The 57671-nt window shown below is 36.1% G+C and carries 44 protein-coding genes (2 of these 44 only partly in view); 21 read left to right on the top strand and 23 right to left on the bottom strand.

Annotated features, from left to right (window positions below; all coding sequences use genetic code 11):
* The 3 genes from gloB to ACFIMC_RS01115 all read left to right on the top strand — a co-directional run.
* Positions 1–727, top strand: the 3' portion of a protein-coding gene (gloB, locus tag ACFIMC_RS01125; RefSeq protein ID WP_375632111.1) for a hydroxyacylglutathione hydrolase. The gene continues 35 nt to the left of window position 1, outside the view; the window shows 727 of its 762 coding nt (coding positions 36–762); the start codon falls outside the window, past its left edge; its stop codon occupies positions 725–727.
* 2 nt (positions 728–729) lie between these two features.
* A complete protein-coding gene (locus ACFIMC_RS01120; protein ID WP_375612763.1) occupies positions 730–1227 on the top strand; it encodes a hypothetical protein in 498 nt (165 codons plus the stop codon).
* A 196-nt stretch (positions 1228–1423) separates the two neighbouring features.
* Positions 1424–1891 (top strand): hypothetical protein, encoded by a 468-nt coding sequence (locus ACFIMC_RS01115; RefSeq protein WP_375652373.1) that lies wholly within the window; start codon positions 1424–1426, stop codon positions 1889–1891.
* 23 nt (positions 1892–1914) lie between these two features.
* Here the strand turns inward: ACFIMC_RS01115 and ACFIMC_RS01110 are convergent, their stop codons facing one another.
* From ACFIMC_RS01110 to rho, 6 genes are all read right to left on the bottom strand, one after another.
* Positions 1915–2811: a ParB/RepB/Spo0J family partition protein gene (locus ACFIMC_RS01110; RefSeq protein WP_375612765.1), complete on the bottom strand. Its 897-nt coding sequence runs from the start codon at positions 2809–2811 to the stop codon at positions 1915–1917.
* Positions 2812–2852: 41 nt separating this feature from the next.
* Positions 2853–3650 carry a ParA family protein gene (locus ACFIMC_RS01105; protein ID WP_273790170.1) on the bottom strand — a complete coding sequence of 266 codons (798 nt, stop codon included), beginning with the start codon at positions 3648–3650 and terminating at the stop codon, positions 2853–2855.
* A 6-nt stretch (positions 3651–3656) separates the two neighbouring features.
* Positions 3657–4304: a 16S rRNA (guanine(527)-N(7))-methyltransferase RsmG gene (gene rsmG, locus ACFIMC_RS01100; RefSeq protein ID WP_375611339.1), complete on the bottom strand. Its 648-nt coding sequence runs from the start codon at positions 4302–4304 to the stop codon at positions 3657–3659.
* On the bottom strand, positions 4304–6172 hold the full coding sequence (gene mnmG, locus ACFIMC_RS01095; RefSeq protein ID WP_375639846.1) for a tRNA uridine-5-carboxymethylaminomethyl(34) synthesis enzyme MnmG: 1869 nt from the start codon (positions 6170–6172) through the stop codon (positions 4304–4306). The genes rsmG and mnmG overlap by 1 nt, the downstream gene beginning before the upstream one ends.
* A 106-nt stretch (positions 6173–6278) precedes the next feature.
* Positions 6279–7586: a tRNA uridine-5-carboxymethylaminomethyl(34) synthesis GTPase MnmE gene (gene mnmE, locus ACFIMC_RS01090; protein WP_375671707.1), complete on the bottom strand. Its 1308-nt coding sequence runs from the start codon at positions 7584–7586 to the stop codon at positions 6279–6281.
* Positions 7587–7617: 31 nt separating this feature from the next.
* Positions 7618–8883: a transcription termination factor Rho gene (gene rho, locus ACFIMC_RS01085; protein WP_015857121.1), complete on the bottom strand. Its 1266-nt coding sequence runs from the start codon at positions 8881–8883 to the stop codon at positions 7618–7620.
* Between the two features lie 552 nt (positions 8884–9435).
* On the opposite strand from rho, the gene ACFIMC_RS01080 reads away from it, so the two are divergent.
* The 6 genes from ACFIMC_RS01080 (at position 9436) to polA (ending at position 16256) form a co-directional block, all read left to right on the top strand.
* On the top strand, positions 9436–10275 hold the full coding sequence (locus ACFIMC_RS01080; protein ID WP_375612767.1) for a pyruvate, water dikinase regulatory protein: 840 nt from the start codon (positions 9436–9438) through the stop codon (positions 10273–10275).
* Positions 10272–10868, top strand: a complete 597-nt coding sequence (locus tag ACFIMC_RS01075) for a Maf family nucleotide pyrophosphatase (protein WP_375611343.1) — start codon at positions 10272–10274, stop codon at positions 10866–10868. The genes ACFIMC_RS01080 and ACFIMC_RS01075 overlap by 4 nt, the downstream gene beginning before the upstream one ends.
* The gene (locus tag ACFIMC_RS01070) at positions 10861–11733 is read left to right on the top strand and encodes a shikimate dehydrogenase (protein WP_375629126.1); all 873 of its coding nucleotides are present in this window, start codon (positions 10861–10863) and stop codon (positions 11731–11733) included. Before ACFIMC_RS01075 ends, ACFIMC_RS01070 begins: the two co-directional genes overlap by 8 nt.
* Positions 11730–12317: a dephospho-CoA kinase gene (gene coaE / locus ACFIMC_RS01065; protein ID WP_375671708.1), complete on the top strand. Its 588-nt coding sequence runs from the start codon at positions 11730–11732 to the stop codon at positions 12315–12317. Before ACFIMC_RS01070 ends, coaE begins: the two co-directional genes overlap by 4 nt.
* 4 nt (positions 12318–12321) lie before the next feature.
* On the top strand, positions 12322–13029 hold the full coding sequence (gene dnaQ, locus ACFIMC_RS01060; RefSeq protein WP_375629128.1) for a DNA polymerase III subunit epsilon: 708 nt from the start codon (positions 12322–12324) through the stop codon (positions 13027–13029).
* 299 nt (positions 13030–13328) lie between these two features.
* Entirely contained in the window at positions 13329–16256 is a 2928-nt protein-coding gene (gene polA / locus ACFIMC_RS01055) for a DNA polymerase I (protein WP_375671709.1), read from the top strand.
* A 5-nt stretch (positions 16257–16261) separates the two neighbouring features.
* Here polA and ACFIMC_RS01050 read toward each other — a convergent pair whose 3' ends face one another.
* The 7 genes from ACFIMC_RS01050 to ihfB form a co-directional block, all read right to left on the bottom strand.
* Complete coding sequence (locus tag ACFIMC_RS01050; RefSeq protein ID WP_375612773.1) at positions 16262–17125, bottom strand: endonuclease/exonuclease/phosphatase family protein; 864 nt, start codon at positions 17123–17125, stop codon at positions 16262–16264.
* A gap of 112 nt (positions 17126–17237) precedes the next feature.
* The gene (locus tag ACFIMC_RS01045) at positions 17238–18011 is read right to left on the bottom strand and encodes a Bax inhibitor-1/YccA family protein (RefSeq protein ID WP_375611347.1); all 774 of its coding nucleotides are present in this window, start codon (positions 18009–18011) and stop codon (positions 17238–17240) included.
* A gap of 1119 nt (positions 18012–19130) precedes the next feature.
* On the bottom strand, positions 19131–19634 hold the full coding sequence (gene lspA, locus ACFIMC_RS01040) for a signal peptidase II (protein WP_375612774.1): 504 nt from the start codon (positions 19632–19634) through the stop codon (positions 19131–19133).
* A complete protein-coding gene (locus tag ACFIMC_RS01035; RefSeq protein WP_375611349.1) occupies positions 19624–20478 on the bottom strand; it encodes a TrmH family RNA methyltransferase in 855 nt (284 codons plus the stop codon). The genes lspA and ACFIMC_RS01035 overlap by 11 nt, the downstream gene beginning before the upstream one ends.
* Before the next feature lie 2 nt (positions 20479–20480).
* A complete protein-coding gene (locus tag ACFIMC_RS01030; protein WP_375636399.1) occupies positions 20481–21413 on the bottom strand; it encodes a class I SAM-dependent methyltransferase in 933 nt (310 codons plus the stop codon).
* Between the two features lie 172 nt (positions 21414–21585).
* The gene (locus ACFIMC_RS01025; protein WP_375632118.1) at positions 21586–21882 is read right to left on the bottom strand and encodes a LapA family protein; all 297 of its coding nucleotides are present in this window, start codon (positions 21880–21882) and stop codon (positions 21586–21588) included.
* 7 nt (positions 21883–21889) lie between these two features.
* A complete protein-coding gene (gene ihfB / locus ACFIMC_RS01020; protein WP_273790186.1) occupies positions 21890–22168 on the bottom strand; it encodes an integration host factor subunit beta in 279 nt (92 codons plus the stop codon).
* 183 nt (positions 22169–22351) lie between these two features.
* On the opposite strand from ihfB, the gene lptC reads away from it, so the two are divergent.
* From lptC to rlmN, 6 genes are all read left to right on the top strand, one after another.
* Positions 22352–22996 (top strand): LPS export ABC transporter periplasmic protein LptC, encoded by a 645-nt coding sequence (lptC, locus tag ACFIMC_RS01015; RefSeq protein WP_375671710.1) that lies wholly within the window; start codon positions 22352–22354, stop codon positions 22994–22996.
* 76 nt (positions 22997–23072) lie between these two features.
* Positions 23073–23672: an LptA/OstA family protein gene (locus ACFIMC_RS01010; RefSeq protein ID WP_375612778.1), complete on the top strand. Its 600-nt coding sequence runs from the start codon at positions 23073–23075 to the stop codon at positions 23670–23672.
* Between the two features lie 6 nt (positions 23673–23678).
* Positions 23679–24473: an LPS export ABC transporter ATP-binding protein gene (gene lptB / locus ACFIMC_RS01005; protein WP_012754448.1), complete on the top strand. Its 795-nt coding sequence runs from the start codon at positions 23679–23681 to the stop codon at positions 24471–24473.
* 912 nt (positions 24474–25385) lie between these two features.
* Positions 25386–25850: a PTS IIA-like nitrogen regulatory protein PtsN gene (gene ptsN / locus ACFIMC_RS01000; RefSeq protein WP_375611353.1), complete on the top strand. Its 465-nt coding sequence runs from the start codon at positions 25386–25388 to the stop codon at positions 25848–25850.
* A gap of 1885 nt (positions 25851–27735) precedes the next feature.
* Positions 27736–28239 carry an invasion associated locus B family protein gene (locus ACFIMC_RS00995; protein WP_375611465.1) on the top strand — a complete coding sequence of 168 codons (504 nt, stop codon included), beginning with the start codon at positions 27736–27738 and terminating at the stop codon, positions 28237–28239.
* 41 nt (positions 28240–28280) lie between these two features.
* Positions 28281–29507 carry a 23S rRNA (adenine(2503)-C(2))-methyltransferase RlmN gene (gene rlmN, locus ACFIMC_RS00990; protein WP_375638148.1) on the top strand — a complete coding sequence of 409 codons (1227 nt, stop codon included), beginning with the start codon at positions 28281–28283 and terminating at the stop codon, positions 29505–29507.
* A gap of 790 nt (positions 29508–30297) precedes the next feature.
* On the opposite strand, the gene ACFIMC_RS00985 is transcribed toward rlmN, so the two are convergent.
* On the bottom strand, positions 30298–30939 hold the full coding sequence (locus ACFIMC_RS00985; RefSeq protein ID WP_375612781.1) for a LysE family translocator: 642 nt from the start codon (positions 30937–30939) through the stop codon (positions 30298–30300).
* Positions 30940–31109: 170 nt separating this feature from the next.
* Here ACFIMC_RS00985 and ACFIMC_RS00980 point away from each other — a divergent pair, with 170 nt between their 5' ends.
* From ACFIMC_RS00980 to trxA, 6 genes are all read left to right on the top strand, one after another.
* On the top strand, positions 31110–32345 hold the full coding sequence (locus ACFIMC_RS00980; RefSeq protein ID WP_375612782.1) for an argininosuccinate synthase: 1236 nt from the start codon (positions 31110–31112) through the stop codon (positions 32343–32345).
* 373 nt (positions 32346–32718) lie between these two features.
* A complete protein-coding gene (locus ACFIMC_RS00975; protein WP_375620882.1) occupies positions 32719–34380 on the top strand; it encodes a lysine--tRNA ligase in 1662 nt (553 codons plus the stop codon).
* Positions 34380–35954 carry a peptide chain release factor 3 gene (locus tag ACFIMC_RS00970; RefSeq protein ID WP_375612784.1) on the top strand — a complete coding sequence of 525 codons (1575 nt, stop codon included), beginning with the start codon at positions 34380–34382 and terminating at the stop codon, positions 35952–35954. The genes ACFIMC_RS00975 and ACFIMC_RS00970 overlap by 1 nt, the downstream gene beginning before the upstream one ends.
* Before the next feature lie 386 nt (positions 35955–36340).
* Complete coding sequence (gene addB, locus ACFIMC_RS00965; RefSeq protein ID WP_375680936.1) at positions 36341–39463, top strand: double-strand break repair protein AddB; 3123 nt, start codon at positions 36341–36343, stop codon at positions 39461–39463.
* A complete protein-coding gene (gene addA, locus ACFIMC_RS00960) occupies positions 39460–42936 on the top strand; it encodes a double-strand break repair helicase AddA (RefSeq protein WP_375671715.1) in 3477 nt (1158 codons plus the stop codon). Before addB ends, addA begins: the two co-directional genes overlap by 4 nt.
* A 177-nt stretch (positions 42937–43113) precedes the next feature.
* A complete protein-coding gene (gene trxA, locus ACFIMC_RS00955; RefSeq protein ID WP_273790200.1) occupies positions 43114–43437 on the top strand; it encodes a thioredoxin in 324 nt (107 codons plus the stop codon).
* A gap of 680 nt (positions 43438–44117) precedes the next feature.
* Here the strand turns inward: trxA and tsaE are convergent.
* The 9 genes from tsaE to ubiB form a co-directional block, all read right to left on the bottom strand.
* The gene (tsaE, locus tag ACFIMC_RS00950; protein ID WP_375612787.1) at positions 44118–44588 is read right to left on the bottom strand and encodes a tRNA (adenosine(37)-N6)-threonylcarbamoyltransferase complex ATPase subunit type 1 TsaE; all 471 of its coding nucleotides are present in this window, start codon (positions 44586–44588) and stop codon (positions 44118–44120) included.
* Positions 44589–44639: 51 nt separating this feature from the next.
* Positions 44640–47105, bottom strand: coding sequence for a PAS-domain containing protein (locus ACFIMC_RS00945; protein ID WP_375612788.1), 2466 nt, complete (start codon positions 47103–47105; stop codon positions 44640–44642).
* Positions 47106–47139: 34 nt separating this feature from the next.
* Positions 47140–48537: an adenosylhomocysteinase gene (ahcY, locus tag ACFIMC_RS00940; RefSeq protein WP_375612789.1), complete on the bottom strand. Its 1398-nt coding sequence runs from the start codon at positions 48535–48537 to the stop codon at positions 47140–47142.
* Positions 48538–49250: 713 nt separating this feature from the next.
* The gene (locus tag ACFIMC_RS00935; protein ID WP_375671718.1) at positions 49251–50249 is read right to left on the bottom strand and encodes a complex I NDUFA9 subunit family protein; all 999 of its coding nucleotides are present in this window, start codon (positions 50247–50249) and stop codon (positions 49251–49253) included.
* A gap of 44 nt (positions 50250–50293) precedes the next feature.
* Positions 50294–51613, bottom strand: a complete 1320-nt coding sequence (locus tag ACFIMC_RS00930; RefSeq protein WP_375612791.1) for a bifunctional folylpolyglutamate synthase/dihydrofolate synthase — start codon at positions 51611–51613, stop codon at positions 50294–50296.
* Positions 51614–51617: 4 nt separating this feature from the next.
* Complete coding sequence (gene accD / locus ACFIMC_RS00925) at positions 51618–52538, bottom strand: acetyl-CoA carboxylase, carboxyltransferase subunit beta (RefSeq protein WP_375611366.1); 921 nt, start codon at positions 52536–52538, stop codon at positions 51618–51620.
* Between the two features lie 986 nt (positions 52539–53524).
* Positions 53525–54244, bottom strand: a complete 720-nt coding sequence (locus ACFIMC_RS00920) for a sulfate transporter family protein (RefSeq protein ID WP_375612793.1) — start codon at positions 54242–54244, stop codon at positions 53525–53527.
* Positions 54245–56132: 1888 nt separating this feature from the next.
* A complete protein-coding gene (gene coaBC / locus ACFIMC_RS00915) occupies positions 56133–57554 on the bottom strand; it encodes a bifunctional phosphopantothenoylcysteine decarboxylase/phosphopantothenate--cysteine ligase CoaBC (protein ID WP_375612794.1) in 1422 nt (473 codons plus the stop codon).
* Between the two features lie 68 nt (positions 57555–57622).
* Positions 57623–57671 carry the end of a 2-polyprenylphenol 6-hydroxylase gene (ubiB, locus tag ACFIMC_RS00910; RefSeq protein ID WP_375680935.1) on the bottom strand. It continues 1538 nt past the right edge of the window, so 49 of the gene's 1587 nt are visible here — the last part of the coding sequence; its start codon lies off the right edge, out of view — the gene reads right to left on this strand; its stop codon occupies positions 57623–57625.

Below are 57671 nucleotides of genomic sequence, written 5' to 3'. Positions count from 1 at the left end.
TTTCGGTGTACTCCTTCATGATGAAAAAAGTGGTATGACAGCTGCAATAGATGCTCCTGAAGGCAAAGCGATTCACAATGCCTTAAAGCGCCACAATTGGACACTTAACACTATTTTTGTAACTCATCATCATCACGACCATGTAGAAGCCCTATCAGAATTAAAACAAGTTTACAACGCTACGGTTATCGGACCAGAAGCAGAAAAAGAAAAGATCAATCATCTTGATAAAACACTTCAACCTGATGAAAGTTTTTCTTTTGGCTCACACCTTCTTTTAGCTCTTTCAACACCTGGTCATACTCTAGGCGCATTATCTTACTATTTTCCTGAAAAGAATTTACTCTTTGCTGGAGATACACTTTTTTCATTGGGCTGTGGACGTCTTTTCGAAGGAAAACCAGCACAAATGCTGAATTCTTTAAAAAAACTTCGTAAACTTCCTGATGAAACACTTCTCTATTGTGGACACGAATATACAAAAAATAACGCTCTTTTCGCACTAACAATTGACCCACATAATAAAAAACTCCACCAAAGAATAGAGGAAGTTTTTTTGCTACGTGCAAAAAACGCTATGACTTTACCAGTAACCTTAGGGCAAGAAAAAGCCACCAATCCCTTTCTCCGCTGGGATGATAGTGTATTGCGAAAGAACCTTGTAATGGAAGAAAAAACAGATGAAGAAGTTTTTGCTGAAGTTCGAAGAAGAAAGGACAATTTTTAACCATGCGTAAGTTCGTATTACGTTTGTTCCTGCTTTTTCTTTTCGTGATACATATTCAACAAACAATGGCAGAGGAAAAGGAAACAGATAATTCTTCTCTTATAGCACCTCTCATTGCAAATTATCCCTTAACAGAAGATTTTCTTTTAAAGCTGGAAAAAATTGAAAAAGAATGTAAAAACTTACTTCCAGAAACAAAAAATAATCTTATAACTTATGATTCTAGTATCCACTCTAGTATTGAAAACTACACTACCTATATTTCTAGTAAACCAAAACTTGTGAATATTTTAAAAGAAAATAATATAACACCGAAAGATTTTGCTGCGGGAACCTTAGCACTTAAAGAAATATCAGCGCTTCTCATATTTGTACCTGAAAAGGAATATTCTACTGAGAAAAATACTATATTTCTAAACAATCTTGAATTTGTTAAAAAACATTTTTACAAAGCAACAATTCTTTTAAATAGCTGTGAAAAACTCATTTTGAGCAACTAATCAGCTATGAGACATTAAAAAATATCATCCCATTAATCTAATAAAAAAGTATGTGCATTAAAAAAACACCGTGTTTTTACCATTCCTAATAATTGTTTTTATTTCGATTATATTTACAAATGTTTTTCTAAAAATAAAGAATAACAGACGGAAAAATATTTATTGAAATTCAAAAAAGAAAGGATAATTTTTCGTCATGTTTAAACTTCTATTGTGTTTTTTCTTCATTTTTCCTTTTGTATCATACGCTCAAGAAAAAAAACAAGAAATAGATGATCCTTCTTTTATACCGCCTTTCATTGCAAATTATCCCTTAACAGAAGATATTCTTTTAAAGCTGGAAAAAATCAAAGCAGAATGTAGAAATTTATCTTCAGAACCAGAACAAACAAATACAAAAAGTGATCTCAGTACTTATGATGATAATATTGAAAAAGACGCTTCCTATATTTTTAATAATCCAAAACTTGTAAATATTTTAAAAGAAAATAATATAACACCGAAAGATTTTGTTGTTGCTCACCTAGCACTTCAAGCGACATTGTATGTACTTACTGATGAAGAAAATTCTACTTATGAAAAAAACTCTTTACCTGCAAGAAATATAGAATTTGCTAAAGAGCATATGTATAGAATAATAAAAATTTTAAAAGATACCTGTTAAAAAAATCTTTTTAGAACAATTGATTAACTTTGTAAACGCCGACAAATTTCATCTAATTGTTCTAATGAAGAGTAATGTATTTTTAAATCTCCACCTTTTTTACCATGTCGAATAATAACTTTCATTCCTATCACATCTGCAAGTAATTTTTCTAAAGATTTTGTTTCAGCATCTTTCTCCGTATTGGTACGCTTTTTAGTTTTAGGATTAGCTTGCTCATATGCAAGTATTTCTGTTTGACGTACTGAAAGCCCTTCACGAATAATTTTCTCAGCTAAATTTTGTGGATCATCAACGGTTATAAGACAACGTGCATGACCTGCAGAAAGTTGTCCATCAGTTAAGAATTGTTGTACTTTTTCTGGAAGTTTTAACAAACGAAGCGTATTTGCAACATGACTACGACTTTTTCCTATAACTTGCGCTAAATCTACTTGCGTATAATCATGTTCATTTAGAAGCATCTCATATCCCTTTGCTTCTTCGATAGGATTAAGATCTGCACGTTGAACATTTTCAATAATTGCCAATTCCAAAGCCGTTTTATCGTCCACATCACGAATAATAACGGGTAATTGACTTAAATTTGCACGTTGTGCTGCACGCCAGCGCCGTTCACCCGCAATCAATTCAAACCGATGAGGATGATCTCTTAAAGGCCTCACAATAACCGGTTGAACCACACCGTGTTGACGAATTGATTGTGTCAAATTATCAAGCTCTGTTTCAGTAAAATGACGCCGAGGATTGTGAGGATTACATGAAATAGATTCAATAGAAATAAATCGCTCAGAAAGACTACCGGATTCATTTAATTTATCAAAGCTTGATGAACGTGCAATATTGTTGTTTAAATTGATATCTCCAATCAATGCCGCTAATCCACGTCCTAGTCTTTTTTTTGATAGATCATCGTTCATAATTTTGCTCTTTGAGTTTTCTTACAAAAAATTTTACATTTTTAAGCAGCAGCACGTGCTTGTTTTTCACGTTGAATCATTTCTGATGCTAGACGCAAATAAGCTTGGCTCCCAGCACATTTAAGATCATAAAGCAATACAGGTTTGCCAAAAGAAGGCGCTTCTGATACTCTTACATTTCGTGGAATAACAGTACGATAAACTTTATCTCCCATAAAAGAGCGTACATCTTCAACAACTTGATTTGAAAGGTTATTACGTCCATCATACATTGTTAAAACAATACCTTGGATCTCTAAAGATGGATTAAGTACGGATCGCACTTGTTTTACTGTTTCAAGTAATTGACTTAAACCTTCAAGTGCTAAAAATTCACACTGCATAGGCACTAAAACAGAATCGGCAGCCCCCATAGCATTAAGTGTTAAAAGATTAAGGGAGGGAGGACAATCAATTAAAATATAATTGAATTTTTTTTCCATTTCCGGATCATCATAGAGAGCTTTACGTAAGCGTTGTATGCGATCTTTTGATGAAGAAATTTCCATTTCCACACCTAAGAGATCAAGTGTAGAAGGAACTATATAAAGATTGGGTACGGCTGTTTTTAAAGCCGCCTGCGTAATTGAAACGCCCGAAACCAAAACATCATAAGAAGATAAAGGACGGCTATTACGATCAATCCCTAAACCTGTACTAGCATTACCTTGTGGATCAACATCCATAATAAGGACATTTTCACCAATAGCCGCTAAAGCTGTAGCAAGATTAATTGCTGTGGTTGTTTTTCCGACTCCACCCTTTTGGTTTGCAATAGCGATAATTCGTGTTTCGCTCATTTTGCTCTACCCTCTATATGATCGAATATGAGAAATTTCCAAAATAACAGAATTTTCATCAACTTTACTTTTATGTTTTAACAGATCAAAGTGCCAATTGGCAGAGGCATTTTTTATTTCTGTAGCGTAATCCCGACCTTTTTGCAAAAGAGCTATTGTTTTTTCTGTTAATAAAGGAAAAATGAGTTGTAAAAGAGTATCAAGCGGCGCTAATCCCCGTGCTGTTATAATATCAGATATGGGAATTTTTTGATATATATCTTCAATTCTAGCGTGATAAACCGTTGCTGGAAGATTAAGTTGAGCAATAACTGTTCGCAAAAAAGCAACTTTTTTCCCATTACTTTCAACAAGATTAATATGTCCTGCTTTTTTTTCTTTCAAAAAGATAGCAATCACAATTGCAGGAAAACCTCCTCCTGATCCTAAATCACACCAATGTAAAGAATGAGCATACAAAGGAAAAATTTGTGCTGAATCTAGAATATGTCGTGTCCATAGATCTGGTATAGTTGTAGCAGATATCAAATTAATATGTGCATTCCACTGAAGTATTAAAGACTCAAACTGAATTAAATTTTCCATCGTTTCACGTGAAACAGAAGGAACAATATTTAATAATTGTTGATATTTTTTTTCTGTAGAAAAATTCATTAAGCTGTTTTAGCCTTTTCACGTCGTTGACGTTGAATATGTGTAATAATAAGCGATAACGCGGCGGGTGTCATGCCATCAATTTTTTGTGCATCAGCAATTGAACGCGGCGACACTTCTTGAATTTTTGATTTAAGTTCATTTGAAAGACCTGAAATTGCCTGAACATCGAGAGAAGAAGGAATTTCTAAACGCTCATCTCTCTGAAGAGAGGCAATATCTTGTGCTTGTTTATCTAAATAAACCGCATATTGTGCTTCAATTTCTAAAGATTCTGCTGTTTTAGAATCAATTGTTTTTAATTGTGGCCAAAAATCTGAAAGACGCTCTAAGGTCATATGAGGATAAGCAAGAAAATCATAAGCCGAACGCCGAATTCCATCATGATTAACATGTAATCCATGAGCAGAAGCTTCATTGGGTGTTAAAAAAAGATTTTGACATATTGATCGTGCTTGATCAAGCCGTTGTTGTTTTTTCTGATAACATTCCCAACGTATTTTACTCACAATACCCCATTTTTGTGCCAAAGGTGTTAAACGCGTATCAGCATTATCAGATCGTAAAGATAAACGAAATTCAGCACGTGATGTAAACATCCTATAAGGTTCACAAACACCACGTGAAACCAAATCATCAATCATAACACCAATATAAGCAGTAGAACGACTTATAAGTATTTCATCTAATTTACCTACTTTACGTGCAGCATTTAATCCAGCTAAAAGTCCTTGTGCTGCTGCTTCTTCATATCCTGTTGTACCATTAATTTGGCCTGCTAAGAACAAACCCGGTAAAGAACGTAATTCTAAGTTTCTCGTTAATTGTTGTGGATTAACAAAATCATATTCAATAGCATAACCAGGTTGCAAAACTATAGCATTTTCCAATCCTTCAATGGTTTTCAATAGAGAAATTTGTACATCTTCAGGAAGAGAAGTAGAAAGACCATTTGGATAAACAGTATCATCATTTAATCCTTCTGGTTCCAGAAAGATCTGATGTCCATCACGTTCTCCAAATTTAACAATTTTATCTTCAACAGAAGGACAATAACGTGGTCCTAACCCTTCAATATTTCCAGAATATAAAGCAGAGCGATAAATATTCTCGCGAATAATTTGATGTGTTTTCTCATTTGTACGTGTTATTGCACATTCAATTTGTGGTTGTTCAATTTTCTCTGTTAAAAGAGAAAAGGGTATGGGATTTTCATCTGCTTGTTGTTTTTGGAGAGCTTCCCAAGCAATTGTTTTTTTACTCAAACGAGCAGGGGTTCCTGTTTTTAATCGTCCAAGTTTTATATGATATTTTTTCAAATGTTCAGCAAGTTTTACACTTGACTGATCTCCCATACGACCAGCAGCCCATGTTTTATTACCAATATGAATAAAGCCATTTAAAAACGTACCTGTTGTTAAAACAACAGCACCAGAAAAAATTGTTCCTTGTTTTTTTAAAATAACACCTGATACACAATTATCTTTAACAACCAGATCAATAACTTCATCCTCAATAAGAGTAAGATTTTCTTGTTCTTTTAATAATTTTTGAATTGCTTTTTTATAAAGTTGTCTATCTGCCTGTGTTCGTGGTCCTCTTACTGCCGGTCCTTTACGTCTATTAAGTAGTCTAAACTGAATTCCAGCAGCATCTGCTGCTCTTCCCATAAGACCATCTAACGCATCTATTTCACGAACTAGATGCCCTTTTCCAAGTCCACCAATAGCAGGATTACACGACATTGTTCCCAGTGCTGATATTTTATGTGTAACAAGCGCTGTTTTGGCTCCTACACGTGCTGAAGCTGAAGCCGCTTCACAGCCAGCATGACCACCACCAACAATAACAACATCATATGATTGCATTTAATTCATTCCGTAGAAAATATTCTAAGGTTTCACGTGAAACAGGATATAAATTACATAATCTTTATAATCTGTCTATGAAATAATCAATGTTTCACGTGAATCATTATTTACCAACACAAAATTCTGAAAAAATAATATCAAGCAAATCTTCAACATCAATATCTCCTGTAATTTTCCCAAGAAAATCACTTGCACAACGGAGATGTTCTGCACGTAAACTGAGATCAAGAGAATGATAATTAAGAGAAAATTCAATCTCTTTAACAGCCTGCTTTAATAATTGAAGTTGCCTTTTACGTGCTGGAACAATATTTCCAATTTTAGAAGCACGATAATGACAAAATGATTCAAGTTCTTTTATAAAATAATCAAAATTTAAACCAGTTAATGCGGAAAATTGTATAGACCAACGCTGATCATTTTTTTCATAAAGATCAAGCTTATTGCCAACACACCATATTTCAGCCGATGTTTCTGGTAAATCAACTTGCTTAGGATTTCCTATATCATAAACCAAAATAACCAAATCAGCTTCCCTAACATGCTGTTTAGCAATTTCTATTCCCATCTGTTCTATTTTATTTTCTGTTTTTCTAAAACCAGCAGTATCGGTTAAAAAAACAGGTAAACCACCAAGAATAATTCTCATTTCTAAAGCATCACGGGTTGTTCCTGCTTCTTCCGTTACAATAGCAACAGATCTTCCTGAAAGACGATTCATAATGCTTGATTTTCCAGAATTTGGAGCACCAGCAATAACAATTTTTAATCCATCACGTAAAATACTCGCACGTTCTCCTTCAGTAATATATTCCCGAATAGAAGTACAAAGATCCTGAACATCTTTCCAAACTTTATCAGATATTGCGTTGGGAATATCTGCTTCATCAACAAAATCAAGTTCTGCCTCAATAAAAGCACGCGCCTTCATAAGCTTATGACGCCAATCACGATAAAGCGTCGTTAAATGTCCACTTGTACCCATAACAGCTAAACGCCGTTGGCTTTCCGTTTCTGCTTCTATTAAATCAGCAAGACCTTCTGCTTGAACAAGATCTAATTTTCCTTCCATAAAAGCACGACGTGAAAATTCACCTGCTTCTGCAATACGGCATCCAGAAAATGTCGACAATTCATCGAGAAAACGATTAACGACTGCTTTTCCTCCATGTAAATGGAATTCTGCACAATCTTCCCCCGTAAAACTATGAGGAGCAGGAAAAAAAACAGTTAAACCAGAATCTAAAAAACTACCATCACGAGCAGTAAGATTTCCATAATGCATAAAACGTGCTTTAGGTAAACGACCACAAAGCGTTTTAACTATATCCACAACATGAGGACCAGAAAGCCGAATGACTGCAACCCCTGAAGGTAACAATCCACTCGAAACAGCAAAGATTGTATCCACAGGTTTTATCCTAATAAAAACTTTAATGACTCTACGTATTCATTGAATCAAAAAATTCACTATTGTTTTTTGTTTGCTTTAATTTATCAATCAAAAATTCAATTGCATCTGTTACATTCATAGATGCTAAAATACGACGAAGAACAAAAATTTTGTGTAAATCTTGTCGTTCTACCAGAAGTTCTTCCTTACGCGTTCCTGACTTTAAAATATCCATAGCAGGGAAAATACGTTTATCAGCAACTTTTCGATCAAGAACAATTTCCGAATTACCTGTTCCTTTAAATTCTTCAAAAATAACCTCATCCATACGACTTCCTGTATCAATCAAAGCCGTTGCAATAATGGTTAAAGATCCGCCTTCTTCAATATTACGTGCTGCACCAAAAAAACGCTTTGGACGCTGGAGGGCATTTGCATCCACACCACCTGTTAAAACTTTACCTGAAGAAGGAACAACTGTATTATATGCACGCCCAAGACGTGTAATAGAATCGAGAAGAATAACAACATCACGCCCATATTCAACAAGACGTTTGGCTTTTTCAATAACCATTTCTGCCACTTGTACGTGACGTATTGCAGGTTCATCAAAAGTAGAAGAAACCACTTCTCCTTTTACTGAACGCTGCATATCAGTAACTTCTTCTGGTCGTTCATCAATTAAAAGAACAATGAGATAACATTCAGGATGATTAGTGGTAATAGAATGAGCAATATTTTGAAGTAAAACTGTTTTTCCCGTCCGAGGAGGAGCTACAATTAACCCTCTTTGTCCTTTTCCCAATGGAGATATCAAATCAATCACGCGTGATGACATATCTTTCTCTGTAGGATCTTGTATTTCCATTTGGAAACGTTCATTTGAATAAAGAGGAGTAAGATTATCAAAGTGGATTTTATAACGAATCTTTTCAGGTTTTTCGAAATTAATTGTATTAATTTTAAGGAGAGCAAAATAACGTTCTCCCTCTTTTGGACTGCGTATGGGACCTTCAATTGTATCGCCTGTTTTTAAAGAAAACGACTGTATTTGTGCAGGTGAAAGATAAATATCATCAGGACCAGGAAGATAATTAGCATCAGCAGATCTCAAAAATCCAAATCCGTCTTGTAAAACTTCAACAACACCTTCTCCTATAATTTCAACGTCTTGTAGAGCAAGTTTTTTCAAGATAGCAAACATTAATTCTTGTTTGCGCATAAGGGAGGCATTTTCAACTTCTAATGTTTCAGCAAAAGAAACAAGCTCAACGGGATTTTTGCTTTTAAGTTCTTGTAGTTTCATTTTTTGCATGAAATATGCTCTTTGTAATTAAGGAGAAGATTGTTCTAAATAATTTATGGAAATTTATGAGTGAAATATTATTAAGAAAAAATATCCTACACTCAATTTTTTTAATCTGCAAGTACCATTTATATGAAATTTGTTCCTGTAATATTAAGTAATTATATGAAAAACTTGAAAAAATATAAAATCCAAATAGTATTTAATTATTTTAATAACAAAAATGTGAGTTAGGATTATAGCATTAATGAAATGCTATTCAAAAGTATTTTTTACAGAAATTTATATTAATAAATTTATATTAAAGAAAGGATTATTCTTATTTATAACTGTGTTTAGTGTGGATTATTATTTATCCTCAATTTTATCCACAAAAGGAACTGAAAAAAGAATAAAAATATCACTATCTTAAAGATATTATCCCCTCTTTTTTTATAAGAGGGATTAAATTATCACAAGCATTTAATTTGTGCATAAAAAAGGAGAATTTTTCATAAATTTTAGTTTTATAAAAAACGGTGAGGATATATACACATGTCTTAACAAGGAGTTAAAATTTTTGTGACAAAAGAAAAAAAATTCTTTCATTTACACATGCTTTCTGATGCAACAGGAGAAACATTAATTTCTGTTGGAAGAGCTGTAGCATCGCAATATGCAATGATTCAGGCAACAGAGCATATCTATCCTATGATTCGTAATAGAATACAGTTACAGAAAGCTCTTGATGAAATACAACAAGAGCCAGGTATTGTTCTTTACACAATGATTGATGAAGAACTTAAACTACTCCTTCAAAAAAAATGCAAAAAAATAGAAGTTCCCTGTATTGATATATTGCATCCTGTTTTAAATGCTTTTCAGTCTTACCTTGGAATGCCAACACATTTACGTGCGAGCGCACAACATGATCTTAATGCAGATTATTTTCGCCGTATTGAGGCACTGGATTTTACAATAGAGCATGATGATGGACAGTCTTCCAGTAGCTTATCCGAAGCAGATGTGATCCTTGTGGGAATTTCAAGAACCTCTAAAACACCAACAAGCATCTATTTAGCAAATCGCGGAATCAAAACGGCTAATGTTCCTCTTATTCCAGGAATTGATTTGCCAGAATCTCTTTTAGAGGTAAAAAATTCTTTAATTATTGGTTTAATTGCTTCAGCTGAAAGAATCTCACATATTCGTCAAAATAGAGATTTAGGAGAAGGTTTTGCTCTTGATAATTATACTAATCGTATCAACATAGCTGAAGAATTAATCCATGCAAAACGCATTTGCGAACGTTTTGGTTGGCCTATTATTGATGTCACAAGACGTTCTATTGAAGAAACTGCTGCTGCAATATTTGAACTGTTATCACGATTTCGTGAAGGAAATGAGAGAAAATTCTCATGAACGCAGATACTTTAATATTAGCATCTCTTAGTTTTTATCGTGCAAAATTATTAAAAAAAGCAGGCTTAAATTTTTCCATTGAAGGAGCTTCTTTTGATGAAAGAGAAGTAGAAAAAAAAGCAAAAGAAAAAACACCTAAAGAACTCAGCTGTTTTCTTGCGAGCGCAAAAGCAAAAAATGTTTCAGATCGTTTTCCTGATGCTTTCGTTATTGGTTGTGATCAAGTTCTTGATTTTGAAGGTCAAGTTTTTCACAAAGCAACAAATATTAAAGAAGCACATCAACGTTTATGTGAATTATCAGGAAAAACCCATTCTCTTCATAGTGCGGTAGCTTTATTTAAAAATGGTCAAAAAATTTGGGTTGAAGCTTTTAGTGCACATATGTCCGTCCGTTTACTCTCATCAGAATTTATTGAACGTTATTTAGCACGCGTAGGAAAAGATGTTTTAAACAGCGTGGGAGTATATCAAATTGAAGGAGAAGGAATTCATCTCTTTGAAAAAATTGAAGGAGATTTTTTTACCATTGTTGGTTTACCTTTGCTGCCTCTACTCATAAAACTGCGCCACTTAGGAATTATTGATGGTTGACTTAACAATAAAAAAAACAAATTATCCGCGTGCTTTTGTTGTTGGTTCTCCAATTCATCATTCAAAATCGCCAAGAATTCACAATTTTTGGCTTAAACAATATGGTTTACAAGGAGAATATCTTGCACAAGAAGTAACATCTGAAGAGTTCAGTCATTTTATTGCGTCTTTACAAAAAATAGGCTTTTGTGGAGGAAATGTTACTTTGCCTTATAAACAGGAAGCTTTTCGTTTAGCAGATTATAAAGATGAGAGAGCAACAATGATTGGTGCTGTTAATACACTTTGGTATGAAGGAGATAAGCTTTGTGCCACGAATAGTGATGCCTATGGTTTTAGCGCTAATCTTGATGATTTTGTATCTGATTGGGGAGGGGAAACAGCTCTTGTTTTTGGAGCAGGTGGTGCCGCACGCGCTATCATATATGCCTTAAAAAGACGCGGATTTGAACAGATTTATTTAATTAACCGTACAAAACAACGTGCTGATAATTTAGCTCAGCATTTTGGAAAAATCATTAAAGTTTACGATTGGCATAAAATCCATGAAATACTTCATCAAGCTGATTTGATTGTTAATACAACCTCTATTGGCATAAAAAGTCCAGAAGAAAAAAGTGATTCTTTTTTTTGCGATTTTCATAAAGCAAAAAAAACGGCATTAGTAACAGATATTATTTATACACCATTGATAACTCCTTTTTTACAACAGGCAAAGGCTTGTGATCTCAAGACGGTTGATGGACTTGGGATGCTTCTACATCAGGCTGTTATAGGGTTTGAACAGTGGTTCGGAATAAGACCACAGGTAACAAAAGCGTTACGGACAGCTATTTTAGAGGATATGAGTGAAAAAAGAGAATGAAGATCATAGGATTAACGGGATCAATTGCTATGGGAAAATCAACAGTTGCTGATTTTTTCAAGCAAGCGGGTATTTCTGTTTTTAGTGCTGATGAAGCAGTACAACAGCTTTATAAAAGTGAGCCAGCTTTGTCATTCATAGAGCGTATTTTTCCAAGTGTTGTTGAAAACGGAGAAGTTAACCGTTTGAAACTTTCTGAAATTTTGATTGATGATAAGGAAAAATTACAAACATTAGAAAAAATAATTCATCCTTTGGTGCAAGAAAAAGAAAGGGAATTTATTGATATAGCGCGTGAACAAGGGAAAAAATTAGTTATTCTTGATATTCCACTTCTGTTTGAAAAAAATGGTGAAAGTCGTGTGGATAGCGTTATTGTTGTTTCTGCTCCACCAGAAATACAAAAAGAACGTGTAATGATTCGCCAAGGTATGAATGAGAAAAAATTTTCCTTTATCAACGCTCAACAAATGCCAGATGAAAAAAAACGAGAACGCGCTGATTTTATTATTGATACAGGGAAAGATTTAGAGAATACACGTCAACAGGTTTTTGATGTGATAAAAAAATTGCTAAAGAATTAAAATTATGCGTGAAATTATTTTTGATACAGAAACAACAGGTTTAGATAAAGAGAAAGATCGCATAATCGAAATTGGTTGTGTAGAAATGGTTGATCGTTATCTCACAGGACGCCAATTTCATGTTTATTTAAACCCTGAAGGCGTTATTATTCCTGATGAAGTTGTAGCAATTCACGGATTAACCAATGAACGCTTGAAAAACGAGAAAAGTTTTAGTGATATTGTTGATGAATTTTTGGAATTTATCAAAGACGCGACAATGATTGCGCATAATGCGAGTTTTGATATTGGTTTTATTAATGCAGAATTAAAACGCGTCAACAAACCGCTTATCAGTGTTGATAATATTCTTGATACATTGGCTATGGCGCGGCGTAAATTTCCTATGGGCCCTAATTCTCTTGATATTTTATGCAAACGTTTTGGAATTGATAACAGCCATCGTGTTCTTCATGGTGCTTTGCTTGATGCAGAGATTCTAGCCGATGTTTATATTGAGCTCATCGGTGGAAAGCAAGGTGTATTGGGTTTTGATAACAGAAGGGGTATTGATGAACATATCCAGAACGATAAAGATACATCTTATGCCGTTAAAATTCGCCCGCAGGCTTTACCTTCAAGATTGAGTATGCAAGAAAAAAAGTTACACGCTGATTTTATCTACAAAATGGGTGAAAAAGCTCTGTGGAATAACTTCAAAATTCATGAATAACATCATCTTTTATCTAAAAGAGTCACGATTGAAATTAAAGAATATCGATGTCAAAAAAAACGGTCGTTGTGGGGAGGGGAACACCACAACGACCCTGTCGCTACATCGTACCTCAGCTATCATAGGAGGAGCAAAATGAAAGCTATTAATCCTGTAACAGCAAAGAAAAGCTCTAGGTACTTAATATAAAGTGCAACGACTTCACGTCTTATGAAGAGAAAAAATGGCTTTTTAGAGGCAAAGTGAAAAAATATATAAGGGTAATTTGTTTTTTTAGCTGAAATGGAGAAAAAATTGTCATGAAAGCAACAGATCATCTTTTTTTGGTTGACGGATCAGGCTATATTTTTCGTGCTTATTATGCTTTGCCGCCTTTAAAACGTAAAAAGGATGGACTTCCTGTAGGAGCAGTAGCTGGTTTTTGCAATATGTTATGGAAATTACTTTGTGATGCTCGTAATACAGCTACGGGTGTTGTTCCAACACATTTTGCTGTTATTTTTGATTATTCATCTGATACTTTTCGGAAACAAATTTATCCTGAATATAAAGCGAATCGCGTTGAACCTCCTGAAGATCTAATTCCTCAATTCGCGCTAATACGCCAAGCAACGAAGGCTTTTAATTTGCCTTGTATTGAAAAGGAAGGCTTTGAAGCGGATGATTTAATTGCTACCTATGCAAAGTTGGCAACAAAGGTTGGGGCAAAAACAACCATTATTTCTTCCGATAAGGATCTTATGCAACTCGTAAATACGCATGTATCTTTGTATGATGGAATGAAAGATAAGCATATAGGTATCTCAGAAGTTATAGAAAAATGGGGTGTTGCGCCTGAAAAAATGATTGATTTACAAGCATTAATTGGAGATTCAACGGATAATGTACCGGGTATTCCAAGCATTGGTCCAAAAACTGCAGCTCAGTTGTTAAATGAATTTGGTTCTCTTGATCTTCTATTGCAAAACGTAACAGAAATTAAACAAACAAAACGACGTGAAAACATTCAAGCTTATAGAGAACAAGTTAAAATATCTCGTGAACTTGTCAGGCTTAAAACAGATGTTCCTATAGATAATGATTTAGATGATTTTATTTTGGAGCCACAAGATGGTCCACGTTTAATTGCTTTTTTGAAAGCGATGGAGTTTTCAACATTAACGCGTCGCGTGGCAGAGGCAACAACATGCGATGCAGCTGTTATTGACGCACTTGATATAAATGTTGAATGGGAAAAACTAAGCCCCAGGAATGATTCTGATATCAGGCATGATTCTGATATCAAGAATACTGAGCGCGCATCCCTTCATAATTTTTCTGAAAATTCTCCACAAGTTTTTGCACAAGAACGTAAAGATCAAGCGCTGACTCAAAAAATTACAAGAGATGCTTATACAACAATTCTTGATGAGGAAATTTTAAAAGACTGGTTATCACAAGCACAAGAGCAGGGTTTTTTCGCTTTTGATACTAAAACAACATCTCTTGATCCGATGCAAGCAAAGCTTGTTGGTTTTTCACTCGCATTACAGCCGGAAAAAGCAGCTTATATACCTCTTGAACATTTTGATGAAGGAGAAGAGGACCTTTTGAGGGGCGGGCGCATTGCTTCACAGATTGGGGCTCGAAAAGCTTTAGCACTTTTAAAACCGATATTAGAAGATTCAGCGGTGTTAAAAATTGGTCATAATATAAAATATGATTGGTTGGTGATGAAGCAATACGACATTATGATAAGCTCTTTTGACGACACCATGCTTTTATCATATGCTTTTGATGCTGGAATGTTAACCCATAATATGGATGATTTGTCTGAACGTTGGCTTGAGCATAAACCAATTGCCTATAAAGATTTAACGCATAACGGGAAAAAAATTACTTCTTTTGCACAAGTAGATTTAAAACAAGCAACCCTTTATGCGGCGGAAGATGCTGATATAAAGCTACGTCTTTGGCAAGTATTGAAACCGCAACTTGTTGCTTGTGGAATGACAAAAATTTATGAGCGTCTTGATAGACCTCTTGTAGAAGTTCTTGCAAGAATGGAAGAACGGGGGATTCTTATTGATCGGCAGATTTTATTGCGTCTTTCAGGAGAGTTGGCACAAGCTGCTTTGATTCTAGAAGAGGAAATTTACAAACAAGCTGATGAAAAGTTTAATCTTGCTTCGCCAAAGCAATTAGGGGATATCCTTTTTGGCAAAATGGGATTGCCTGGAGGCGCTAAAACAAAGGGTGGACAATGGTCAACTTCTGCACAGACCTTAGAAGAGTTGGCTGCTGAAGGTCATATTTTACCGCGTAAAATTATTGAGTGGCGTCAACTTTCAAAGCTAAAATCTACCTATACAGATGCCTTGCCTTCTTATATTTTTTCAAAAACAGGGCGAGTTCACACGAATTATTCTTTGGCAATAACATCAACAGGTCGGTTATCATCATCAGAGCCAAATTTGCAAAATATTCCAGTGCGAACTGCTGAAGGACGTAAAATTCGAACAGCTTTTATTGCTCCCAAAGGACATGTGTTACTTTCTGCTGATTATAGTCAGATTGAGTTGCGCATTCTTGCACATATTGCGGATATAAAAGCATTAAAAGAAGCTTTTGCTAAAGGGCATGATATTCACGCTATAACGGCATCACAAATGTTTGGTGTTGCGATAGAAGGAATGCATTCAGATATACGACGGCGTGCAAAAGCGATTAATTTTGGTATTATTTATGGTATTTCAGCTTTTGGATTAGCCAATCAATTGGGAATTTCACGCCAAGAAGCGGGTCGTTATATTCAACTGTATTTTGAAAGATTTCCAGGAATTAAAGATTATATGGAGAAGACCAAAATCTTTGCACGTGAAAATGGTTATGTAGAAACAATTTTTGGACGTCGTATCCATTATCCAGAAATAAAAGCAAAGAATGTAAAAATTCGTTCTCTTAATGAGCGGGCAGCTATCAATGCTCCAATTCAAGGTTCTGCGGCCGATATTATTCGCCGCGCTATGATACATATGGAAGATGCTTTAAAAGCAGAAAAACTATCAGCAAAAATGTTGCTGCAAGTTCATGATGAACTGATTTTTGAAGTACCAGAAGAAGAAAGTAAAAAAACCATGACTGTTGTTAAAAATGTTATGGAAAATGCTACAATACCGGTTCTATCTTTATCTGTACCGCTTGAAGTAAAAGTTATGACGGCTCAAAATTGGGATGAGGCACATTAATTTTTTTATTTATTTTTAAGAATATTGATTGCGTTGGAAAGATTAAGATAGGCTTTGATAGGCAAATGATCTGAAGCAATGCGTGCAAGTGGTGAATAATGATTTTCAATACTTGTTACCAATTGGTGGGGAAAAGAAAAAACTCTATCAAGGGCTAACAAAGGAAAACGAGAGGGAAAGCTTGGTACAACTTCAAAAGTGCTATCAAAATAGGGAGAAAAATGATTTAAAGATGAGCCTTTTCCCATTCGCCATTCATTAAAATCTCCTATGAGGAGTGTAGGCATAAGGGGGCGTTTTTGGAAAATTTCAAGGAGCATTTTTGTTTGTTGTTTACGAGAGTAACGTAATAAGCCAAAATGAGCCGCAATAATACGAATAGGGCCTGCTGCCATTTCCAACTCTACAATTACAGCCCCACGTGGTTCAATACTAGGAAGAGTGACTTGTAAAGTATCACGTACATATCCCTTTCGCAAAAAAAGAGCATTCCCATGCCAACCATGGCCATGAGGTGACATAGTATTAAGAGGTACAGGAATCAAACCGGTTTCAGCTTTTAATAGCTGAAGATTAATCAAACCGATGCGTTCCCCAAAACGTTTATCTGCTTCTTGAAGAGCAAGGATATCAACTTGTAATTCAGTAATAACACGGACAATTCTTGTAGGATTAAAAACTTTATCAACACCTACACATTTATGCACATTATAGGAAGCAACGGTCAGATCATAATTACTATTTTGATTGACGATGTTTGATTGATGATGAGAGCGGCTGTGAATTGTATTTAAAAAGGAGCTATGGAGTTTTTGTTGGATAAAACCGGTAAACCAAGGGAATTTTTGCTTATAAGGGATTTTTGTCATTTTGCGAAAAGAATAGTTTCTAAGAAGCAGAGGGTAAAGATTTACACTAAAAACAAAAGAACCTTGTTTCTTTTAGAAACAAGGTTCTTTAATTAAGTAATGATTTTTGCAATCAATCACGGTTTGAGCCAAGAAACTGTAGCAAGAAGACAAACATATTGATGAAATCAAGATAAAGATTCAGCGCGCCCATAATAACTTTACGTCCTCTGGTATCGCTTTCATCTCCTTCATAATACATCAACTTAATGCTCTGGGTATCGTAGGCTGTTAAACCAGCAAAGATAAAAACACCAATCACAGAGATAGCAAACTGCAAAGCGCTTGATCCAAGAAAAATGTTCACAATCATGGAAAGCAACAAGCCGATCAATCCAATGAATAAGAATGAACCGATTGCTGTGAGATCACGCTTTGTTGTGTATCCATAAAGTGAAAGAGCTCCAAAAGTTGCGGCGGAAATGACAAAGGTTTGCACAACACTTTCTGTCGTATAGCGCAAAACGATTGAAGACAGTGAAAGACCAACCAGAGCAGCATAACCAAAAAAGAGACTACGAGCAGCATTTGTGCTCAATGTATTAATTTTAAAACTGAGAAATAAGACTGCTATGAGTGGTGCAAACATAACAATATAAGAGAATGGCGATGTATAAAATGTTACTCCAAATGGTGTTAGATAAACACTGCTATTGATTTGAGCTGCTGCTTGGCTCATATCTGTTGTCGTTGCTAATGATACAATTGCATAAGCGGCAGCAGCTGTAATAAGCAAACCAATGGCCATTGCATTGTAGACACCCAACATATAGTCGCGTAATCCCTGATCAATTGATGCATCGGCATGAGAAGCAGGTGCCGAACGTAAATCTTTAAAATTAGCCATAATATAAAATCCTTTAGCATATGTTCTGTCAGGTATAGGGCTTTAAAGGTGTCTCTGTCATTACACAGATAAGCTTGGTATAAGCCTTAATTGGGCAAATACAAAAACCCTTAAGAATCACTGACAGAATTCCAGCATATATGCTCTTATTATGGAGATTTATTTAAAAATTACAAGAGATTTATATGAAGAAGGAACCTTACAAATTGGTAAGGAAATAGTTCATTTTAATAAAAAATATTCCCATTTTTTGCCATATTTTTGCAAGATAAAAAGACTACACTCAAAATTTTTTCTATTTTCACAAAAACTATGTAATACAATCCCTTATAAAATATTCACTATTTTTGCGTTTATGAGAAGAGCGGCAAGTATCATCACACTATTTTCAACCTCTAATATTGCATCTGTTTTGCACGTTTATAAGAGCTATTGAATTGGATTTTTATATAATATATTGATGTATAATGATAAATTGTCTTTTTGAATGCTAAATGATACTCCGAATATCGCAAGATTCTCTGGTTGAAAATCTGTTCATATTAAATCAATCAAGATTATTGACTTGTGTCTTGCAAGAGATATTGTTTTAATGGATTCAACATGAACAGATTCCAAATAAAAGAGATTTAGGATAGTAAGGGCTTTTATTCAATATGAAAAACGGTAATTTATATTTATAATCAATATGTTGCTTTAACAAGACACCATTGAAAATAGTTGAAAAAATGTTTTTTATTAAACAATATATAAAATAAAAAAGGAGAGTTTTTAAACGAAGCACTTAAGAAAGGCTCTGTAAAATCGATATCTGTAAAAACTAAAAAACGTACGAAAATCAATTGTTCAAATCAAATAAACAGAACTTCAAATGCTGTGAAATGTCTCCTCAAAAATTGTGATGTAGGACACATGGATAAAAAATATTGATTCTATTTGAGTTCATTTCTTTTGCACTAACTAAGTGTAGAAATGTAAAGTTGAAAAGAAAGTAAGATCTTATAGTCCCATGAAGAGAAACACGTGAAATGACGAGCAACAAGAATTGATTAAGAGAAATCAATGCGTAATCAGACTTGTGACGGTCAATAATCTCTGTTTTCTAAGGCACTGAACATATCAATGAGAAGATGTACTATTGGAATGACGCCTTGCTTTCATCCAAGTACGCAATTCTTCAATAAGGATGGCAATAACACCGAGAGTGATAAAACTATCTGCAAGGTTGAAAATAGCAAAATAAAAAATATCATCAATATGAAAAAGTATATAATCAGTGACATGATGAAAGCGAATACGATCAATGAGATTGCCGATGGCTCCCCCAATAATAAGAATAAGGCCAAAGCACATTAAAGACTTATTATATTCAGTATTTTTCCATAACCATAGAAGAAAGATAATCACAATGATCGTGATGGCGATGATTCCCCACTGAGAAAAGGAAGAAAAAAACGAAAATGCAATGCCAGAATTGCGCACATGATAAAGGGAAAGAAAAGGAATAAGCGAAATTTCTGTTCCTAAAGGCATATTGTGCATAACCCAGTATTTGACAGCTTGATCAAGTACTACTGTAAAAGCCAAGCCCAAGAGAAGAAAAGGGAGTGATTTACGAATCATGTTTTTCCTCACATGGTTCCAGTATTAAATAGGGGCGACGGATTTCATAAAGCATAACAGCTGTTGCTACAGCTAGATTAAGCGAGTCTGCTCGTCCGCTTTGTGGAATACGCGTAAGTTTATCACACCGATTCGTAAGAAGATCTGATAATCCCTGTTTTTCATTCCCCATTAAAAGGATAATAGGGCCATTTTTGAAGTCAAGTGTGCGATAATCCAGAGAACCTTTGAGGTGTGTTCCAACAATCATACCTTTAAAGTGAGAAGACCAGTTTAAAAAGCCGTTTTCATCAAAACGATAAAGTGGTACAGAGAAAATAGATCCCATGGTTGCGCGGACTGTTTCAGGCGAGAAAGGGTCTGTTGTCTCGCCAATTAAAATAACACCTTTAGCACCTACAGCATCAGCGGTTCGAATAATGGTACCAAGGTTTCCAGGATCACGTACACGATCAAGCGCGATGTAAACATCTTTAATCTGCCCTTTTATCATTTCAAAAGAGTGCCATTTTTGCTTGAAAATACCAATAACTGTTTGTGGATTATCGCGTCGGGTAAGTGATTCCATAACCTTTTGTGAGGCTTTAATAACAAAACCACCGTTGGCTACAGCACGTGCGGCAGTATTTTCGATAGTAGCATTACCGATTTCACTTTTAGAAAAAATAAGCGTCTGTATTGTCCAGCCAAGATTGAGAGCATCAATGACCAATTTCAATCCTTCTGCCATGAAAAGACCTTCTCTATTACGGTTTTTCTTTTGGCTAAGTGCTTTAAGATTTTTTATGATGGGGTTGCTAAGAGAGGTAATTTCTTTCACTCTACCAGTTTTGGGTCTACACATATTCAAGCAATCCAACGGCTAAAAAGAGAAGTAGAAAGAGCACGTCCTGCAACTTCTTCACGCAAAATGAGTTCTCCTGATTCGACCGTACCACCAAGATTTATAAATGCATCACGCATTAAAGCATGAAGTGCAAAGAAGGAAGCACGAATAGAATAAGCCGTAAGGACAACAGAGAGCGGTTTATCAGAGAGAAGTTTACGACAATTTGTGATCATAGCGGGTAAATGATCAAACAGTTGCCAAATTTCACCATGGGGTCCACGCCCATAAGCAGGGGGATCAAGAAGAATCATATCATAGCTTTTCTTACGACGCAGTTCACGCTCGACAAATTTCATAGCATCATCGCAAATCCAGCGAATAGAATGATCTGGTAATCCTGCTCTTTCTTGATTAGCTTTTGCCCACGCAATGGCTTTTTTAGAAGCATCAACATGGGTAACATTCGCACCCGCTCGTGCTCCAATCAAAGAGGCAATACCTGTATAGCCAAAAAGATTCAACAATTTTATAGGGCGTTCGGCTTTAACAATTTGTTCTTCCATAGAGCGCCAATGGGCATCTTGTTCAGGAAAAACCCCCACATGACGAAAGGAAGTAAAACGGCCTAGAAAAGACAATCCATTCCAAGCAAGAGCCCATGTTTCATCAAGTGGCTTTTTAGGAAAATGCCAACGCCCAACCCCTTCTTCATCAAGGTTTCCTGTGAAAATAGCATCAACATCAGCCCATTGTTTTTGTGGTAAAGCGGGTTTCCATAGTGCTTGACCTTCTGGTCGAATAATGCGGTAAGCTCCATAACGTTCTAATTTTTGTCCATGACCAGAATCAATGAGAGCATAGTTTTCGCTTATACCCGTTTCTAAAATAAGGGGCAGCTTTTCCTGCGGATATCTATTGTTATGGGAGGATTGAAAGCATTGTGCGGGCATGTTTTGTATCATGGTATATGAGGTATAAAAATATATTATAAAGCTCTTAAATGTTTCGTAAAAGTGCAAAAAAGCTAAAGTCAATTAAAACATGTATAAAAAAGAAAAAGAGCGCTTTTAACTCTGTACTGAATATAAAATACTAAAGAGAAAAGATTTCATTTAAATACCATTACACAAGATTTGTGATAGATGTTTTCAATTTTTCAATCTCAGCTTCACTTTTTTTGAGAGCTTTTTTGTATTTGTGATAGGAAAACCAACCGATCAGATTTCCTAATAAAACACCAAAACCAAAGAAAATAAAGAGCCATATAAAGAGGGGAGCATGATAAGTAAAACTTTCAGGATTTGCTCGAAAAGGATCAAGGGTTAACGGAACCATTTGACGATTAGCCACGATAAAAACAATCAAAACCGCTGCGAGAATCACACCGATACTTGTTAGAAGAATACGTTTAATTATCATAAGTTTCTCACTGATTAAGACGGTCGCGTAAATCCTTGCCAGTTTTAAAAAAAGGAATCCACTTTTCTTCAACAGAAACGGCTTCACCTGTTCGTGGGTTACGTCCATTACGGGCTGAACGGCTTTTTACAGAAAAAGCTCCAAATCCACGAAGTTCAACGCGATTGCCATTTGCAAGTGCTGTTGCAATTTCCTCAAAAATAGCGTTTACAATATTCTCCACATCCCGTTGAAAAAGATGCGGGTTATGACGAGCGATAATTTGTACAAGCTCTGATTTTACCACAATAGCCTCACTTTCACACAAAAAAATTTTGTAATTGTGCACTCCATGCATATTACAATATATAAACGGATAAAAGCAAAATAAAATCAAGAAAAAACAAATTGCAAGAAACAAAATTTGAAAATACCTTCTATAAAGGGTATACAGATTAAAAATGCGGAGGATTTAAGAGATCAGGAGAGTATGTCCGTACACAATCATTATAAAGCCTTTTCAACGCAATCATCTTTTGGAGATGTTTTAAAAAAAGCATCCCGTCATTCGCGTCGCATTAGCATATTAAAAATTTTTTTACCTCTCTTAGCGTTGATTTCAGCGCTGGTTTTTTGCTGGTTTACGTTTTTCTTGGTTCCCGTTACTTCTGATTCTATGCCTTTGAATAATGGAGAGAGTGGCGTGATGAATTTGACGATGCTCAATCCAAAATTAGAAGGGTATACGCGTGCTCATGAACCTTATTGGCTTAAAGCAGAAAAGGCATTTCAAGACCATACACACGCTGGAATGATTGGGTTGCAAAACATTACAGCTAGAGCATTTATGGGCCAACAACGACAGGTTTTTCTCGTCGCACAAGGGGGGGTTTACGATAACATTAATGGTTTTTTACAGTTGGATAAGCCATTCACGATTACGACGAATGATGGGATGATGGTACGATTTATGTCAGCTAGTATTAACTTATCCGAGGGACAGTTAAAAACAGATCAACGTGTTAATATTCAGCAAGCCGGTTTGAATCTTGCCGCAAACGCCTTACAAATTCGAGAAAAAGGAAAAAACATATATTTCCATGGTGGTGTGCATTTAGTGCTTCAAAAGCAATAACGCAATATCAATACAAATCTTTAAAGGATATTTATAAAGAGAAGTATGTGTATATACAAACAGAAGAATTGAAATAATGAAATCGTACAAAAGATGGATAGGTGTGATGTTAGCTTTTAGCATGGGAATGTTAGGAGAAGGAGCAGTTTTAGGATATGCTGAAGTGGCTCATTTTGGAATAAGTCTATCAAGCGATAAAGAACCGGTAGAACTTCATGCAGATTCTTTGGAAATACGTGATAAAGAAGGGATAGCGCTTTTTAAGGGTGATGTTTCAGTGGTACAAGGTGAACGTCTTTTAAAAACGGCAGAATTAGTTGTTTACTACGATAAAGCATATAAAGAAATTGATAAAAACAAGGAAGATACAAAGGCATCATCTGTTTCTTTATTTGGTTCGTCGAGTATACAAAAAATGGAAGCTTTAGGAAAAGTTTATATAAAAATTGCTACGCAAGTTGCTACGGGTGATAAAGGTGTTTTTGATGGAAAGTCAAAAATGATGAGTTTGACAGGGAATCATGTTGTGTTAACTGATGGTGACAATGTGGCAACGGGGTGCAAACTAACGGCAAATATGGAAAGCGGAAAGGCTTTTTTAGAAGGTTGTGAGACGCCTAAGAAAAAAGGTCGTGTTTCTATTATTTTAAAACAAAATCAAAAGAATGGCCATTAAGATTTCATGTTTGGAATCAAAAGAAAAAAACAGACCGATAGGTATAATCTTGAAAGTGAAGCTTCAAAAAATCCCTTAAAAGGGACCTTGATTGCCAGTAATTTGATTAAAGTTTATCGAGGAAGACGAACTGTTAATGGTGTTTCTTTTGGCATTCGTACGGGAGAAGCCGTTGGCATTTTAGGGCCCAATGGGGCAGGTAAAACAACTTGTTTTTATATGGTGACAGGGCTTATAAAATCTGATGGAGGATCCATTAAAATTGATGGATTTGATATTACGCATCTTCCGATGTATCGACGTGCGCGTTTAGGTATTGGATATCTTCCACAGGAAGCGTCTATTTTTCGTGGTCTTTCAGTAGAAAATAACATTAAAGCTGTTTTAGAGGTCGTTGAAAAAGATCGCCTTAAACAACGTGAAGAGTTAGATAGCCTTTTACATGAATTTAAAATTGATCATTTACGTAAAATGTCTGCACTTTCGTTATCTGGAGGTGAACGTCGGCGACTTGAAATTGCGCGCGCTTTAGCTTCTCGTCCCCATTTTATGTTACTTGATGAACCATTTGCAGGAATTGATCCTATCGCTATTTTCGATATTCAACAACTTATTCGTCATTTAACGAGGCGTGGCATTGGTGTTTTAATAACGGATCATAATGTGCGTGAGACATTAGGGCTTGTCGATCGCGCTTATATTATTCATACAGGGCGGGTGTTAGTTCACGGTTGTCCTAACGATATTATCAACAACGTTGATGTACGCAGAATTTATTTGGGAAATCAGTTTTCTCTTTGATTTTACAGCTTTCACGAGTTTCCATTTAAGTTTAACCAAACATTATTACTGAAAATTTCCTTATTTATGCCAAAACTTCTTTTATGACTATAACCTTAATGTTGTTATTGAGTGGTGAAAAAGGCTTCATCATTAGAGGTTAGTTTGTTGTTTTATAAGTTTAGCTTACTCATAATTGTATCATAGAAAAGATATCACTAGATTAACGTGATAATGAGTGATAAACGAAGCTCTCAATAAATGCGTGTGTTATTGAAAGGTAAGAGATATTTATCATATTTTTCTCTGTCGAATCAAAAAATATATCGATGATGCTGTTTTAGGTATTTTGATGGGAGCACCGGTTTATATATTGCGGTTATTCAATAGGAGTTGTCGTATTTTATTGGTTTATATCGCCTATTTGAAAATAGGAGCTTGGCTACAGATATCAGGCTAAATCTATAAATCTTTTAAAATAATCATTAAATTTCTAAAAATCTTTATATTCTTGTTATAAGTCGATGTTCAAGCTATACAGTAATTTTCAAAGTAAAGGTCCATTTTGCTCAGTATGCTTTTCATCTTAATTTAAGGGCTCATTGTTTAAAGAAAGAAAAACTCTGATGGCGGATTATACATCAACTCTTATGACAAGTTTAATAAGTTTATGAATAATGGCCTTTTCTAGAGTCGTAAGGAAATTAACTTTATGAACAACTTCATTTGTTTGGTTTCTCATGCCGTTAATGATGATCCGAATACTATTTATTATTGTTTTAGAAGTGATATGAGATGTATTGAGCCATCACCCATTATAAATTGAAAAGTAAAAACACATGCGATGTTGCGAAAAGTGAAAGAACATTAAGTATCTATAGCGTTTATAGGTTTATTGATGAGCATTTTAGCGTGTAAGAGGAAAATTAAAGTATGAATTTGAGTGAGTTAATAGCACCGGAAGCGATCATTCCGGCTCTTAAGGCTAATTCGAAAAAACAGGTTCTGCAAATTTTAGCCGAAAAAGCTTCCAAGCTAACAGGTCTTAGTGAGCATGTGATTTTTGATGTTGTTTTACAACGCGAGAAGCTTGGTTCAACGGGTTTGGGTGGAGGTATTGCGATTCCTCATGGAAAATTACCTGATATTAATCGGATCATTGGTATATTTGCACGTCTTGAAAGTCCTGTTGATTTTGAAGCTCTTGACGACGAACCTATAGATCTCGTTTTTCTCCTTTTAGCACCTGAAAATGCTGGTGCAGATCACTTAAAAGCTTTATCACAGATCGCACGTGTTTTGCGTCACACTGATGTTGTACAAAAGTTGCGCAGTACGCATAATGCCAATGCGCTTTATGCTTTATTGATTCAAACTTCAGAATCAAATGCAGCTTAAAAGTTATTATGAGCGTATAAATTGCGAGGTATGCACTACAGAGCGTAGGAAATAATATAATTTGCATCTTAAGACTAATAATAAAAGGTTATGTCATGAGATTTAAGAAAATTACTTCTAATTGAACCTTCTTTTTAAAGAGCAACCAACAAAAACGAAGGGCTTTTCCTTTCTTGTTCTCGTATATTAAAGCATCTAATTATTATGTTCGTGGATTCTTTTATCCTGTTATACTGTAAAAACACTATCATTTGAGATATGGTGAGATAAATTCTGTAAGTCTTCTTAATATATTAAGTGCTTTTAGAGTGCGTGGTAAATATTTTTAAACAGGACTTGTCTGTAGAGCCTTTAGTTAAGTGAATCACATGAGTGGGAAGAAAAGAGGAGATCGCTCGACAAGAATCCAAACTTTTTCAGTCCAGATTGGATTAAGAATCTTCGTCCTTTGAAAGCGGGAAAGAAATCAACAGAAAAGTTTATTTGTGCATTGAATTTTTTTGTAAGTTGAGTTTGAGTGTTTAGGGATAATATTTTAATGCTCAAGAAAAAATAAGAGATATATTGTATCTTCAGTATAGCAAGATATTGATTTTAAATATAATTCACTATTTCGCATGTTGGATGAGAGATCCGAATATTGTAAAATTCTCTCATTCCAAACTTGTTTATGTTGAATCAATCAAAACCATTTCCTTGCACGTTGTAAACGGAATTAGCGTGTGGATAAAAACTGTACAAGAAAGGGGTAAAAATGCTTCCTATGAATCGTCTAAAGTATCGAGAGTTGTGCAAAACATTGGGAGCTGGAAAATAGTGTTATGGTGCCAGCTTTCTTCTTCACAAGTGGAGAGATCAACTATTTTATAGATATGATTTAGATGTCTGCTGTTGTATAGAGCTCATGCTAAAGAACAATTTTGTACGGTAAGAATGAAAATTATACCTTTAGGTTGGGTGAAAGAGTTTTTATGCATAGGAAGATTTATTTAAGTGTCTTTAATTGATTAAAATATTGTTTAAAAAACGGTAATGTTAGAACTGCTATAGAAAAAAGTTTTATATTTCTTTTTATAAATTACTTAGAAATAAGATAAGGAGACTTTCCCAAAGAATTCTTAAGAAGTTTTTTATAACAGAAAGAAAAATATCGTCTAATACATTAAAATAATACGATTAAGCTATTATAAGCTACTAAAATCATTTTAGAAATTAATAATTGGAGATGAAGTATATAGGGAAATAAGATCAAAAGAAACAAAATTGTATGTGATTATTGAGATAGAATCTAAATTCTTTATGTTTTATTATTAATATCTTGATAATATTTTATTATTTTTACAAGGTCTTTTGAAGATTGAGAAAAAGTGTTATCGGGACGATATTGAATACGAAATATGAATGCACTATAATGAGTAAAAGATGGAGTATTCTGCGAACATAAATGTATTGAATGCATAAAGTCGAGAAGTGATATTCGTAAGGCGATTAAGCTTTTTTGCGGGGAGTCTGGGGTGTATTTTCAAAATTTTGCATCAGATTGCTTGTGATATAAAGAGTATGGTTTATTTCTTAACAAAGTGATGGTATATTTTCATCTCGTTTTGAAGTTCTATAGCTTAAAGAAATCGTTTTTTATACAAAAACGAAATAAGTAGCGTAAAATGAAGATATTATTTTTTAATCTGGTTATTGAATAAGAAGTTTATGTTTTGGTAACGATTAAAAGGTCACAATGAAACGTAGAAATCTATTTTGATTAGTGTGAAAATATTTCGCTTATTGAAGGAATTAGGACAATAACACATGAATATCGAGGAGTTTTTGTTGAATTTTTCCAATGAAGAAAATCTTGTTAGAGACTAAAGAAGTGAGCTAAATGAAGATGTTTGAAAAGACTGTTATTGCTGCATCTGTAATGGTTCTTGTTACAGCGGGAGTGGCATATGCACAAACGCCAAGCCGTTTAAATCAATTTGAAGCGTGGGGAGCCTATTCTTATAAATCGCCCAAAAATACGATTTGCTATGTGTTATCGGTACCTTTGAAGGCTCTTCCAACGACAGTTAATCATGGTGATAACTTTTTCTTGGTTACCAAGCGTTCTCATTCACCTATTTCGTTTGAACCGCAGTTTATGGCTGGTTATACCCTTCAAGAAGGGTCGAGAGTGACAGTGACCATTGGAGGTAAGGACTTTGATTTTTTCACGAAAGATTCCTCAGCTTGGCTGGCGTCATCAGAGCTAGAAAAGCAGCTTGTTTCTGCTATGCGTGCTGGAAGCAATATGACAGTGCAAGCGATATCAAAACGAGGAACGCATACCACTTATACTTATTCCTTAAAAGGGGTCACTGCTGCATTAAATGCAGCTCAAAAGTGCCATTAAGGTTTCGATAACTCTAAAATAGTGATGTGAATTGGAAAGCAATGGCCATTTCTTATGACCTTAGACCAGTTGGTTCATGTTTTGCACGAAAAACAGATAATGTGGTCGTGAAGGAGAGTTCTAAGCTCTCTTTAATTGGTTTGTCGCAAGATGAAATGATGCAAGCTTTAAAGACAGTTGGTGTACCAGAGCATCAAACGCGTATGCGTGTGCGTCAGCTTTGGCATTGGCTTTATGTGCGTGGTGTTTCAAATTTTGATGAGATGCTGAATATTTCTAAAGCAATGCAAGAAACACTTAAGTGTCATTTCTCCATTGCGCGCCCAGAAATTGTTGGAGAACAAATATCAAAAGATGGTACGCGTAAATGGCTCTTACGTTTTCCTGCACGTGGAGCTGGAAGGCCTGTTGAAATTGAAACGGTTTATATCCCTGAAGAAGGACGTGGTACTTTATGTCTTTCATCGCAAGTAGGGTGTACGTTAACCTGCTCTTTTTGCCATACGGGAACGCAGACGCTTGTTCGTAATCTGACCGCAGAAGAAATTTTGGCACAATTATTGGTTGCACGTGATTGTTTGGGTGATTTTCCTGATAAGAATACCCCTGATGGAGCAATTGTTCCCATTGAAGGACGAAAAATTACCAATATTGTTATGATGGGAATGGGAGAACCTCTTTATAATTTTGAAGCTGTTAAAAAAGCTTTATTGATTGCCTCTGATGGCGATGGACTTTCTTTATCAAAACGTCGAATTACGCTTTCAACTAGTGGAGTTGTTCCTGGAATTATCCGAACTGGAGAAGAAATTGGTGTTATGTTAGCAATTTCACTCCACGCAGTACACGATACACTAAGGGATATGCTTGTTCCCATTAATAAAAAATATCCGCTTGCTTTACTAATGGAGGCTTGCCGTAATTATCCTGGTCTTTCCAATGCAAAACGAATCACATTTGAATATGTTATGCTGAAAGATATCAATGATAGTTTAGATGATGCTAAGCGATTGATTCAGTTATTGAAAGGGATTCCTGCTAAGATTAATTTAATCCCTTTTAATCCGTGGCCAGGGAGTAATTATCAATGTTCTGATTGGGAGCAAATCGAGCGTTTTGCTGATGTCGTTAATCAAGCGGGCTATGCTTCTCCTATTCGGATACCGCGTGGACGCGATATTTTAGCTGCATGTGGACAGCTTAAATCAGCTTCAGAGCGCTTACGTAAATCTGAACGTTTACGACTTGAAAATGCCATTGGTCATTAGGTAACGCAATTTTCAGCGATATCGAGGCCTATACTTTTTTGTTTGTAATTTAATATCCAAACTTCATGCGATGGCATATGTGAGACAGAGATTAAGATGGATAAGTGCTAGACGAACAGTTTCAGCGTTTATATGCTAAATGGGGTAAGAGATTGTCTATAGTCTGTTTACATAATCTCTGAAATAAGAAGGAAACCTAATTTAGAGGGAATATGAGGTCTTAAGGATTATAACTAATTTCTACCTTATTATCATACTCGTTAATTCGGTTTTATGTCTTTTAAAAGCATCTACGGTAATATCTTTTAAAAAGTGGAGATTGTGCACTGCCTCATGCTTTTGTTTATTATTTTCTTAAATAAGATCACGCATCACAAGCAAAACAGAGGATCTAAAATATAAATACCATTGAGTTATCCATTGATATGTTTTTTAAGTATCTCTTAGTACACTCTTCATATCACGATAATGCTTGTGAGGAGTATAACAAAAAGCTTCTGTAAATGTATTGTACTCCTACACCTTTATGTTTAATAAAGGTGTAAATTGATACCACCATTCTATTTTTCAGCTCCCAATGTTGTAACAGCTTTTAGTACTTGAGATGGTTTATAAGAGGTGTTTTTATTCTTTTCTTAGATAGTTTTTATCCATACGAAAACTCCAGCTTCTCTTGTGATGTACAAAGGAAAGGTATTGTTTTATCCAAAACAAACAGGTTTGAAATGAAAAAATCTTATAATATTTGTTTTTTTTATTTAAATTAAAAGCGATACATTACACGTATAAATCAATGTTTTGTAACCACAAGGAGATGGAGGGCAAAGCTGGTAAAAGTACCAGCAATAAGCCAGTCGAGAAAGCGAATATAAAGAGGGTTCTTTTTGAGAGTTTTGGTAAGTTTATGCGCTGTAAAAACGATTGCAATTGTAATGGGGAAAGAAATAGGAATATAAGAGAGTCCTAAAAAGAGCAATTTTTGTGTTGCCATAGGATCATTCGCATTGATAAATTGTGGTAAGAATGTCGCGTTAAAGAGTATAACTTTAGGATTGAGAAGATTAATTCCAATACCAGCAAGATAGTTACGTTTAGCGCTTTGAGATTTAGAAGATGTCTGTTCAAAGGAAAAAGTGGGGTTTCTCCGTAAAGCTTGAAAGGAAAACCATAAAAGATAAAAGGCGCCAACAATTTTCAGAAGAACAAAAGTATGTGGTGCAGCAAAAATAAGCGCTGATAAGCCAAGTGCTACAGCGGTAACCTGAATGGCAAACCCTGTTGCACTACCCAAGGCGCACATAATTCCAGCTTTTTTGCTTTGTGTAATGGTTCGTCCTACAGAAAGCATCATATCTGGTCCTGGAATAAGTGCTAAAATCAACGATGCTAAAGCAAATTGTACAACAATAGACCACTCCGGTAGAAATGACACGTAAATCTCCTTTTATTTTTAAGCAGTGTTCACTATTTATACTTTGAGGCACCTTTATTTACGCTTTTTGCGTCTTTTTAATGTTGCTTAAAAAGAATTTATTTTTATATTTCTTGCATCGTTTTGATTTTTGGGTAGAAATAAAAAAGTAGCTCATATAGAACGTTAAAATGAAAAAGTGGCAAAATATTAGAAAAGTTGTTTTGGCTTATTCAGGTGGATTGGATACGTCAATTATTCTTAAATGGTTGCAAAGTGCGCTAGGTGTTGAAGTTGTAACTTTTACAGCAGATTTGGGGCAGGGGGAAGAGCTAGAACTTGCTCGTCGTAAAGCTGAAATGCTAGGTGTTAAAGAGATCTACATTGAAGATTTGCGCGAAGAATTTGTGCGTGATTTTGTGTTTCCGATGTTTCGAGCCAATACCGTTTATGAGGGGACTTATCTTTTAGGAACATCAATTGCACGTCCACTTATTTCAAAACGCCTTATTGAAATTGCTGAGGAAACAGGGGCAGATGCCATTGCTCATGGAGCAACAGGAAAAGGCAATGATCAGGTACGCTTTGAGCTTTCCGCTTATGCGCTTAATCCTGATATAAAGATTATTGCTCCATGGCGTGATTGGGATTTTAAGAGTCGGACAGATCTCTTTGAATTTGCTCGTATTCATCAAATTCCTGTAGAAAAGGATAAGCAAGGTGAAGCGCCTTTTTCAGTGGATGCAAATTTATTGCATTCTTCATCAGAAGGAAAGATTTTAGAAGATCCAGCACTTCCTGCTCCTGAATATGTCCATATGCGTACTCTTTCGCCGGAAGATGCTCCAGATCAAGCAACCAGAATTACTCTTGGCTTTAAAAAAGGCGATGCTGTTTCAATCAATGGAAAAAATTTATCACCTGCAACTTTACTTGCAGAGTTAAATCATTATGGGCGCGATAATGGTATTGGTCGGTTAGATTTGGTAGAAAATCGCTTTGTGGGTATGAAATCACGGGGTATTTATGAAACACCAGGTGGAACCATTCTTTTGACGGCTCACAGAGCTATAGAATCTTTAACGTTAGATCGTGGCGCAGCTCATTTAAAAGATGAATTGATGCCACGTTATGCAGAACTCATTTATTATGGATTTTGGTTTTCGCCGGAACGTAAGATGTTGCAGGCAGCTATTGATTTATCTCAAGAACATGTTGAAGGTGAAGTCACGTTAAAGCTTTATAAGGGGAATGTAATTATTGAAGGGCGCCAAAGTAAAAAATCACTTTATTCCAGTGAGTTAGTAACTTTCGAGGATGATCAAGGTGTTTATGATCAAAGAGATGCAACTGGTTTTATTAAATTAAATGCTCTACGTTTGCGTACATTAGCAATGCGTCATCAAGGTGATAAAGAAAAGAAATAGAAAATTACGGTGACAAGTGTAATATGGATTAGTGCTTTTGTATGAAATGCCTAGTTTAAGCATTTTTCTGTTGGTTTTTACCGTTCTTTCGTTCAATACTAGAAGCTTATCTTCTGCGCTAATAAATATAATAAGCAAAACCCATGATAATAATAGCAATGAAGGCTTCGATAATCAAAACAGGTCAATTTTGCTTTATAATATTGAATGTTTTTGATTTTTATCAGAACAAAATATATTTATAACGAGGGCGGTTTTTGTATAGTGACTTAAGAGTATAAAGAAATTTTCATCTTTTTGCTTGCTATTATTGACGAATAAATTCAAGAACCATACACCCTATTTTGAAAGAGTGTAATTTTTAGGATAAATAATGATGCGTGATCAATGTGATACCCTCAACCTTACGCCTGAATTAAAAGATGCAGCTTCTCAATCGAGAACTTGGCCATTTGAAGAAGCACGTAAGATTATCAAACGGTATGAAAAAACGGGTTATCCAGACAGTGTGATATTTGAAACAGGTTATGGCCCTTCTGGTTTACCGCATATTGGAACTTTTGGGGAAGTTGCACGTACAACCATGGTGCGTCATGCATTTCATATTCTCACGGAGAATAAAGTAAAAACAAAATTACTTTGTTTTTCTGATGATATGGATGGTTTGCGCAAGGTTCCTGAGAATGTGCCTGATCGCGAGAGGATGGAACATTATCTTGGTCAACCGTTGAGCCGTGTACCCGACCCTTTTGGAGATGATTATCCTTCTTTTGGAGCGGCAAATAATGCGCGGTTACGGGCTTTCCTTGATCGTTTTGGTTTTGATTATGAATTTGCAAGTGCTACGGATTATTACAATTCCGGTCGTTTTGATGAAACACTTTTGAAAATCCTTGCCTGTTATGACAAGGTTATGGCAATTATTTTACCAACATTAGGTGAAGAACGGCAAGCGACCTATTCACTCTTTCTACCGATTTCTCCCTTTTCTGGAAAAGTATTACAGGTACCGATGATTGCGCGTAATGTTGAAAAAGGGACTGTCACTTATATTGAACCTGAAACAGGAGAAACCATAGAAACAGAGGTTACGGGGGGCAAAGTTAAGTGTCAGTGGAAGGTAGATTGGGCAATGCGTTGGACAGCACTTAGCATTGATTATGAAATGGCCGGAAAAGACCTTATCGATTCCACAAATCTTTCTTCTAAAATTTGTAAAGTATTAGGTGGAACCCCCCCAGAAGGATTCAACTATGAGCTCTTTTTAGATGAGAAAGGGCAGAAAATTTCCAAATCCAAGGGAAATGGCTTAACCATTGATGAATGGCTTACTTATGCCCCAACAGAGAGTTTAGGGCTTTATATGTTTTCAAAACCTAAAACAGCAAAAAGGCTTTATTTTGATGTTATTCCTAAAGCTGTAGATGAATATTATGCTCATCTTTCTGCTTATGGTCGTCAAAAATGGCAAGAACGGCTCAGTAATCCTGTATGGCATATTCATAATGGTTGTCCACCGCAGGTTGATTTGCCTGTATCCTTTGCGATGCTTTTAAATTTGGTAAGTGCTTCAAATGCGGAGAATGCAGAAGTTCTTTGGGGTTTTATTTCTCGTTACGCTAAAGAAGCAAATGCACAAACTTATCCAGAACTTGATCAATTGGTGAAGTTTGCCATTAAATATTTTGATGTTTTTGTTAAACCAAACAAGAAGTTTCGTATACCAGATGATAGCGAACGAGCAACATTAGCACAAATTGATGAAAAATTAGCTCATTTACCTGAAACTGTTGATGGCAACATATTACAAAATATGCTTCTTGATGTTGCAAGGTTAACGGAACGCTATCAAGATCATAGCAAAAAAAGCCCTGAAGGTGGGCCTGGTGTTTCTAATGTTTTTTTTCAAATGTTGTATGAAGTCCTTCTTGGACAAGAGCGAGGTCCACGATGGGGATCATTTATAGCGCTTTATGGGATTAATGAAATGCGTGCACTGATTGCTGAAACACTTGCACGTCCTGTGGAGGAATAATGGAACGAAGAGTGCAGGAAGTAAAGCGACGCCGTACATTTGCAATTATTGCTCACCCAGATGCGGGGAAAACAACATTAACAGAAAAGCTTTTATTGTTTGGTGGTGCTATTCAACTTGCAGGAGAAGTAAAAGCCAAAAAAGATCGTATTCAAACCCGTTCTGATTGGATGAATATTGAGCGTGATCGTGGTATTTCCGTTGTGACTTCGGTGATGACGTTTGAATATGAAAATCATATTTTTAATCTCCTAGATACTCCAGGACATGAGGACTTTGCGGATGATACGTATCGCACTCTCACAGCTGTTGATAGTGCTATCATGGTATTGGATGGGGCACGCGGAATTGAGCCAAGAACACTGAAATTGTTTGAAGTATGTCGGATGCGGGATATTCCTATTGTTACTTTTATCAATAAAATGGATCGTGAGGCACGTGATCCTATAGAGCTTTTAGATGAAATTGAAGAAAAGCTTGCTCTTGATACCGCCCCCATAACATGGCCCATTGGGTCGGGTAAAGATTTTGTCGGGACCTATGACCTTCATCATAACCGTTTTCGCCAAAAAGATGATGAGATAACACAGCGGATCGTTTCAAATCCCAGTGAGGTTGTCCATTTACTTCCCCAATATCAACGTTCCACTTTTCTTGAAGGAGTAGAACTCGCTCAAAGTGTTTGCAAGAATTTTGATCTTCAAGCTTTCCGTGAAGGTCATATGACACCGGTTTATTTTGGTTCAGCTTTGCGAAATTTTGGTGTTCGTGATTTGATCAATGCGCTTATAGATTTTGGTCAAAGTCCTCGTGATCAAAGTGCAGATCAGCGCAATGTCATAGCAACTGAACCTAAAATGACGGGATTTGTTTTTAAAATTCAAGCGAATATGGACCCTAATCATCGTGATCGTATTGCATTTTTTCGGGTATGTTCTGGAACACTTGAACGTGGTATGAAAACAAAGTTGGTTCGAACAGGAAAACCGATGACACTTTCGGCTCCACAATTTTTCTTTGCGCGTTCGCGCCAGATTGCTGATCAAGCCTATGCTGGTGATATCGTAGGGATCCCTAATCATGGAACATTGCGTATCGGCGATACTTTGACTGAAGGAGAAGATATCCTCTTTAAGGGAGTACCAAATTTTGCACCAGAGATTTTGCGTCGTGTTTGTTTAGGCGATCCAATGAAAGCAAAAAAGCTCAAAGAAGCTTTGCAACAAATGGCTGAAGAAGGGGTTGTACAATTGTTTATTCCTGATGATGGGTCGCCTTCTCTCATTGGTGTTATTGGTGCTTTGCAAATTGATGTTTTAAAAGAGCGATTAAAAATAGAATATTCTTTGCCAGTGAATTTTGAGTCTGCACGCTTTAATTTATGCCGTTGGATTTCAACGCAGAGCAAAGATGAGTTGCAAAAGTTTCTCAGCAATCACCGCTCTGCTATTGCGTATGATTTAGAAGGTGATCCAGTTTTTTTAGCGGAGAACCATTTTTCATTAAATTATGAAGCAGAAAGAGCTCCTAAGATAAAATTTTCTACTTTTAAAGATTATCAAGTAAGCTTTTAATGTAAAGAAGAATTTTTTATGTAACAATTTGGTTGATAATGATTTTTCATATTGAGTTGGGGATCTGAATATTGTTATTTTTTCTGAAAACAAAAGGAGTATGTAAAGAACACTTTCAGATTGCACTGTATAAAGAATACGGTAAATTTATTTTATAATATTCAATAAGTTATAATATATTTGTAATTGTAACGTCTTTTAAAATTTTGATATATTTTTTCACAATAGCTTAAGACAAGGTCATATATTTCAGTATTTTGAATGTCAGCTAAAAATCTCCTGTATAAATAGAGCTTTTCAGTTTTTTCTTGTATGAAAATTGTATACAGTCAAAATAAAGCAAATAATCAATAAGATGAAATTTGTTATTCCCAATATGAGATCATATGACTTATAAACCACGTGTCTTTTCTATATCTTCTGGAATGGCTTTTTTGCCTCACTTTGTTGAGGCACTGCTCTCCGGTACCCTTATTGATAATTTCGCTCCCAATGGAGACATTCAAACTGCCCTTGCCGATAGCCTTATTTATGTTCCGACACGTCGTGCTGCTCGCGCTTTACGTTTAGCCTTTGTTGAAAGAAGCGATACACAATCAACTTTCTTACCAACCATTCGTGCTCTAGGAGATGTCGATGAAGACAGTTTCCTTTTTGTTGAAAATCATACCAGCACTCTGAATCCACCCATTGGAAAAAGTGAACGCTTACTGCTTTTAGCGCGCCTTATTCGCCCATGGCGTGAAAATTTACCTGCGCATCTGCGTGCCATGTTTGGTACAGAAGATGTACTTATTCCGGCTCATAGTGCTGATGCAATTTGGCTTGCTCAGGATTTAGCGCATTTGATGGACGAAATTGAAACAGAAGGAGCAGATTGGTCGAAACTTAAAGATATTGCACCTGATATGGTCGCTGAATGGTGGCAAATAACGCTCGACTTTCTGACTATTGTTACGCAAAATTGGCCACAAATCTTGACCGAAAGGCAACGAAGCAATCCCGCGGAATGGCGTAATCAAGCACTCACAATGCATGCAGAGACTTTGCGATGCACGCAGCCTGATAAACCTATCATTGCTGCTGGTGTGTCAGGTTCTATGCCCGCAGTTTCTCATCTTTTAAAGGTTATAGCTTCTCTGCCCAAAGGGGCTGTTGTTCTTCCTGGCCTTGATCTTCATATGGATGAAGAACAATGGAATGCACTAAGCACAAGCAATAAAGAAAAAACAGCTTGTGATTTTTTTGATCCTGCAGAAAATGTTTTTAGCCATCCTCAATATCATTTAAAAAAACTTCTAACTCTCATGGAGTGTCAACGTCATCATGTTTGCGAAATTGGCCAACAAAGTATAACAAAGAAAAAACGAATGGCTCTTTTATCAGAAGCACTCCGACCTGCTTCTACAACAGATAAATGGATACAAATTGTCCGTGATGATTATGAAAATCTTTGTGCAGATTGGTCATTTATTGAAGCTATAAATGAACGTGAAGAAGCTCTCGCTATAGCTGTTACCTTACGCAAAGCTATTGAAGAACCTCAAAAAACTGCAGCCCTTATTACAAATGACCGTAATTTAGCACGCCGTGTTGCTGTGGAATTACAGCGATTTGGAATTGAAGCAAATGATTCAGGCGGAATACCACTTGCACAAACATTGCCTGTAACTCTCTTACGACTTATCTTAGAAAATGTATTGCAACCTGATGATCCCATTGCTTTTCTTTCTCTTCTTAAACATCCCCTTACAACACTCCAACAAAATCGTCATCGTTTACGGGAAATGGCAGAAAATTTTGAACTTTTTGTTCTTCGAGGGAATACAGGGCGTATTAATCTTTGCGAATGTGATCAATTTCTTGAAAAATGGATTGAAACATCTTTTCATAATAGTTCTGAAAATAACACCCTTGATCAGCAGAAATGTGAAGAAGCACGTCTCTTTTGTCATCTTTTAAAAAAAGCTGTTGAGCCTTTAACGTCTCTTATGAAACAAGAGAAAGAATGCACCATCAATGAGGCTGCAATAGCAACTGTTGAGGTTTTTGAAAATTTTGGTCGCAATGAGGATAATTCTCTTGCACATCTTTATCAACATGAAGCAGGACAAGCCTTATCAAATTTTTTGCGTGAATTGGTCAGTGATCAATCGGGATTAACATTTCATCTTTGTGAATGGCCCGCTATGTTTTCTGCCATAATAGCAACCCGTTCCGTCGCACCTTCGCCTGGAGGACATCCACGTTTATTCATCTGGGGTACTTTGGAATCGCGTTTGCAAACGGTTGATACAGTGGTCATTGGTGGTCTTAATGAAGGATCATGGCCGATATCAACCCGAAATGATGCTTTTTTATCGCGACCGATGAAAATGATGTTAACTCTGGAACCACCAGAACAGCGTATTGGTCTTTCCGCGCATGATTTTCAATGGGCGATGGGAATGGATAAAGTGGTGATGAGCCGAGCACTACGAGTTGATCATGTTCCTTCTCTCCCTTCACGCTGGCTACAACGCTTAGAAACTGTCGTAGGACAACAAGTTTGGAAACAAATCCGTGCACGAGGTGAAAAGATACGCCATTGGGCAAAGATGCTTGACAATACGGACATGTCTGCTTGTGCAACACGCCCTTGCCCTGTGCCACCCATTGCAGTGCGTCCACGTCATTTTTCCATCACCGAAATAACAACGTTACGCCATGACCCTTATGCCATTTATGCTAAAAAAATCTTAAGGCTCAAACCACTTAAAGCCCTTATTCATGACCCTGGTGCTTCTGAACGCGGAACACTTTATCACGCTATTCTTGCAGATTTTTGCACACAAATAAAAAATCTAAATGCTGCAAATGCATTAGATGTGTTGCTCGCTATTGGACGTAAAGAATTTGATAAGTTTAATTTGCCTGCTGATGTTGAAACAATCTGGTGGAATACATTTGAAAATCTTGCTCCCTTTATTTTGCAATGGGAACAAAGTCTAGAACCCCGAATACGACATTCGGAAGTGGAATCGCAAAAAATACCCATAGGTACAACAGGTGTAACTCTTTCAGGACGTGCTGATCGTATTGATATATTGCCAAACAAAACGGTTGAAATACTTGATTTTAAAACGAGTACACCCCCTTCATCAAAACAGGTTCGCGAATTATTATTTCCACAATTAGCATTGGAAACCGCTCTATTAATGAGAGGAGCTTTTACAGATTTTCAAAATCTGTCCCCCTCAAAACTATTTTATATTCCTCTTAATGGAAAAGGTAAGATTACTCCTCAATTAATTCTTTCAGAAAAAGCGGAAAAAGATCACCAAAATGTTATTAATCTTGGTGAAAGGGCGTGGGAACATCTTATCGCGTTAATGGAGTATTATCAAAATCCACAACAAGGCTATCTTTCACACGCAGTCCCTATGTTAAAACAATATGAAAGTGACTATGATCATCTGGCACGCTTATGGGAATGGTCAAATGGATTTCATAAAGGAGATCAATCATGACTCTTTTTTCTATTCCTGAAGCAGCCCTTGATGCACAAGCAACAGCAACACATCCAAAAACACATGTATGGGTTTCTGCAAATGCAGGATCTGGAAAAACCCATGTTCTAACCGAACGCGTTATTCGTTTGCTTTTAAACGGTACTTCTCCAGCACGTATTTTATGCCTTACTTACACGAGAGCCGCCGCCGCTGTTATGCAATCGCGGATTTTTCGCACACTCTCCAGCTGGAATGAACTCGATGATGCACAGCTTAAAGAAATCTTATCGAAGTTTGAAAACAAACCTATCAGTGCAACAAAAATAACCTATGCGCGCCAACTCTTTGCTCGTGCTTTAGAAACACCTGGTGGTTTGAAAATACAGACTATTCACGCATTTTGCGAATCTCTCTTGCATCAATTTATGCTAGAAGCCAATATTGCTGGACATTTTGAACTCATAGATGATATCAACCGCAAGAAATTACTACAAGAAGCCCGCTGCCAACTTTTAAAGCATCATGATATACAACCCGCTCTAAAACAGCTGCTTAAGGTTATCAGTGAACATACTTTTAACCAATTGCTGTATGAAGCAGCTGAAAAGCAACATAAACTGTCTGATTTTTTGTCTTCTCTTCTGTCTGAAAATGGAGAAGAGAAATTGCGGGCGCTGTTTAATTTAGCACCTGATGATACAAATCAGCAATTACTAGAAAAAATTCAACAGACTGCTCGTCTTCCTCTTTATGCTCTTAACCATTGTGAAACCCATGGGAATAAAAACACTAAGAGTATCATTGAAAAACTTCCCCAATTAGAAACCGCTTGTGATGAAGAAACTATCATTGATATTGTTTCAAATATTTATTTTACAACAGAAGGTAAACCTCGTAATTTTGCACTTATATCGTCTAAAAAATCAGATGAAATTTGGCCTTTTATTCAACAATTGATTAAAGATAAACAAAGCAAGCTTTCTGTTCTTTTAGAAAAATATCACTGTGCAAAAGTTGCCACCCTCAATATGGCTGCTTTTCAGCTTTGTGCCCTTTATCTCAAAATTTATGCAAATTTAAAAAAAGCCAATGGTTTTTTAAACTTTGATGATCTCATTGAGCGCACACTCCATTTGTTACAGCGCAAAGGTGCAAGCCAATGGGTGCACTATAAACTTGATAAGGGTCTTGATCATATTTTGCTTGATGAAGCACAAGATACGAACCCTGATCAATGGAAAATTATTCAACTTTTAGCGCAAGAATTTTTTACAGGTCATAGTCAACGTGACAATATACGTACTCTTTTCGCTGTTGGAGATGAAAAACAGTCTATTTATTCCTTTCAGGGCGCTGCACCAGAAAATTTTGCTGCAAATGGCAAAATTATTCAAAAAAAAGCACAACAAGCAAAGCAGAAATTTGAAAAAATACAATTGAATTACTCTTTTCGCTCCACAGCCGATGTTCTTAAAAGTGTGGATCTTGTCTTTGAAACACCAGAGAATTATAAAGGGCTTTCAGCAGAAAATACAAAAACCATACACGAAGCTATCCGTACTCACAGTCCAGGTGAAGTTATTTTATGGGATGCCATTTCTAAAGAAAAAGACGAATTTCCTGATGATTGGCATGTAACTGTTGATCATTTAGATATACCAGCAGTACGTTTGGCAGAAAAAGTTGCTGAAACGATTGCAGGCTGGTTACACAAAGGAGAAATGCTTCCAGCAAAAGGGCGGTTATTGCGTGCTAGTGATATTATGGTTTTGGTTCGTAAGCGTGATCAATTTGCCCTAGCGCTTTCTCGTGCCCTTAAACAACGCAATATACCCGTCGCTGGTGCAGACCGTTTACAGCTTATAAAACATATGAGTGTGCGTGATTTAATGGCACTCGGACGTTTTGTTTTGCAACCACAAGACGATTTGTCTCTTGCTTGTGTTTTAAAAAGTCCACTCTTTGCGCTTAGCGAAGAGGAACTTTATCAACTTGCCGCTCACCGTACAGGCTCCCTTTGGAAAAGCCTTTGTGAACAGGCATCGTCGCATATTCCTTTTAAAGATACTTTTGAAAGCTTGAGTCAATATCGTACTTTAGTGGATAAAATACCAGTCTTCGAATTCTATAGTCATATCTTAAATGATGATAAGGGACGACAAAAAATTTTAGCGCGCTTAGGCTCGGAAGCCAATGATGTGCTTGATGCTTTTATGGACTACACACTCGCGATTCAAAAAACGGGGTTACCAGGATTACAAGCTTTTTTGGAAACATTAAGTGTCAGTGAACCAGAAATTAAACGTGAGTTTGACCAAAATCATGAAGAAATTCGCATCATGACTGTTCACGCCGCAAAAGGACTGGAGGCTGCTGTTGTATTTTTAGTTGATCTCGGTAGTGCGATTTGGCATCCCCAGCATGCGCCTCACTTGCTTAAAGTTCCTTTAAACAATGCACAATGGAACGGAAAACAAGCCTTTATTTGGCATCCCAATGAAAAGTTTGATACAAAACTCTCTAAACAAGCAATTTCATATTTAAAAGAGCGTGCTGAAGAGGAGTATAGGCGCCTTCTTTATGTAGGAATGACACGCGCTGAAGATCGCTTGTTTGTTTGCGGGTATACAAATCAGAAAACGCCATCTCATACATGGTTACAACTGGTAAAGAGAGCTCTCGAACCGCATGCGGTAGCTATAAAAGGTCCTGCGGAAGATATTGCAGCTTGGCGTTATTGCATTACACCGCCTTCTTCTACTTCTATAAACCAAAAAATTTCTTCCGTTGAGTGCCAAACACTTCCACCTCTACCAGACTTTTTCTCCCATAAAGTCCCAGCAGAACCGGTGCTCCCAAAACCGTTAAAACCGTCAGTGGCGAGCCTTTCCATTGAAGCTGATACAGAGCTATTCTCAAATCCAAAACAGTTTACCACTTCACCTGTTTTAGGAGCCATGAACACAAACAGAGCTTTTTCCATTGAATATGGTAATCTCGTTCACCGATTGTTACAGTATTTGCCCGATTGTCCCCCACAAAAACGTCGAGATTATGCTCGAAACTATCTCAATATCAAAGCCTCTCATTGGCATGAGAGCCAAAGAGAAGATGCTCTTTGCCATATTTGGAAAATATTAGATCATGTTTATCTCAAACCCCTTTTCTCTGAGCATTCACGTGCTGAGGTCTCCTTAATGGGTATTGTGAAAATTCGTGGAAAAGAACAAGCAATCTCTGGTCAAATTGACCGTCTCTACATCACGCAAAACAGCGTTATCTTTGCAGATTTTAAAACAGGAACCCCGCCAGAAAATGAAGCTGCTATTGCTTCCCATCATTGGTTGCAAATGGCTCTTTATCGAAAATTATTGCAAGCTATTCATCCCGATAAAGATATACAGGCTCTGCTTATCTACAGTAAAGAAGCCAAAATTTTTAAACTTCCTCCAGAAAAACTTGAGGCATTTCTTAGTGAAGTTGCCTTATAAGTTAGTCTTTTCCCTGCAAAGCATTTTTACACTTTATTTACTTTCATAAAATCGCTCAAACAAACACAACGCACAATCCCTGGTATAAAAAAGTCCTTTAATAATTTATCTTTGCAATAACTTGATATGAATTGTTATTATACCAATCTATAAAAGGTGAATATAAAGGATAAATCAATGACGTGTATAAAAGTTGATAAGGACAATTTCGAAAGTGAAGTTCTAACCTCTTCCACCCCTGTTGTGGTTGATTTTTGGGCAGAATGGTGTGGCCCTTGCAAAGTGATTGCTCCAATGTTGGATGAAATTTCAATAGAAATGCAAAATCAAGTTAAAATTGCTAAGGTAAATATTGATGAAAATCCGGAACTGGCTACCCAATACGGAGTACGTTCTATCCCTACATTATTAATGTTTAAAAATGGAAATATTTCATCGAATATGGTTGGCGCTACCTCTAAAGGACGTCTTTCTGAATGGATAAAAGATGGGCTTAGTTAATTCCACGTATAATTACTATAAAGGAGAGAAATTTTGTCTCTCCTTTTGACTTTTTTAAAATATTCTTTTTTGCATTATGTTATAATGAAAAGACAATAAAAATCAAAATTTTAAATGAATTTAAGAATTCGTGCTTTTATGCATGATTCAATTGGCCATTTTTTATAAAAAATTGCTTTGTATGAAGAATATATGCAATTCTTTCCTTATAGGCGCGTTAAAAATATTGGGTGAATGATAATTTCATTAAAGGTATTTCTTCTTAGATAAGACTATTGAGATAGATAGTGTTTTCAACACATAAAGGGAGATTTTAAGCAAAAACTTTGCAAATTACTTTTCTGAAGCTCACAATTTTTAGGCAGAAAGAAACAAGCAATTCACTACAGGTTATATAATGCTCTTCTAAAGGGTTATCACTTCAATTTAAAATTCTCTTATACTATTCTCTAAAATCAAAATTGTAGGTATCAGATTCTCTAAAATAAATTGATGAATTTCTATAAATTAACGGCTGTCCTTTGCAATTTATGTCATTGTTATATAAAAGAGTCAGCATTTCGTTTCATCTTCCATGGTTGGTGCCTCCATGAAGCCTTCTTTATGTTGTCTATCATCTCAGATTTCATAGGTAGTACTGAGATATTATCAAATTAAAAAATGATGATGTTCATGTTTTTTTAAAATGTACGAATTGTAAAAGACTGTTGCAAACATTCAATGGAATGTTGCGCTGATCTAACTGTTACATGACGCCCATGTTCTTTATAGTGTAAGGTGAGTGCAAAAGTGGCGAGTTCTAAAAGAGCTGTATTTCTTTCTGGCCATTCAACAAGTAAAATATTTTTCTCACGAGCTTCATGAAGCCCTAATTCATCAATTTCTTCTGCCATAGAAAGGCGATAAAGATCAGCATGAATAATTTCAAACTTTGGAAGTTGATAGCTTTGCACAAGAGTAAAAGTAGGGCTTGGAACATCCATAGTGTTATCGTTCGCAAGTGTTTGAATGATTGTACGTGCAATGGTTGATTTTCCAGTTCCAAGATCTCCTTGCAGCGTTACAAGATCTCCTGGCTTTAAAGAAAGAGCTAAATTTTGTGCAAAAAGCTTTGTTGCCTCTTCATTTTCAAGAAAAAAACTAAAATTCATTAAAAGTTCCATGAAATGGATGAAAAATTTTTGTTATCATAAAGGTTAAAATTAAAAAATCGTATCTCCTTTGGAGAGTGGGAAAAAACATTTAACTGTTGTTCCTTTTCCAGAACCGGTAAGAATTTCAACATGTCCACCGTGTAGTTCAACGAAACTTTTTACAAGGGAAAGGCCAAGACCCGCTCCCGCACGCCCACCATGGTGTGAATGGGAAGAAAAACGTTTAAAAATACGATCAAGAACGTCTTCTGGGATGTCAGAGCCCTGATTGTGAACGCTAAAGACAATGTTATCATCTTGTTCATCGACGCAAAATTCAATAGTACTCGCCTCCGTTGCAAAATTAATAGCATTACTCAGTACATTCACAAAAATTTGATGCAAGCGCTTTTCATCAGCAGAAATAGAATTTAAGGAAGGAGAAATTTGTTGTAAAAGCGTAATATGCCGTCCATTAAGGCGATCTTCTACACGTGCTACTGCTTGTATCATAGCATCTGCAATATTAACCGATTTTATGTCCAACTCCATAATGCCTGCATCAAGGGTAGCAAGATCAAGAATATCGTTAACAATATTTAAAAGAGTTCCTGATTCTGAATGAATATGCCCAAGATATTCTTGTTGACGTTTATTGATAGAGCCGAAAATTTGATCACGTAAAATATCCGAAAATCCAATAATATTGGTGAGAGGTGTACGCAATTCATAGGAAACATGTTGGACAAATTCATTACGCAAACGATCAGCACTTTCTAATGCTTCATTTCTTTCTTGAAGAGCACGTGCAACATGGACAGTATCTGTAACATTCACAAAAGTAAGCATTGTTTGTCCATCGGGAAGAGGAACCAGAGTATAGTCAATAATCATATCATTTTTAAGATCTATACGACCTGAATATGTTTCACGTTTTTCAGCAAAACCGGTAATGAATTTGGTAAATTGATCCCATTCTTGTCCTAAGGTTAAGGCTGAACAATGGCTTTGTAACTGTGTAATATGGGTCCCTTCTACCAGTAAATTATAAGGAAGAGACCACAATTTCGACAAGGCAGGATTCGATAAACGAAGGCGTCCATCAGTACCAAAAACAACCACGCCTTCGGAAAGTTTATCAAGTGTTTCACCTTGTATTTTAATAAGTGTATTATAACGGCGTTCAAGATCAATTTTTTCTGTAAGGTTTTCGTAAAGCCAAGTGACACCTCCTTGTGGATGAGGGTTCGAGATAACACGCACCGTACGCCCATCTGGAAGATTCCAAATTTGTTGGTTCGATTCTGTTTGTCGATAGGCTTTAAAAAGTTCTTCTTTCCATGCGCGCCAATCGGGGTGTTCAGCAATGAGCCCTTTTTCACGTAGACGTTCAAGAAATAATGTATGGCTTGGTTCACTTTCTAAAAAGGAAGTCTCCAACGGCCATAAAATTTTAAAAGCATGATTACAGAATTTTAATTTTTGGTTTGTATCAAAAATAGCTACAGCTGTTGAAATTTGGTCAAGTGTTTCACAATGGCTTTGAAGAACATAACTTAATTCATGAGCAAGATTTTCATATGCGCTGTCATCACGCGCAAAAGCTGCCATCCCTTCGGCTGTTGTAATACGTGTGAGATGAAAACGATGTCGTTCTCCATCAATAACTGTGTGAACATGTTCTTGAAAAATTGTTTCTATTTCATCTGTTTTGCGTTGTGTATTTTCATTGAAAAGATCCCCCACTTCATCACTGCCTTCACGAAAATCTGTCATTTCTCTAAAGGCGCGATTGATAAAACAAACTTTTCCTTCACAATCTTTTATCCATACGGGCTCTTGAATAAGATCAAGAAGATTACGCTGCATTCTCAGTTCAGTAAGAAGGCGGGCGATATCTTTCTGTAAACGAGCATTTTCACTCTGTTGTTTTGAGATATCTTGAAAACGAGCAATAGCGACTGTTCCTGCGATGACTCCTGTAACTTGCAGCAATACATTGTTTGTGGTGGTGATAGAAAGATCAAAAGGGTGACATTTACAACGTAGTTGAGTCAATGCATAATCAAGTTCTCGCAGAGAATTTTCTTCAACCCAGAGCTCAAAACGCTGAAAATCTTTCTGGTCGATTCCTATTTTTTGCAATGCAGAAAGGGCACCAACGACACGGGGTAAGGTTGTTGGATTTTCCCAAATAAGAAGGAATTGCTCGGTTTCTTCCAGAAGCCATTCATAATATTTAAGTTTTTCAGAAAAATTTGCCTGAATTATCTTCAAAGGCTTCTGTGCAGTTTTTTTTGCACGCATAATAACAGCTAGGCACGTGAGAAGTGAAGCACAAGAAATTCCTCCACACAGCGCTAAAAGCAGCCATGGACCATTCGGCAAAGTGAAGAAAAATGGTAAATAACCTTCCAATGACTGAGCAAAAGCGCATGTTGGAGAAAAAAAGAAAAAAAGGCAAAATATATACGTATAGATTCGGATCTCTTTTTGAGCTTTTTCTTTGGGGTTATAGTCACCAAAGCTGAGCACGGCATCTTTCCCTTTTTTAACCCAAGGAAACGTATTAGTAACGATAATGGTTTGGTTTATAAGGTCCTTGTGGTGAGACTCCAATATAAGCGGCTTGTTCTTCTGATAAAACACTTAATTTTATTCCTAACCGATCCAGATGTAGACGTGCAACCTTTTCATCAAGATGTTTAGGCAAAACAGTGACTTCATTTGTATAGTGTTCTGAACGGGTAAAAAGTTCAATTTGCGCTAAAACTTGATTAGTAAACGAGGCTGACATGACAAAAGAAGGATGCCCAGTCGCATTCCCGAGGTTTAACAAACGCCCTTCAGAGAGCAAAATGATGCGTTTTCCATCGGGAAAGGTGATCATATCAACTTGTGGTTTAATATTTGTCCATGGCAAATTTCTAAGGGCAGCGACTTGGATTTCGTTATCAAAATGACCAATATTTCCAAGAATACACATATCCTTTACTTGTCGCATATGATCTAAACGAACAACATCTTTATTGCCTGTTGTCGTGATGATAATATCAGCACTGGAAGCAGCATCATCCAAATTAACAACTTCATAGCCATCCATAGCGGCTTGAAGAGCGCAAATAGGATCAATTTCTGTTATTTTAACACGAGCCCCAGCACCAGAAAGAGATGCTGCTGAACCTTTTCCTACATCACCATAACCACAGACAATGGCAGTTTTACCAGCGATCATCACATCTGTTCCACGTCGAATACCATCGACCAATGATTCTTTACATCCATATTTATTATCAAACTTTGATTTAGTGACGCTATCATTAACATTAATAGCAGGAAAAGGTAGAAGTCCTTCTTTTTGTAACTGATAAAGACGGTTTACACCTGTTGTGGTTTCTTCGCTTACACCTTTAATTGCCGCGCGCTGTCGTGTAAAAAAAACTGGCGTTGCATCCATACGCTTTTGTATTTGTTTGAAAAAAATTTCTTCTTCTTCTGTTTTGGGATGCGATAAAATATCTTTATTTTGTTCTGCACGACTTCCCATTAAAATATAGTTTGTGGCGTCAGCTCCATCATCTAAAATAAGATTGGAAGGATTACCATCTGGCCATTGGAAGATTGCATCTATATAAGTCCAATATTCTTCCAATGTTTCACCTTTAATGGCAAATACAGGAATGCCTGTTGCGGCGATAGCTGCTGCTGCATGGTCTTGCGTAGAAAAAATATTGCTAGAGCTCCATCGTATATCGGCGCCAATCGCTTTTAATGTTTCAATTAAAACAGCTGTCTGAATTGTCATGTGCAATGAGCCAGAAATACGCGCTCCGCGCAAAGGTTGGCTGGAAGAAAACTCCTTACGACAAGCCATCAAACCAGGCATTTCAGTTTCAGCAATATCAAGTTCTTTACGACCATAAGCGGCAAGTGCAATATCTTTGACAACAAAATCTTGAGCTGCCATTCTTCATTCCTTTAAAATAAGTTTTTCCAAGACGGTAGGAGAAATTAAAAAAAAATGCAAGACAAGAAGAGGACTTCTTTATGTGAAAAAGCTCTTTTAAAATCTCCATAAATTTGTGCAAAAAATATGCATTTATGGATCTGAATAGTGATATTACTGACAGAATAAGAGATCTTCATGATAAGTCTTATTATATAAACAAAATTCTATCCTTTTCACGTAACTTTAAAGCTTTTAAAAGTCTCCAGAGGGAATACCTTTTAAATAATAAAAATGGTGCATTGCTTTACAGTTTTTATATTGATTTTTATGGGATAATATCGAAAGTAGTATACTCGTATTCTACTCACTTATGCGGTTGTTGAAAAAGGAAGAATTACTTTAATCTCATTATTAAGCTTTTTAGCAAAATAATATAAATGCAAAGCCATAGATTATCATGTTTATGGATAGGCAGTTCAGAATCGGTTCTTTAGGATTCCAATGTTGAACCTGCTCTTTGATAAAGACAGTTTATAAGAAGTGCTTTTCTCCTGTTTTCAACGATTTTTATCAAAAGACTATAGATATACGATTAAACATTTTTTGTGATACTAAATGGAGCATTAAAAATGCAAAAACATCACTCTATTGAACACTCTGATTCTAAAACCGCTAACAACGCGCTATGAATTATAAATCAAATAATTAACTCAGTTTTGGAAGAATTTATTCTAGACGAGTAGGTTTTGGGAAAATTGACCATGTGGACGAAATCGCCAGAGATAACTTGGCAAGAATGCTGCCATTGCTCTAGGAGTAACTCCTACTCCTTCTAGCGTATATCCATTCTCTATAGCTTCTTTAGAGACAATGTTATCCATTTGCAAAAAACGTATCTGATTGGCTGTTACGAGTGTTGGTACAAAAGGCAATTTACCGATTGTTCCCAAAATTCCTCCAATCAATAGACCGACAGAAAGAGGCATAGATAGGATTGTTTTTTTACGACGAATGATTTTAAGTATATTTTCAAGAGCATTTTGGAGGGTGATAATCTGGGGACCACCAAGATCATAATTTTTTCCCCAAGCAACCTGTCCATCTAAAGCGCGCACGATAAACTCAGCAACGTCACCAACATACACGGGTTGCAATTTGCTTTGTCCACCTCCAAAAAGAGGCATAATTGGTAAAAAACGTGACAAATCTGCTAAGGTGTTAAAGAAACAATCCTCTGGTCCAAAGATAACGGATGGACGGATAATAATTGCTTGAAGATGCTTGTTATGAATGATTTGTTCACCCATAAACTTAACACGTGCATAAAGACATGAAGCATTCTCGTTAGCCACAAGTGTTGACATATAGATGAGCGGAATACCAGTTTCTGCTGTTAATTCAGCAACATTGTAAACACCATCAATTTGTGTGTTTTTAAAATTCGATTGATTTGCTTGTTTTAAGCTACCGGGTAAAAACACTGCCGCATCAGCTCCAAGCAATGCGCGTGCAACAGAGGCACGATGCTTGATATCTGTTTTAAGCATTTGGGTTTGTCCTACTTCTCCTATTTGGAGCATATAATAAGCTTTTTGTGGACAACGAACAGCGATGCGAACGCGATATCCCCGCTTAGTCAAAGTTTCAACGACATGTCGTCCTACAAAACCGGATCCGCCAAAAACAGTAATGAGTTTAGGATGTTGATAAAGTGCACAATCAAGTTGCATGATTAAAAAGTCTATCTTTCAAAGCTTTAAAAATAGCTAATTATCTAGCACGGTGGTGTTTTATTGTCACGCAAAATATCACCCGCAAGATAAAGAGAACCACTAATAAGAACAATAGCCTCTTTATATTCCATTTTAATTTTATGCAAAGCATCTTGTAGGTGCGCTTTTGGGGCAGCAGGGATTCCTACTTTTTGGGCTGATTTAGCTAAGTCTGTTGGAGAGATACTGGCATTATTGTCAAGCAGCGGTATCGTATATACTTTATCGACAAGGTTAGCTAAAGGACGAAAATAACCGACAGCATCTTTGGTATTAAGCATGCCAGCAATCATAATAATGGGGCGATCTGTTTTTTTTCTCCATTGTGTAAGTTCTGCCGCAATAACTTTTCCTGCAGCAGGATTGTGACCACCATCTAACCATAAATCAATATCAGGAGATAGTTGATCAACCAAAAGTCCTTGGGTAAGATGCTGCATTCGTGCGGGCCAATAAATATTTTTCAAAGCGTCATTTATGGTTTGTTCTGAAAGTTGAAAACCCGCTTGATAAACTGCTTCAAGAGATGCACCAGCATTGGCAACTTGGTGGTCTCCAATAAGGTTAGGAAGGGGAAGATCCATGAGACCTTGATTGTTTTGAAAAACCATACGTCCATGTTCTTTATAACTTTGATAATCTTGATCAAAGAGAGCATAAAATGCTTTATTTTTATTAGCAAGGGGTATTAAAGTAGCAAGAGTTTCTTCATAATTTTGCTTCCCAATGACTACAGGAACGTTTGGTTTGATAATCCCTCCTTTTTGAAAAGCGATTTGAGCAATTGTATTTCCAAGAAAGCTCTCATGATCATAATCAATGGGCATAATAAGCGATACAGCTGGTTTGTTAACGACATTGGTAGCATCAAAACGTCCTCCCAATCCAACTTCTAAAATGACAACATCAGCTGGATGTATACTAAACAACATAAAGGCAGCGGCTGTAAAAATTTCAAAAATAGTAATCGGCTCTTGACGATTTACTTTTATAATTTCACGGATTGTCTCAGCCAATTGGTTTTCTGTAACAAGTTGACCACCTCCTTTTTGACCTAATCGGCAGCGTTCATTCCAGTTGACGAGATGAGGTGAGCTATAAACATGAACGCGGTATCCTGTACTTTCCAAAAGAGCACGGCAAATTGCTGAAGCAGATCCTTTGCCATTTGTTCCAGCGATATGAATAACAGGGGCAAGTTTTAAATGTGGGTTACCAAGACGCTCTAAAAGGTGAACAATACGCTCTAAAGAAAGATCAAATTTTTTCGGATAATTTTTTAGTAAATCATCCACCACCCTTTGTATTTGACTTTGTTGCATAAACTTAAGCTGCTTTTGTCCTAGAAAGCGATGTTTGAGAGTCTGTTGGGGATGGATCGGAAGGGTTAAAAACAGCAGGGCGTTTCATCATCAAGCGTAAAATACGCGCAATTGTTGTTTTCATTTCTAAACGCGATACAACCATATCAATCATACCATGTTCAAGCAGATATTCACTACTTTGAAAACCTTCTGGTAGGGTTTCGCGTATAGTTTGTTGAATCACACGTGGACCAGCAAAACCAATCATAGCGCCAGGCTCGGCAATGTGAATATCACCAAGCATGGCGTAAGAAGCAGTAACACCACCGGTGGTTGGATTAGTCAGCACAACAATATAGGGAAGCTTTGCTTCTTTCAACATTTCAATCGCTACTGTTGTACGGGGCATTTGCATCAACGAGAGTGTTCCTTCTTGCATGCGTGCACCACCAGAAGCAGCAAAAAGAACCAGCGGACGCCTTTCAGCAATGGCAGTATCAAAAGCTTTGATAATAGCTTCTCCTGAAGCCATACCAAGTGATCCACCCATAAAGGCGAAATCTTGAACAGTTGCAATAATTGGCAAACCCTCAATCGTACCACGTGCACTTAAAATATTGTCATCAACCCCAAGTTTAGAACGATAATCTTTTAACCGGTCAATATAGCGTTTTTCGTCACGAAATTTTAAAGGATCTGTTACAACTTTTGGATTTTCAAGAGCTGTATAAACACCATCATCAAAAAAATGCATGAGACGATTTTTAGCACTGATACGCATATGATGACCAGAATTGGGAGCTACAAATTGATTAGCTTCCAGATCTTTATGGAAGACCATTTCACCACTGGTAGGATCTTTAATCCATAGATTTTCTGGAATTTCACGGCGCCCCAATATAGAGTTAATTTTAGGACGAACATAATTTGTAATCCAGTTCATCTTTATAACCTTCCTTTAAATATTGTGCATCTTTTGCATGATTTGAAAGAATATAGAACTTAAGCAGTCACATTTGCTTTACCGGTTGAACAAAGGAGTCTATTTAATACTTTTATCAGTGTACGTATAGCTTGTTTTTTAATTTTTAATTTTTCCCATATTATAACAATCATATGCATCATGAAGAGTATTCCCTATAATAAATTTCTCATAAGTTTTAAGAACTTACATGTTTGTATTTTTTACTTTGGTGTTAAAATTTACTCCTTGCGATGGTTAACAAACGCCTTATTTTTTAATAAAAATGAATATCCAATTAATCATTCGTATCAACAGTTTTGAAGAAAAGAAACCTTATAGTATAAGGCGCTAACAAGGCTAAAATAATCCATTAAAGATAATGAATACAATAACGCTATATTAGCGAAACGCTAACATCAGAGCAAGATTTTTTTCAAAAGGTTTCTTTAAAGCGCACGCTTTTTACAATTAAAATAGAATACGCTCAAAATACCATTATATTACTCATTTACGTGCTTGTTTTACACAGATATCTTTCAATAATTTCCAAAACTCTCTTATGAAGAATATACACTCTCCATGAATGGTATAAAAGACATTATGCTATCCGTTTTTACTGAAATAGAAGGTACAAAGCGGCACCATCATACTCTTTTTCAGTTTTCAATGCGACGATAATGTTTGCATTAAGAGGATTCATATAAAGATATTTCACGCCTTTTTGAAAGTACTTTTATCCGCACACCACCTCCGTTTATGATATATTAACAAACGATTTCAATTGATCCAATATGAATAGGATTAAAATGAGAAATCCTCATAATATTTAGGTTTTTCACTCATGTTGTGAAACGATAAGTTATCATTATAAATCAATATATTGCTTTAATAAAAGATAAAGCATAAAATTTTATATTATGCTTTCTTTGGCTGGCAAGTTTTATTAACCTTAAAGTCAAGGAACACTATTTTTGTGTAATGCGTGCTATGGTCTTTTGGGAAAGCATTTTGTGTAAATGTGTCATAAAGGCGGCGGCAAAAAGCGGTGTTGCTAGATTAATAATAGGAATCGAAACAAAAATCGCTATCAATAATCCTGCGCCAAAAACTGTTGTGTAATGAGTATGTAAAAAAGCACGCGCATTTTGCTCTGTTCGAAAACGGTAAGCCGCAAACAAGAAATATTCATGACCGAGCAAATAACCATTAATAAGATAAAAAGCAATTAAATTAATACCTGGTATGAAGAATAAAATAAAAGCAATTCCATTACCAAGAAGGCTTAAAATAACAAATTTAAAGGAAATGATAAGAGAACGCTGAAACGGCAAGGCTTGTCCAATAGGCTCGTTTGGGTAATCCTCCTTTTCAATGATTTCAGCAGCAGAGTCAATGAAAAAACCACCAATCATAGCTGTGATGGGTGCAATCAAAAAAGCCAACAAAAGAGCCAACCCAAGATTAAAGATGATAAGCATGCTAAAACCAATCCATCCCGCCCAACTAGGGAGTCCAGGAAGAAATTGAGCAATCCAGGGCCAAAAGTAAGACACAAAAAGTTGGTGCACACATAACCATAAAATGGTGAGAATGAAAAAAGTAACCCCCAATGCTTTCAGTATCATAATACGATATTGCGAGGTCAGAAGACGTTGTAAAGCACGATAAGCAGCAGTAAAAATCATAGATTAATAAACTAAGGAAAGAAGCAAAAAAAACAAGAAATATATTTAAAGTATGTACAGTGTAATTTTTTCTTTCTTTGAATTACAAGATTTTTTTCAAGAACATTATAAAAAACGGTTAAGGTTTCTTTGTTAAAAATAAAGTTTGAATAAATAGAAATTTTGATTTTTAAAAACAAAGAAGAATTTAAAAAGTAGCTGTTGTAGAAGAAATTTTTAGTATTTTTGTACATAGTGTAGATTATTGCGTTTATATGATATATGTAAAAAATTAAGGAATAAGAACTATTTGGGAGAAAAGTTGTTTATTTCTATTTATTCAGTAGAGTTATCTAACTTCGTTTATCTAAATGTTTAATTGTTTTGCACAATTCCTAAAATTCTGTACTTTTCTACTATTTGGCGGCATGCTTTTGCCTCTCGCTTTCAAAAAAATATTGAGTTCAATGGAATAGGGGTAACGTAGTAGCTCCGTAGATATTCTAATTTTGGGCAACAGAATGATTAATATGATAGAAGTGGAAAAAATAAGCTTAGGCGATTGACTGTCAGATCCCATAGAAGAGCAGTTTTTTGAGAAGAAGCAAAGAAAGGGAGAAACCACGGATGCTTAAAAATGATGAGATTTTGAATTTTAAAAGCTATAAGTGCAATGAAGTAAGCATTCATTGAAGCACTTTTCATACAAGTGGTGCACTGTATCAAATAATTTTTAGATAATAAAACCACTAATTTATCGAAGAGAATTGATCATTTTCAACTTGAATAAGAATCCCAAATATAGAAATATTCTTTAATTTCAAAGACTCTATTCAACATCAAAAAATTATTTACGTACACATTATAGGCGAGACCAATGTATGGATACAAAGCTTTCGATAAAGGAATAAAAATGCTTCTCATGAAACATCACAATGTGAGGATATCATGGATAAAATTCTAGTTTTTGTGGTCTTGGTATTCTGAAGAGAGGACACACACATTTAATCTTAAAGACCGATCACTGAGGAAAATAATAAAGGCTTCAGTTTCATAAACTTATAGACAGTGGTGCAGTGAACTTTGTCTACACTCCTTATAAGCGTCAGTGTGAGATATGCTTCAAATTGCATTGAGATGTTATAATATCATTGATTTATACATTATTTTTCATAGCGAATAAGAGCTCAAAATAAAGTTGTCATATTTTCTCATTAGCTGCTCTCATCATGAAACAATCAAAATCATTTATTCGTATATCATAAATAGGACCAATATGGGGATAAAAACATTGAAGAGAGAAAATGCTTTTTATAAATTTTATCCAGTGCAAGAGCTTTCTCAAAATTAATGTTAGGCAAAGTGAATGATAGCTTGTTTTTTTATAAGCTGGGGAGACAGTGGTGCAATAGATCCTACTTTTATGAAGACTAGGGTGAGATAGGATTTTTTTAAAAAACATTCCCCAACGCTCATCATACCCACTTCGCAACAGCGTTTGTGAATGGTCTATGGGTAAAGCTCTCGTGAATAATATAAAACTTATAGGGCATCACTAACTTTACGCTTAATAAAAAGAGTACGCTGGCACCATCATCCTCAGTGTTGTCCGAGACAAGCCCTTGGTTCTTGAGACGGTCCATTATAAGCGCTTTTAGTTCTTTCTGAAACGTTTTGTATTCATACAGTTATCCTTGTTTACAACGTGCAAGAAAATGATTTTTATTGATTCAACATGAGAGAGATTAGGAATGAGAGAATCTTATGATATCTGGGATTCTAATTTAATATGAACAATGCGATATTATCATTATAAACCAGAAATATTATATACTAATTGAGATGGATAGACACATATTGTCAGTTCTATTTTATAAGGTGTTTTAATATCAACGCGTTTGAAGAGTTCTTATTTGCAAAGGGGTATATTTTCCTCATGAGGAGTAGGTGTTTTGGGGGCAAGAAATGATACAATCACGTTTGCTAATTTTTGCGCTACGTGTTGTTTACTCATATGGGGCCATTGTTCAACTTTTTTTCTACTTACGAGATAAACTTGATTTGTATCAGCACCCATGACACTTGTACCATCTAGTTGAAGAGAAATATCATTAGCAAGAATGAAATCAGCTCCTTTTTCAACACATTTTTTTTGCGCATTGGCAATGATATCACATGTTTCAGCAGCAAAACCAATGACCAATGAGGGGCGGTTTGGAGCGTGTCCAATCGTTGCTAAAATGTCAGGATTTTCAACCATATGAAGGGATGGTGGTATTTTATGAGCATTCTTTTTAATTTTGTGTAAAGACTGCGTTTGACTGCGCCAGTCACAAACAGCGGCAACAAAGATAGCACCATCAGCAGGCAATGCGGTTTGAACGGCTTGTAACATCTGTTGTGCTGTTTCAACATGAATGGTTTTTACTTCTTGTGGGTCTGCAAGATTAACAGGTCCACAAATAAGTGTTACTTTTGCACCCAAATGCGCAAGAGCGGTTGCGATGGCATGGCCTTGTTTACCTGAAGACCGATTAGCAATATAACGCACTGGATCAATTGGTTCATGGGTAGGGCCAGAGGTAACGATGAAATGGCGGTCAGAGAGAGGTTTTTCATGCACATTCAAAATAGTCTCTATGGTAGCGACAATAGTTAAAGGTTCGCTCATGCGTCCATATCCTATCTCGTCACGTTCAGCCATATTTCCGATTTCTGGTCCGATGATATGAACGCCATCTGCGCGCAGTTGTGCAACATTGCGAATAGTGGCAGGATGCGCCCACATGGACGGATTCATGGCGGGTGCAATTAAGAGTGGACAGCGTGCCGCTAAAAGAATGCAATCAGTCAGATCATCTCCTATGCCATTGGCTATTTTTGCAATGCGATTGGCTGTAGCAGGGGCTAAAATAATAAGGTCAGCATTACGTGCTAAACGGATATGTCCGATATCGTGTTCTTCTTCGCGTGAAAATAAATCAGTATATACAGTACCACCGCTTAAAGCTTCAGCGGCTAAAGGCGTAATAAACTTTTGCGCTGCTTTTGTCATTACAACTTTTAAATGTGCTCCACGTTCTTGTAAACGGCGAATCAAATCAAGTGCTTTATAGGATGCAATACTTCCACCAATAATAAGAAGGAGAGATTTTGATTTCAATGATTGCATTTCAACAGCGCTAGTATGAAGGGGTTGTGTGGTGAGAGGAGTGGGATTGCTTAAAAGGCGTCGGACTTCTTCTTCCATAGAAATACCATTTTGCGCGGCGCGTATGCGTAAAGCTTCTTTGGTTTCAGGAGACAGGTTACGAATGGTAATACTGGCCATAAAATACCTCCAAGAAATAAAATGATTGCAATGATTTCATTGTTGATATTTTTAGCATATTAAGGAGATTAGAAAAGATGAAAAAAGTAAAAAGTAAGACAAGCGCAACAAAGTGCA

The organism is Bartonella sp. AP21QHHD, assembly GCF_042196205.1.
In the GTDB taxonomy this organism is placed as follows: domain Bacteria; phylum Pseudomonadota; class Alphaproteobacteria; order Rhizobiales; family Rhizobiaceae; genus Bartonella.
The sequence above is the reverse complement of the archived record's forward strand: the minus strand, read 5'-3'. Positions and strand labels throughout refer to the sequence as shown.

What these genes read in the sequence shown, in the direction of transcription:
- ACFIMC_RS00930 (WP_375612791.1), bottom strand. Translation starts at nt 51,613, where the DNA reads ATGCAACAAAGTCAAATACAAAGGGTGGTGGATGATTTACTAAAAAAT.
- ACFIMC_RS00980 (WP_375612782.1), top strand. Translation starts at nt 31,110, where the DNA reads ATGAAAAAGTGGCAAAATATTAGAAAAGTTGTTTTGGCTTATTCAGGT.
- ACFIMC_RS01110 (WP_375612765.1), bottom strand. Translation starts at nt 2,811, where the DNA reads ATGAACGATGATCTATCAAAAAAAAGACTAGGACGTGGATTAGCGGCA.
- ACFIMC_RS01070 (WP_375629126.1), top strand. Translation starts at nt 10,861, where the DNA reads ATGGTTGACTTAACAATAAAAAAAACAAATTATCCGCGTGCTTTTGTT.
- trxA (WP_273790200.1), top strand. Translation starts at nt 43,114, where the DNA reads ATGACGTGTATAAAAGTTGATAAGGACAATTTCGAAAGTGAAGTTCTA.
- ptsN (WP_375611353.1), top strand. Translation starts at nt 25,386, where the DNA reads ATGAATTTGAGTGAGTTAATAGCACCGGAAGCGATCATTCCGGCTCTT.
- addB (WP_375680936.1), top strand. Translation starts at nt 36,341, where the DNA reads ATGACTTATAAACCACGTGTCTTTTCTATATCTTCTGGAATGGCTTTT.
- lptC (WP_375671710.1), top strand. Translation starts at nt 22,352, where the DNA reads ATGTCCGTACACAATCATTATAAAGCCTTTTCAACGCAATCATCTTTT.
- dnaQ (WP_375629128.1), top strand. Translation starts at nt 12,322, where the DNA reads ATGCGTGAAATTATTTTTGATACAGAAACAACAGGTTTAGATAAAGAG.
- ACFIMC_RS01030 (WP_375636399.1), bottom strand. Translation starts at nt 21,413, where the DNA reads ATGCCCGCACAATGCTTTCAATCCTCCCATAACAATAGATATCCGCAG.
- ACFIMC_RS01045 (WP_375611347.1), bottom strand. Translation starts at nt 18,011, where the DNA reads ATGGCTAATTTTAAAGATTTACGTTCGGCACCTGCTTCTCATGCCGAT.
- ACFIMC_RS01105 (WP_273790170.1), bottom strand. Translation starts at nt 3,650, where the DNA reads ATGAGCGAAACACGAATTATCGCTATTGCAAACCAAAAGGGTGGAGTC.
- coaBC (WP_375612794.1), bottom strand. Translation starts at nt 57,554, where the DNA reads ATGGCCAGTATTACCATTCGTAACCTGTCTCCTGAAACCAAAGAAGCT.
- lspA (WP_375612774.1), bottom strand. Translation starts at nt 19,634, where the DNA reads ATGATTCGTAAATCACTCCCTTTTCTTCTCTTGGGCTTGGCTTTTACA.
- lptB (WP_012754448.1), top strand. Translation starts at nt 23,679, where the DNA reads ATGTTTGGAATCAAAAGAAAAAAACAGACCGATAGGTATAATCTTGAA.
- ACFIMC_RS01025 (WP_375632118.1), bottom strand. Translation starts at nt 21,882, where the DNA reads ATGATAATTAAACGTATTCTTCTAACAAGTATCGGTGTGATTCTCGCA.
- tsaE (WP_375612787.1), bottom strand. Translation starts at nt 44,588, where the DNA reads ATGAATTTTAGTTTTTTTCTTGAAAATGAAGAGGCAACAAAGCTTTTT.
- coaE (WP_375671708.1), top strand. Translation starts at nt 11,730, where the DNA reads ATGAAGATCATAGGATTAACGGGATCAATTGCTATGGGAAAATCAACA.
- ACFIMC_RS01050 (WP_375612773.1), bottom strand. Translation starts at nt 17,125, where the DNA reads ATGACAAAAATCCCTTATAAGCAAAAATTCCCTTGGTTTACCGGTTTT.
- ahcY (WP_375612789.1), bottom strand. Translation starts at nt 48,537, where the DNA reads ATGGCAGCTCAAGATTTTGTTGTCAAAGATATTGCACTTGCCGCTTAT.
- polA (WP_375671709.1), top strand. Translation starts at nt 13,329, where the DNA reads ATGAAAGCAACAGATCATCTTTTTTTGGTTGACGGATCAGGCTATATT.
- ACFIMC_RS00970 (WP_375612784.1), top strand. Translation starts at nt 34,380, where the DNA reads ATGGAACGAAGAGTGCAGGAAGTAAAGCGACGCCGTACATTTGCAATT.
- ACFIMC_RS01115 (WP_375652373.1), top strand. Translation starts at nt 1,424, where the DNA reads ATGTTTAAACTTCTATTGTGTTTTTTCTTCATTTTTCCTTTTGTATCA.
- ACFIMC_RS00975 (WP_375620882.1), top strand. Translation starts at nt 32,719, where the DNA reads ATGATGCGTGATCAATGTGATACCCTCAACCTTACGCCTGAATTAAAA.
- ACFIMC_RS01010 (WP_375612778.1), top strand. Translation starts at nt 23,073, where the DNA reads ATGAAATCGTACAAAAGATGGATAGGTGTGATGTTAGCTTTTAGCATG.
- ACFIMC_RS00935 (WP_375671718.1), bottom strand. Translation starts at nt 50,249, where the DNA reads ATGCAACTTGATTGTGCACTTTATCAACATCCTAAACTCATTACTGTT.
- ACFIMC_RS00920 (WP_375612793.1), bottom strand. Translation starts at nt 54,244, where the DNA reads ATGATTTTTACTGCTGCTTATCGTGCTTTACAACGTCTTCTGACCTCG.
- mnmG (WP_375639846.1), bottom strand. Translation starts at nt 6,172, where the DNA reads ATGCAATCATATGATGTTGTTATTGTTGGTGGTGGTCATGCTGGCTGT.
- ACFIMC_RS01035 (WP_375611349.1), bottom strand. Translation starts at nt 20,478, where the DNA reads ATGTGTAGACCCAAAACTGGTAGAGTGAAAGAAATTACCTCTCTTAGC.
- rho (WP_015857121.1), bottom strand. Translation starts at nt 8,883, where the DNA reads ATGCAAAAAATGAAACTACAAGAACTTAAAAGCAAAAATCCCGTTGAG.
- ACFIMC_RS01120 (WP_375612763.1), top strand. Translation starts at nt 730, where the DNA reads ATGCGTAAGTTCGTATTACGTTTGTTCCTGCTTTTTCTTTTCGTGATA.
- rsmG (WP_375611339.1), bottom strand. Translation starts at nt 4,304, where the DNA reads ATGAATTTTTCTACAGAAAAAAAATATCAACAATTATTAAATATTGTT.
- ACFIMC_RS01075 (WP_375611343.1), top strand. Translation starts at nt 10,272, where the DNA reads ATGAACGCAGATACTTTAATATTAGCATCTCTTAGTTTTTATCGTGCA.
- ACFIMC_RS00995 (WP_375611465.1), top strand. Translation starts at nt 27,736, where the DNA reads ATGTTTGAAAAGACTGTTATTGCTGCATCTGTAATGGTTCTTGTTACA.
- rlmN (WP_375638148.1), top strand. Translation starts at nt 28,281, where the DNA reads ATGGCCATTTCTTATGACCTTAGACCAGTTGGTTCATGTTTTGCACGA.
- accD (WP_375611366.1), bottom strand. Translation starts at nt 52,538, where the DNA reads ATGAACTGGATTACAAATTATGTTCGTCCTAAAATTAACTCTATATTG.
- addA (WP_375671715.1), top strand. Translation starts at nt 39,460, where the DNA reads ATGACTCTTTTTTCTATTCCTGAAGCAGCCCTTGATGCACAAGCAACA.